The following is a 57671-nucleotide window of genomic DNA, read 5'->3' as shown; positions in this document are numbered from 1 at the left end:
TAGCGAAAGGGCTGAGTAATTTTTTGCTGTTACTGTCCATTGTAGGTATTGTGTTTGCAATGAGTATCGTGCTCTTTTTCTTATATAATGATGGTTCTTCTTTTGAATTGATTCAATTTATAACTCCTTATATATTCATTACCATTCCCGCTATGTTTTTCATAGCGGTGACGGCTGTAGTCTTTGAAGTAATTTTCAAAAAATACATGATCCTACAGCAGTTGGCCTTTTTTGTGCTGTTTTGTGTTTTGATGGCGTTTAGTCCAAAATCTAATCTAGAATTTTCTCTCGATGTTTTTGGTAGTAAAATCGTGATGCATGAGCTGGAACAAACCGTTAGAACTCTAATTCATAGTGACGATAGTGTAGACCTGAATATCGGCTATGTCCTAGGAAATACCAAAAAGGCGTCAACCTTTGAATTTAATGGGTTGGATTTCCCTGCATCCTTTGTGATCAGTAGAGTACTCATCCTATTGATCGGTATTGGTCTAATCGCTGGATTTGGTCCCCTATTCCATCGTTTTAATTTACGGGAAAGGGTGTCTAATAAAAAACCAAAAAATACGAGTGCAATACAAGAGGGAAATGGAAAAGCCATCGTACTTTCAAACATACCCATAGCCACCACCAATTATGGAATCACAAAACTTTTGAAAATAGAGTTTGCAATGCTGCTTAGAAAAGGTAAAAAATGGTTGTGGTTACTGAATATAACAGGAATGGTATTGCTGGCCGTACTTCCTTTGGATTTAGCCCACAAAGTCATATTGCCGATTTTATGGTTTTTACAAGTATATCGCTTATCCGACATTAGTACGAAAGAGTTGACCCATAATGTACATTATTTTGCTTTTGCTTCTTATCAGCCAATGCGTAGAGTATTCTTTTCTCAACTCAGTTCAGCAATTGTATTATTAATATGTCTAGCATCTCCATTAGCGTTTAGACTCATGACTACAGGAAATATGACTGCCACAGGTGTGGTATTATTAGGTGCTGTTGGTATTGTTTTATTAGCTTCCTTATTTGGTATGCTCACCAAAGGAAAAAAGCTATTTGAAGTATTCTTTTTTATACTAACCTATGCCAATATTAATGGAATACCGCAGTTGGATTATTTTGGTGGGTATGAGCATGATTCGCTATATACATATACACTTGTAATTACTATACTGCTTTTAGGAGCAATCGGTTTTTTTAGCAGAAAGCATCAATTGCATGACTGATTTTTAGGCCATTTTCTTAATGCTTATCAGCATCATTGAATTGCCATAGTACATTAACCAGTTGCCATTTTCCATTCAGTTTTACAATATGCATATAATCAATCCAATCATCGGCAATGAGTTTTACGGAAGCAACTTTATCAAAAATGTCAAGAATGATTACCTCCTTTTTAGGGTTTTCAGGAAACTTATCTTTTTCTGTGTTATAGGTTTCGGAAAGTAAAATCATCGCGTCGGTAAACGTTTCTCTCAAATATTCTTTGCCAGTAATTTTATTCGACCAAAAAGTGCGTTTCACCATTCTTGGATGTGCAGCGCGTGCAAACTGTTCAGGCTGAACATTGTGCTGCGATTCAATATAATCTAATGCAACTTGTTTGATAGCTAGCGTATCTTTGGTTGTTTGTGCACAGACAACTGTTGTAAAAAGCAAAAAAGTTACCAAGACTTTTAGTGATATATGTTTCATTTGTAAGCGTGTTTTGTAGTTATTAAAATTAATGACAATTCCTATGTCAAGGGTGCTACTCTATATGTGATAAATCTTCGCCTAATCTTCTATTCCGATTCAGCGCATCGATAGCATCCATGTGCTTTTTGCTAAGCTCAAAATCAAATATCTCGAAGTTTTCAGTAATCCTTCTGGTATTTACTGATTTTGGAATGGCAGATACTCCCCGCTGCATTAACCATCGTAATGCTACCTGCACAGGAGATTTTGAATGCAATTTTCCAATTTCAATTAATTCAGGGATTTTCAGAACTTCCCCCATCATAATCGGACGCCATGCCTCTAACTGAATATGGTGCTTTTTTGAAAATGCTAGTAATTCATTTTGATTTAAATGTGGATGCATTTCTACCTGATTCAGCGACGGTACGGTGTGAAAATTGGCCATTAAATCTTCTAATTGCTGGATACTAAAGTTACAAACCCCAATAGCTTTTACACGTCCCTCGGCATACAGTTTTTCTAAGGCTCTGTAGGTTTCTTTATACTTGCTCCTTACTGGCCAATGAATCAAATAAAGATCAATATAGTCAGTTTGAAGTCGCTGCAGACTTTGTTCAAACGATAGTAATGTCGCATCATAGCCTTGTTCAGTGTTCCATACTTTGGTGGTTAAAAATATTTCATCTCTTGCAATGCCACTGTCTTTTATCCCTTGTCCAACTCCTTCCTCATTGCCATAACCGGAAGCCGTATCTATTTTTCGATATCCATGTCGCAATGCCGTTGCAACAGCATTTTCTACTTCGCCATTGTTTTTGGCAAAAAGAACCCCCAATCCAATTGAAGGCATCTTTACTCCATTATTTAGTTTGAATATTCGATGTTCCATTGGGCTATTTTTTAACTCCTACTGCCTTAAAAAAAGTGTAAGAAAAAGTACCACCACCCTCAGCAGTTTTATATAAATCAGCGATTCCTTTTTCAAAACTCATTTGGTTCATACGTTTTTTAGATACAACTTCTTCAGAAATGCCTTTAATCATAGCGGTAAATGTATTCTTTATGAAGCTTTCTAAAAGTTCTGGTTTCGAATCATCTACATACACTTGTCTCGGAGACACTTTAATAGACCTAAAATCTGATGTTGATAAAAGTGGATATAGTTCTCTACCGATGTTGGCATTCCCTCCTGTTTCGGCTTGTAATATTACTTGTGCGTTAATTGCTTTTCTAGCGTCGTCACTGTCCGGATGAAAAAATGTTGATCCGTGATCTCCTTCAATCACCGTAATGGTCCCGTCTTTTTTTAGTACTCTTTTTAGTTCTTTAAGCGCTGCTAATGGGTTGGAAAGATGCTCCAGAATAAAACAAACAAAAATATGATCGAAGTAATTGTTAGCATAGGGTAGTTCAAAAATATCAGCTAACTGTATTTCTACATTTTTAATATTGTTTTTGTTAATGGTCTCTCGGGCTAGTTTTAAGGAGGACTTTGAAATATCAACGGAGACAAAGTTACAGGTAGGATTCATAGTAGCGATGGTTCTTGTTTGCGCCCCAACACCACAACCAGCTTCTAATATCGTAGAACCTTCGTTCCATTTTGAGTCATAGTGTAATATTTCAGCAATTGAATTCGCTTGATCTTGCAAACGGCTCGCTTCTTCCATTGAATAACCATGTATATACCGTTGGGATCGCTCTAGATTAAGTTCTTGAATTACCGTATCAGCCTTATCAAGACGACTCAAGATGTCCTTACTAGCGTCTCTCAATTCTTTTCCTGATGGTGTAAACAGCAATTTGCCTTTTTCTCTATAAAAAATGCGTGTATTAAGTCTCGACTCCAACTCTTTAAGCTGATGACTTAAGGCAGATGGAGTTAAAAATAGTCTTTTTGCAGCCTCCTTTAGGGTACCAACCTCTTCAATGGCAATAATAAGTTTTAGGTGTCTTATTTCTATTTGGCCCACGTGATGATTTTTAAGCGAAGTTAATTTACAAGGAAATGAATGATGGCTTATCCAGGTGAAAAAAACTAATCGGTGGCATGAAAATAATTCATTTTTTTATTGAATAGTATTCAGGACCGCGAGAGCAACGTTAAATCTATACTAAAAGGTACTAAAAACACTTTTTACAAATCATGATACGATAATCACTCCTGTTAAACGCTACCCCACTTAAGTGCAATTTTGCAATAACAAAAGGGGTTTTAGGATAACACATTACAATTATTCAAATCAACGCTGACTAAGATCATTTTCTAAACCAAAGTACGAGCCTACTTTTAGCATTACCATTGTAAATCTGTTCAATATGAAAAAGGTAAGAAAGAAATTGCTGATCATTACAGTATTATTTTTTACTGCTTCGTACGCGTATGCCCAAGAGAAATGGTCTTTAGCGCTAAGACCAAGTGCTAATTTCTCAACACAGGATTTAGGAGATGCTACCCTCAACAATGGGTTTGGACTTGAATTTACGGTTAGCTACAATTTTATAGAACATTTAGGAGCTTACGTAGGTTGGGGGTATAATGTTTTTAATTCTGACAATAACTCCTTTGCTGGAACAGGAGACACAGATTTTAATGAAACAGGGTATTCGTTTGGCCTGCAGTTTATTCATCCTTTAGGAACTTCTGGAAAGCTATCGTATTTAATAAAAGTAGGAGGTGTATACAATCATATAGAAGTTGAAAATAATATCATTGAAGCTATTATTGCCGATTCGGATCGTGGCTTGGGGTGGGAAGTTTCGACCGGGCTCCAACTAAACTTAAACGATAACTGGAAATTACGCCCACAATTAGGATATCATTCGCTTTTAAGAAATATAACCATCAATAGTATGACAACCGAGGTGGATTTAAACTACGTGACTTTTGGAGTGGGGATTGCCAAAATATTCTGAAAAGAACAGCTAAAGAATGACCTATTAAGTAACGGATTAATAGTGCAATTAAGATTGTCATAACCCTCTTTTCATGGGTGCGACATTACTTCCTTTACTATTCAATACATGAAAACGTTGGTGTTTTAATATGATCATCGCTTGCAATTGCATGTGGTTTAAACAAGTGTGATTATTGTTTAGCCTAGGTAGTGATTTAACCTACCTTTACTACCCGTACACCATTAGTTCCCATCGTTGACTAGTACTATTGGGGTCTTTTGATACTAATTGCAATCCCTTTTGCATATCATGGTAATCCAAATACAATCCAGCCTCTGTTTTAATATATACATGTCGCTCGTCATTTGGTATTTCTTCCAGGATCCAAAAACCATAATTACCCATTAGCATAAAAGTAGGATCATTTACGGGACGTCCCAATCCGACATTGGGTTGAACATTATCAGAATCATAAAGAGCCATTAAATATTGCCCAGATGAGAGGTGCTGAATCCTGATTTTTCCTTGTGAAATGTACTCACTTTTATATAGTACCTTCCATGTTGCAATGTTATTGAGTAGAACGTTTAAACCTATACTATTCGGACCTGTATTTTGTAAGCAACTATTATATGCCACATTTTTAATCGTAACATTTTCATAATCTGGTTTCCTGTCGTTTGGTAAGGCGGCAATCGGTGAATAATTAACTCCAAGTTCAGGCTTAATATCTACGTAATAAAAACCATCATTGGTGCCGGTAATTCCTTTATTGACGCCAGCCGGGATACTTCTTCCTCGATCTGCAAACATCATCGTGAGCGGTAATACAAATTGACCGTTACTAATATAACCTCGAGGCCCATTCAAGTTTAAATAAAATAAGGCTTCATATACTTCAGCTTCTGTAGCGAGTCTCATGTTTCGAGAAGCAGCCATTTTCTTCACGTGCTCAAACGGTTGATCATATACTTTAAAAAATTTGACATCCCAATACTGTTGACCATGAAATCCTTTTTTCTTACCAAATTCTGTAGCCAACTCTGGGTATTCAAATGAAATAATGCCTCGTTCGCCAGGAATTGAAATAGAAAAATGGATAAGTTCATGCAAAACAGCTACCTTTCTCGCATCCATAACTTTGTTAGAAATTACTTTGTCTGGATTTAAGTATTTGGATACATTATCGTTTTTCCATTCTGAAGCTTCACGCAAAGCTTTGCCATATTCTAAGCCACTAATTAAATCACTTAGCTCCTCGCCCAAAACTTGTCCTGCCGTAATTAATATTCCAACTACAGAAATTGCTTCGCTTAACTTTATGAAATCTAGTCCGTATTTTGAAAGTACCTTTAACACATTTAATCTAAATGCATTTGTTCTTGGAAAAGTTTCTGCTAGTGCTTCACCTATCGCTTCTACCAATTTTGCTTTGGCTTGATTATATAGATGATAGGACTCTTCTAAAAACTCGATAGCTCCGTTTCTAGCTGTTTGATTGGTCGCCACCCTGCTCACTGCCTCAGCAGCTTGTCCGTTTATCTCGCCTATAATTTCATTTAACCGATTTGTCGCTTCAACTGTTCTGTCAACGCTGGGAACTACATTCGGAAGTGGTTCAAAGGTCATATCATTCGCTCTGGACACCAAATCTTGAGTGGCTTGCGCAAGTTCTCGTTGTAATCTTGCTATTTCTGCATCTTCTCCAAAGGCTACGGCTTCATTCGCTATTTGCTTATTTCTAGCTATTTCCCTTATTCTAAACTTTATAAAGGGTATTGTTCCTAACATCATTAAACTAAATGCGGATACTCCTAAAGTACCTTTTAGTATTTCTTGAAGATTGCCTCCTGCAGATTTAAGATTAATTTTATCCTCGAACATCGAAAATTCCTTTACATAGGTCGGGGCAAATAGTTTCGCCACAAGCTCGCTTCCTTTTGGTGTAAAATACATATGAGTAATATCCATAGCTACAAACCCTTTCTTACTGGGTCTGTTATGCATGACCTCTTTCCAAACACTTAATGTTGGAGGTTTATAACTACCGTCGGTAAGTTTTGAAATCTTTGCATCCGGAGCATTGGTATGTGTCTTCCAATCTTCTAATAATTTGTTCGCGTATAACCACTTCTTGCTACTCGTAAAATAATTAAACCTTCGTTGGTATGCAGCTTGCGAGGCTGTAGGTTGCGTTGCAGCCAAAGCGGTATATAATTCTTCTAATAAGAAAGGTGCATATTGAAATCTCCTTACCGGATCAACCTTAATTTCCAATGAAAGTAATTTGATGTCCCTTTCCCCATACGGTTTCTCCTCTTTTTTTAATAGGGCCTTAGCAGCTGATTCTAATAACGCACGCTCTTCTGTTTCCCAGCCATCAAAAAACACATTAAATTTATCGTAGTTCCATGTTCGTGCCTGCCCAGGAAAAGGCCCAGCCAAAATATCACGTCGTCTAGATTCTTCTAACCATTCTTCCGGGGTGTATACTTTTTTACCTCCGCCAACATATTCTTCTGTGACATAGTCATCTGGATTGGGTTTATCATTTTCATCCAGTGGTCTTCCTTCAACATAAAAAAAGCCCTCGTTAATACCTTTAGAAGGATAAACTTCCTTATAAGAATTTCGAGCTTCCATCTCCCATTCTATAGCTCCTAGATTAATTCCTTGATCAAGCGTGCTTGATTTTGTCTTCAATGGAACCGCTAGTTTCCCTTCTTTCACCCAGCCGATAACAAAAGGCTCAAAATTTAAGTTATTAAGCGCTTGTTCTAAATCGCTCGATGTTGCTAGCGTCCAGCCACGATAATACGCTTCTTCTCTAGCTCTTTTATGCGTTAAGTTGGGGCTACGGTGAAATTTAACAGTTTCAGACATATCTATAAAGGTTTAGCAGCATCATTTATATCGGATTATTAATAAATAGTAACTAATTTTTAAAGCATGAAATATAACGTCGCCCAGCGGAAAACAAATGGTGTAAAAAAATCAATCCAACTTAAATTTTTGACAATTGTAACCAACATTAATCTTAGTCATTCTACTTTCGTTGCTGGTCAATTTTTGTGGGTGCGATATTACTTCCTTTACTATTCAATACATGAAAACGTTGGTATTTTAATTCAATTACCTCAATCAACACTTTAGGATCCTGAGCATGTAATGCTTCAATACCCCAACCCACCGGAATAGCTTTTTCAACAGCCCAGGCACTGATTAATTCATGCCGGCTATCTAATAACTGTATTGTGATGTCTTTTGCCTGAAATAACTTGTTGTTAATAGCATTCATACACCAAGCAACTAGTTTGGAATTGGGATTATACCCCCGCCTTAAAATCAGGTTTTCGAATACCGTGTCTGGCAGTTTTTTGCCTTCTTCTTTTACAAGTTTTGCTTGCAAACCACTAATCGATTGAAAAGGTTCAACTTCTTCTCTCTTATTAGTATGAAAGGTTGCTGTAAAATGTACGTTTAAGGGCGGGTATGTATTGTTATCTGACATTCTAAACGTGTTCGATGGTAATTCCTTCATGAGCAATTTCTAAGGTCTCAATTGCAACTTCGCAGTTGGTACTGTTGAGCAAGGGTGATTCAAGTCGTACTGGCCAAGCAGACCGTAGTTTCCAAATCACTTTGGGTTCATGTTGCTCGTTTAGCAATGAAATGGTGACATCTCTCCTTTCAACCGTATTTAGTTGAATCGTTCGATACCAATCGAAAAATTCGTTATCACCATTTAAAATCCCTCGTTTAAGGATAATATTTGAGAACTTTTGAAGTCCGGGGATTTTACGAGGATGATAAATCGGGTCACTACCCTCTCTATATTCAATAGGATTCGTCTCAAAATCGAGTCCGGACACTTCAGTAAATCCAATACGGGTACCCCCCCAATCTACTTTGAAATGAAAATTTACACATGGCAACTGATTCATGATTTAACAGATTTATGGTTGTCCATAAAATTATGATGTACTACTGATTATATTATAAGGGTTTTCCCTGATTTTTACTAGATAATAGCCCCATACTTGAATTGTTTATATATACTTTCAAAAGTTCCGGTCAAGGGAAAACTTTCAAATCATGTTATTTTCAATATTCATTCAATTCAACGAAAAAAAACGTAATTCATTGAGAATTAAAAAATTGATCGCACGCATTCTATATCTTATTGTACTTATCTATCCCTGACTGTAGTATATCGGAAAATGCGTGCAAACTATTTTTCAGATGAATAATGCCATCATTTCGATTAGTACAATTCCCCTTATTATCACAACCACAAAATAAACCAACCAAGCATGCAACTAAGTATTCAAAAACTAAAAGAAGTAAGCGAGGCACCTCGTAATTGGGTGTTCGAAAAACGGTTCAAGTTTTTACTAGCATTCACCGTTTTTATTTTATTAGCGGCAAGTTTTTGCCGTATTCCAGGGCTTATTGATCATCCGCAATTTACAAATGAACTTAAGTGTGCTTTTGTCAAAGACCTCCTTAAGGGCAACAATATGATGTGGTCGTATTGGGCCTTTTTTATCATTGACTTTATTTGGGCGTTTATCTTATTATTATCTATCTGGGTCTTTGTACGCAATTTTGTATCGGATCAAGAAGACTACGGGAACTGGATTCAAACACTTTTAAAAGTATTTGGAGTCATCACAATCGCCGCATATGTGTTCGATGTCTGGGAAAATGTGTTATACCTGAGTACCTATGAATATCCTAAACGGATCGCTGATATCAAGACTATTTTATATGGAGTAGTCATACTCGGTTGGTTGTTGGTTGCTATTAAAAAATACTACAAACAATATTATCCCACCATCTTGCGATTCTTTAAATCAGCCATTTATAGTCTGGTGATTATTATGATAATTGGCGTGCTATTACCAAAGGCTAGTCAGGTAAATTCGATTGTCGTCAACCTATATATGGAACCTTATAATTTAGGCATATTATTGTTAGTAGCAGCGCCTATTTATGCAGTAATGCTGGCCCACTACCCTACCTATTTTAATATCGATAAAAGTCGGCGTAAATGGTACCGTGCTAAATGGCATTGGCAATTGATCAGCACTGTTTTTTATAAAAATGATTATGATAAACACGAAAAAAACGCTCACATTGTGGAGGGATCCATCAACTTCATGCTGCGTATATTGGGGATTCTGTTTTATGCGGCCCTATTCTATTTTGTTGCTTTTACATCTGAAACCAACTTTCATTGGCCCTTTGCGACATCGGTGATCTCAGTATCAATGTTGTTGCTAGGCGTTTATTTGTTGTATTATTTACGGGAAGAAAAACAGCAATGGCTAGAAAAAAATGTTCCGCTACTCAAATCTCGTATTCCATTTTATGATGGCGATTTTAATGATGAGCACGAGGATATGGAGGAAGCCGAGGATCACAGTTTTGAGGAAGAAGCTAAAAAACGTTTAGCCGATGATCTTGAAAAACTAGAAATTGCCAAAACATCACTAACAAAAGGAGAAATTAATAACCTAAAGGAAATCATACCCCATATTCGAGTTTATGGCTGGGTTATTACGATAACTGTAGTGTTGACCATCGCATTTATAGCCTATTTGTTATATCAATACATTACGGTAGATGCGACAATTAATGAGTCATTGTATACAGAGTGGACTGCCATTATAAGCCTTGTATGTATTGTACTGCAAACAGTAAGCTATATCTACTACCGCACATTCCGATCGATTTTTAGATTAGTTTTCTTTGATAAGGATAGGAAAACGGTTGTAAATGCCTTTTATGTGATGCGTGTAATTGAGGTCGACCCTGAAAAGGAAGTGCAATTGACTCAAGCCCATTTAGATGCAAAAGAAGATCAATTAAACGCTTTTTACAATCCTAACCCTTTTGGAGCACCAAAGGGGATTTTAAAGTTATTGAACACACTAAATATTGGAATTTTTAGTAATAACATTTTCTTTTTGCAAGCGACAGCAGTATTTGGAATGTTCAATTCTGGTTTTTTCTTGCTTCTCAATCTTGTAGATGAACTGCCATTTTATTTTAATGCAGCACTCATTATACTTTCGGCCCTATTCCTATACTATGGGATGCTGGTCGTTATTACTAAAAACTTTATATTCTATAAATTTTCCAAAGAAAGATATGCGGTACGAAATCGTCAGTTATTTAACTTCTATTTGATTATGGGATTTGTACTGATGTTGGTCCTTAATGTATTGACCGCTAAATTGCCTAATAAGTTATTTGTTTTAGCGCCCATAGATCGAGAAGAAAAAAGAGATGAATTGACCTTGGAAGATTATACAAAAACCCTGAAGCCCACCAAAACAAAATATTATATCGGCGCCTATGGCGGCGGGATGAAATCGAACGCCTGGACCATGACGGTGCTAGATGAATTGTATAAAAAAGATGACTCTTTTCTAGAAAAAGCAGTAGTGATGTCAGGTGCTTCGGGCGGTACAATGGGTATTACCAATTGGTCTGCGATTATGAAAGAAGAGCGAGATCACCCAGCACGCACAAAAATGATTACCGATATTGCTACAGAGCATGTATTATCAATGGATTTAACCCATATACTAGGACGAGATTTAGTGAATTATATGTTTGTTCCGTATTTTGATAAAAGTGGGCAGGATCGCTCATCGAAAGCCATGGAACGCTATGCAAAATTAGCGGATAACGAAGCGGCAATTTGTTCTAGTAAATCGTACCGTGGATTTTGGAAAGAAGTTTATACGGCAAATAAAAACCACTACCCTGTTATTATTTCGAACAGTACCAATGTTAGGGGTAACCAAGGAATGGCTGTTAGTGTCGGAGGCGTTCATTCCACTGAAACCTCCCCTTCTTTATTGTATCAAAATGCTGACAATATTCTGGAACTTGAGTTGTATGATGACGATACGAAAAAAGTAGAGCAAAAGACCATTTCCTATTATAATGCAGCATCTACCTCTAACAGATTTCCTTTAATAAGCCCAGCAGCTAAAATTCCAACTTTAGGACATTTTAATGATGGTGGTATCTATGAGAACTCCGGCTTATTATCAGCGTTTAAACTATTTAGACAGATTAATGATCAGCCCGGCATTGCAGACCTGGACTGCCTACCGGAACGCAATGTATTTATCAGTATTGTAAATGATAAGAATGCCTATATTAAGAAAACAGTTCAAGATTGGATAAAGGAAGGAATCCGTATAAAAAAAATCAATCCAAACACGGAGTTAAATGCTATTTTGAATTCGGTATCCTCGACGGAAATGATGCCGATTTTTATCAAGACGGAGTTAGAACGGCTAGATTATCTTCATCAAACAATTGATTTTAAAACCATCTACCTTCCTCATCAATTCAATATCCAAGACATTAAGGATATTTATGGGTTGGAGTTAATTTCAAAAAAGACGAATAAGCCTATTTATGAGACATTATATAAATGTGTACAGAACAATGACGCCAATATTAGAAAATGGCGATTTCCGGAATCTAAAAAAACGAAAAAGCCGATTATTGAAGCCCCGATGAGTCGCGTAATGGCCCCGCAGGCATATGAGTTTATGCAAAAAATGGCGCTTGACAGTACACCGGCAGGAAAGATGATTAAAGAGATTACTCAAATTAAATAATTATTGGACTAAAGCGATTAATATTTTAAGAGGAAAGTAGCAATAGTAAAAATCGAATACGCTAGAAGCGCTAACTAACTATTTGTTGCAGAAAAATAAGATTGGCTGAATGTGACAAAAATGCCTATATTTAGGCGACCATTCACGCTAATACCCTCTCTCAACCTTTTGTAAACAAAAATCTTAGAATAAGATTTTATGATTCTGTTTTAATAACCAATTGAACAAATTATGGCAGCCCTAAAACGTCATTTGTTATTTTTCTTATCCTTTTTAGTCATTGGTATAACTGGTCTATTTAGTCAACACCAAACTCCATTGGCTAATAAAGAGTTAGACTCAATCCAGACGACAATGATTTCCTATTTCTACAAAGGAGATTATTATAAAATTCTTGAGGATTATGATAAAGCGCTAGCGATTGTGCGAAACTATCAAGAACCAGAGTTGGAACGAAAACTAATTACTTTGGTCGGAGGGTCGTTCTTACACATACAAGATACGTTGGGTGCAGAACGTATATTTAAAAAGGAAATGGATAAGGCTCTAAAAAGTAAAAATGATACGCTTATTAGCTTCGCCCATTTCAATTTAGGGAATGTCTATTACGGTGCCAGCCATAATAAAGCCATTTATCATTATAATGAGGGAAAAAAGATCGTAACACGGCTAAAAGATACCATTCGTCTTTTTGTGGCAAACTATAATATAGCTGAAAGTTATTATTCTATTAAAAAGTACGATAGTGCTCAGATTTTTCTAAGTACAGCAAAGCCTTTTGCACAAAAGATCACAGATAGACCGGGATTTATAGCTTCTACTCATTATTTGCAAGGTGCTATTTATCAGAAAAAAGGAAAGCACAAAAAAGCTTTGGAAGAGTTGAACGTGGTTGTTGCCAAGGGTAAAGGGCAATTGTATCCTGAAATGTTGATTGACACGTATCGTAATCTAATTGAGGCCCATAATGACCTTAAGGAGTATGAACTCGCTAATGAGGCCAGAAAATCATATGATTCCTTAATTGAAATTAAGTATAGAGAAGACAAAATAGCTCTTGAAAAAACAGCAATTTCCAAGTACAAGCTAAAAGAGATAAAAAAAGAACTAAAAGCACAGGAATTAAAAAAAGAGCTAGCAGAACAAAAAGCATATGCTAGCTCTAAGTTTTCTTGGTTAATGGGTTTAATTGCTTTTATCTCATTAGTATCAACCGCCTTAATTTTCCGTTCTAGAATTACAAGAAATAAGGCATTAAAGGAGTTAAAATTAAAAAATCAACAATACCTAGAGGCTAAAGAAAAATCAGAGAAATTAGCTGTCGCTAAAACTCAGTTTTTTTCTACAATAAGTCATGAGTTGCGAACCCCTCTTTATGCAATTACAGGCCTTACCGAAGTACTGCTGAAAAAAGAGAAAAACAGATCGGATGAGCTTCAGTCATTAAAGTTTTCAGCAGATTACCTGCTTTCTTTGGTGAATGATGTTTTACAAATTAACAAACTAGACTCTACTAAAGGCAAGCAACTCATAACAGAACCTTTTTCATTAACTAGTTTAATTAGTGATATAACCGATTCTTTGGAGTTCATGAACTCCAAAAATCAAAATACAATTTCAATCAATATTGAAGAAGGCTTAACCGATAGGTTTGAAGGCGATAAAATGAAACTTTCACAAATATTGATTAATCTCATTGGAAATGCCTGCAAGTTTACAAACGAAGGAATGATTAACGTTAAAATAGATGCTTTATCTGAATCTAATGATACTGCTCATCTCCGATTTATTATCCAGGATACTGGTATAGGTATTTCAAAAGAAGATCAGGCCAAGATATTTGAAGAGTTTACTCAGTTTACCAATAGCAATGATTACCAAGGCACCGGACTGGGGCTTTCTATTGTACAAAAGTTGTTGAAATTATTTGAAAGTAAACTAGTAATTGATAGCACTCCCGGAAAAGGTTCTATTTTCTCATTCGAAATTAAATTAAGGAAGGAGAATAACAATAATACCTCGATTCCGCTGGCTAAAAAACAAGATGTATCGGTTCTAAATGGTCTTAATATTCTAATTGTAGATGATAATAAGATCAATCAAATTGTAACGCAAAAAATAATAGGACAATATGATATGACGTTTCAGAGCGCTTTTGATGGTGAGAAAGCTGTAGAAGCTGTAAAAGTTAATACGTTCGATATTATTTTAATGGATTTAAATATGCCAGTTATGAATGGGTTTGATGCCAGTAAAAAAATTAGAGAACACAAAATACAAACCCCAATTATCGCTTTAACAGCCGTAGAAAAAGGAGACTTAGATGTTGACTTAACAGAATATGGCATTAATGATATCGTCGTAAAACCCTATCAAACAGATGAGTTTTTGCGAAAATTAATGGAATATATATAGCTAACTGCTTTGCACTCGCTAACTTTCAAGATCGGTTTTTCCGTGAGAATCTAAATCGTTTTCAAACGATAATCATTTTGCAATTGTAGTATCAATCTATCCGCAGCTTTTTGAGTATCGTTTAACATAATGTTGTAGTATTCGACAATCTGTTGGTAACTGTACAATCTATTTGCAAACTCGTTTAAAACTAAAGGCGCATCTTGAAGTAATTTGTATTTAATAGCAGCATTCCATATTTGGCCAGTTCTTTTTCTGTAAGAGGCCATTTCTTTAAATGGTTTTTGGGTGAAAAGTCTTAGACCCAAATCCGATGTGCTTTTGTGATATGTTTCGTAATATGCTTGCTGACTAGACAGCTCTTTTTTACGATGTTCGTATTCCAGTATTTTATGAACAACGGCTTTACTTTCTATTAAACGCAATCCACTTGCGTTTTTTAATTGTTGTAGCGTCTGTTCGTTGGGCATAAAAGTATCAGGGCGTACATTAAGAATCTTATAATGTTCATATAATTGTGAATCATTCCTATTTTCTAAATTAAAGTCAAAGCAAAGGCTAGTAAGACTATCCAGTCTCTTGATTCTACTTTCATTTAATTCCACTATAAGTTGAATATTCGTTTTATCTGTTTCTAAATCATTGATCAATGATTTTATATATTCTTTTTCAATTCTTTTTTCAACATAAGCATCTCTCAGGTTATCAGCAAAAAAACCCAAAAATACCGCTAGAAACAGCATCAAAAATTCCAGAAAGTACTTTTTAAACCTTTTAGATCGCTCTTTAAAGAAATAGATTAATTTCATATGATTATTTACCAGTTCTTATTTCGTACAATGATTTTCCTTCGATGTCTATAAAATCAAACTTCTTCATAGTGTATTCCGATTTCAATGTTTTCTTGAATTCGGAAAAAGGTATTTTATCAAAATCTGCGGAGAACAATGTCATAATAGATTCTAACGATTCCGGGTGTTCTTCCCATAAATGTACTCTACCTTGATGTGCAACATTTTTCAGTGTGATGATATGCGAGTTCTTAAAGTAAGGCACTACGTAGGTCGCATTTTTAAGAGGTGTATTGACATCCATGTTAGCCTGTAAGATGACCATAGGAATGGTATTGCTTTTAATTTGTCTCATTTTATCACCAACATCCGGTGTATGAATGACATCTTTTAGTGCATCATAGCTTAAGGTTGTAGGACGCATCCATTTTAACTCTTCTCTACTGCTTATTAGTTTATGTCGCTCTTCAGAAATTCCCAGACTAACGTCAATAAGACTATTTAACATCCCAACAGTTGCATTTCCACCACGACGCTCTTTTGCCCATAAGGCCAACAATCTGTAATCACCATTGTACAGCTCTGTAATATATTTTGGCCATGCCTCAGTAGGTCCATAAGGATATCGTAAATTTCTTTTAAAATCGTCCGCACCAATTAGAATTGAATCTGAATCTATTTTGATGTAAACCGGTTCTTTTTCCAATCGTTCTACAATAACTTTTACAGCATTTAGCAAGCCAATTTTAGGTAGTTTTCCTTTTAGTTTTTCTGACTTTTCAGCTTCCTTTTCGATATTTTTGAACACTTCCCAAACATCTTTGGGGTCGTCATATGAATGACTTAATGGCTCTATATCATACACCAATGCTCTATCAACTTTTTCAGGATACCGGCTGATATAACCCAAGGCCCATTGCGCACCAAAACTGCCAACCATGAATGATACTTTATGATAACCATGATAGGTTCGAATAGCTTCAATATCATCTACTAAATGACTAAAATCATAGCCTCGAAGATCCACCCCAATCTCTTCAAAATACTTGGAATAAGAAAGGAAACCCGTTTTCAGGTTTTTTTTCCATTGCTCCGGATTGGATATTTGTTTGGGGTCTCCTACATTATATGTATAGGTAAAGTCTGGTATAGGCGCCCCCGGTATAGCATGATTCCCTCTTTGATTAATTACTAGTACATCCCGGTCTTTATTTAGAATAGACACTTGTTTTCCAAAGTAAGTTCCATGCTTTCCACCATATTTTCCACTAAACATATCTATAAAAAAGCTGCCAGGAGGGCCACCAGGCAAATACAATACAGGCGGTAATCCTTTATCGGTTTTAGCTTTTAACCTAAAATATTGAACCCCTATTCTTCTGGAATTTTCAGCCAGTCTATTTTCAGGAAGAAAGATTAGGTTATCAGTCCCCTTAAAGTCAACCTCTTCATTTTGATAGCTGAAATTATTGGATACAACCGTTGGTATTGTGTCTTTTTGTTGCTTTCCTGAGCAACTAACACTTAACAAAAAGATGAATGTGGTTAAGGGATATAGTAATGTTTTCATAAGAATAATTTATAAATTAAATATTTATCTTTACATAAAGATACTTTACAAACATAATAAAAATATCTTTATGTCAAGATATATTTGTATTTTTGTTTCAAATTGACGCTACAAATGACAAATGATATTATCGACACCTTAATTTCTGAATGGAAAAACGAACGTCCCGAACTAAATGCTGAACCAATGGCAATTGTAGGTCGTATTCTAAGCTTAGGAAAAACTTTAGAAAAAAGAGCTAGCGCCGTTTTAAAAGACAGCGGTATTTATTACACCGACCTAGATGTGCTTGCTACCTTAAGGCGCTCTGGAAAGCCTTATGCCCTTACCCCTTCACAATTAATGCAATCGGTTCTACTTACCTCAGGCGCCATGACCGCTTTATTAGATAGACTGACTAAGCTGGAGCTTATTTATCGTACAGTCGATGACAAGGATAAGCGTATTAAACGCGCCACCCTTACCAAAAAAGGGATCAAAATAATTGACAGTGCTATTGAAATACGATTTCGGGAGGCGCATGAAGCTGTAGATTCTTTAAATGAAAAAGAACGCGAACAACTTGCTCAATTATTAAAAAAAATGATGTCTACCCTTAACTAATTTTGCCATCTAAATTGAGCAACTTTGCCATAGCCTTAAATTTAAAAGTCTCTTTTCCAATGCTGAATTCATGTACCCCCACACTTTTAAAATCATTTTTTTGATAGAAGTTGATCGCTCTAGTGTTGCTATCCAGAACGGATAACCAAATAGCTGAAGCACCAAATTTAAATGCCTTTGAAATCAAGAGATCTTGCAATCGCTTACCTATTTTCATTGAGAGAAAATCTTGTAGCACGTAAATCTTTTGTAATTGGCTTACATTATCTGATTGAAGGAATTGCGAAGGAGATGTGAGTTTGAGCTTAGCATAACCTACAGGAAGTGCATCTACAAAAGCAATCCAATATATGTTGTTGGCCTTTTTAAGGCTATTTTCAATTTTCCGTACTGAAAATGTTGCATTAAGGTAGTTTTTTAAGTCATTAGGATCCCTAAATAAACTACCAAAGGTTTCCTTAAACGTAATCCTACCTAGCATGGCAATATGAATTGCATCCTTGGGGTTAGCGAGTCGTATTTGTTCCATAAGTAATTGTTTTCATTTTATATAATCGGTATAGATGTAACAAAACAGCAATCGAACAGCCAATTATGACAGGTATAGCGCTGATTATGAATCCGTAAAAAACATACATCAAATTCGCAACAACAGAAATAACACGCAGCCGGTGTTCATCTCTAGAAGACATAGAGTACAGATTAACCCCTAATGCTATGTATCCTATGGTGTCGGCTAAAGTCATCATAATTACGATTTTTACTTCAACTATACTTTTTACAGTATAAAGATATTTTGAATATATTTACCCTGCAATAACTGTCATCGATGACAGTATAAAAAAATAAAGATGATTGTAGATGGGAATCAAAAGGCCTATGAGCTAGAAGGCAAAATATTTCATTGCGGCACGAATGTAACATTACATTTCATCGGCGGAAAATGGAAAAGTGTGATACTTTGGTATTTGAGAAATGGTGAAATGCGATTTTCAGAATTAAAACGTTTAATGCCAGATATTACAGAAAAGATGCTTAGTATTCAACTAAAAGCATTGAATGAAGATGGACTTATCGAACGTCAAGTTTATGGAATTAAGCCACCTAACCGTGTAGAGTATTCCCTGTCAGATTTTGGAACATCTTTCATACCTGTGATCAAAAAAATAACCGAATGGGGAATTCAGTATGCAGAATCTAAAGGGCGGCTTATCGAAATTAGCTAGTTACTCTAATTAACCTTGATCACTAAAATAGCTTAAAAAAGGGATTGAGATTAGGTAACTCTCTACCATGTATACTCAGGGGGCTGTATGTTATTCATTCTAAGATACAAATTAGTCTTGGCTCTGTGATTTGTCATATGATCTTGAACATAAAATAAAGCAAATGCCCGGCTTACCGTATTACCGCTATGATACATGACACAAAGTTGATCTAACTGCTCTTGTTCTATTGTATTCACAACATTTCGGGTATAAGCAAAACCATCTTCTAAGAGCACAATAATCTCTGCCTTAGACATTTTAGAAGCATCCGGGGTATTCGGTTTTACATCCATCCCTTGCACATACCGTTTTGTTAGTAGCTTTACCGTATAACCGATATGAACCATTTGTTCTCCGAACGTTTTACTTACATCCGTTGGTTTGTATGAATATAGATGCTCTGGCATTGCCTTCGCTACTTCCAAGCAATGTTCTGCAGCTTCATTCCATACGTTTAAGTACATTTTTGTAAAAGGAGTTTTAGGAGTGTTTTGAGCCTGGCTAACCGATATGGATACATTAAATATCAAAATGACTATTAGGACTATATTTTTCATGTGGAATTAAATAAGTATACGAGATGAAATGTTCTTATTGGCGTTTTACTCTTTCCACCAATCATTATTTGCGTTCGTTCCTTCTTTTAGGAAGATTGATTCTCCAATTTTGGGTGTAATGACTTCAACGCCTAATTCTTTTGCTTTTTTAGTGACCCGTTCAACCGGGTCTGTCCAAGTGTGCATAGCCAATTTAAAGGCTCCCCAGTGAATTGGCATTATTCTTTTAGCTCTCACATCCAAGCCAGCTTGCGCTGTTTCCTCAGGAAACATATGTATTTCAGGCCATTTTTCATTGTATTGCCCGCATTCCATCATCGCAAAATCAAATGGCCCATATGTGTCACCAATTACTTTAAAATGGTCAGCATATCCACTATCTCCGCTAAAATAAATCTTTTCTTTATCCGATTGTATTACCCATGAGCTCCATAATGTTTTGGCTCTATCACTAAAACCTCTTCCTGAAAAATGTTGCGCAGGTGTGCACACCAATTGCAATTCTTCAAAAGCTATTTCTTGCCACCAATCCAGTTCATTAATAAGGCTTTTTTCAATTCCCCATTCCTGTAAATGTACACCAACACCTAAAGGCATATAAAACGCCTTTACTTTATCTTTCAGTTTTTTTATCGAACCATAATCTAAATGGTCATAATGGTCATGGGAGAGTATTACAGCGTCAATCTGCGGAAGTTTTTCAATTTCAATAGGTAATTGCTTGCTGAACCTTTTACCACCCAACATAGGGTGCGGTGCTGGAACATCACCAAGCATCGGATCTATTAGAATATTTTTATTATGAATCTGTAATAAGAAAGTAGAATGACCGAACCAGATTAACCTTGTTTCTCCAGAATAATCAGCAATACTTATAGAATCTGATTTTTCCACCGGAATATCATTTTTTGGTGTTGTGTTGGGTTGGGATTTAAGATAATCGATAATTGATTTTCCCATATCACGCAAACTCATATCCATCTGCACCCTTTTGGTGTTTACAAATATTCCATCCTGGTAATGTTTTGATTTTCGATAGTTGGCCTTTTGTTCCTCCGTTGCTTTACCGCCAAACTGAGGGCTTATGCTAACAAATAAAATGGTAACTAAGAGAATTACGCCGACAACGACACTCATTGCAATAATCATTTTTCTAAAAAATTTTAAAATTTTGCTTTTCATTTTATCAGTAAGAATCTCTTTTTAGAAATTCAAAATAATGATGATTATGGTTATGAAAAAGTGTCTAATTAATCATCGATCTGGCCAATACTCAGATTTTGTCTTAATACCATGCTTTTTGAAAAAGCGATCAATTTCAACACTTGGATCTTTTGTGTTCGACTTGAAGATAACGGCAAGAAGGTCCACTATTTCTTTTTTAGTATTACTAGTTTGCTTAAATGGGAAAAGGTTACGAAACCAACCATAATGATTCTTACGTAAGGCCTTCAATAGACTTTCTTCTGATTCGATATCGATGTAAGTGCAATGCTCGCCACCGGTACCACCGCTCATGATACAAATTCTTCCTTTGTGTTGTATGGTTATGTCAGTTATATGACTCCCTTTTTGGTATAATACAATCTCTTTCAAACAACTAAGTTTTAAATATTTATTTGCTTTAGAACTATTTCCTTGAAACTGTTCTCGTATTTATTTGCATTATGATCAAGAAATGAATGAAGATAAGGATTAATTATGATGACTATATATTTTAAAATTACAAGCTTGGTTTTTTTTTGATGAACCGATCAATATTTGTTAGTCAAAACTGTAACAATAACATAATTAATCACTCTTTAAAGCATCAAACAATTTAAAAAACGATCAATTATGAAACTATTGTCCAGCCTATTCGCACTAATTATTTGCGTAAATCTAGCAAATGCCCAAAAAAGACTTTCTGCTGAAATTAGTACAAAAACTTTTGATTACACCACATTCGAAGCTCTAAATGTTTCCGATGACTTTAAAGTGAATATTACTTTTGCAGCTACAGCAAAACCGGTAGTGGTCCGCGCCAATAAAAATTTAATGCCTTATGTCCATGTAGAACAAGATGATAATACGCTTATTTTAAATGTAAAGTCAAATAATTTTGGTTCATATTGGACCGGAAAAGAAGTTTTAGAAGCCGAAATTACCATTCCATATATTAAAGCATTTAACATTTCTGGCGACGCTATTGTAAAAACAAATGGTACATTACAAACATCAAAAGTTAGTTTAAACGTAAAAAGCGATGGAGTATTTAGCGCTAACTTGGCAGTTGATAAGCTCATGCTAAACGGTCGATCAGATGCTGATATTCAGTTATCAGGAGAAGTAGGAACGTTTAATGCAACTATCAAATCTGATACAAAGTTAAAAGCGCATAATTTAACGGTAAAAAATCTTACTATTAATCTTTCAGGTGATAGTGATGCTGAAATTAAGGTTACTGATACGTTGTACGCAACGGCAAGCGGCGATAGCTATCTTAAATATTATGGTAATCCAAAAGTGATAAAGGAAAAAGCAACCGGAGATTCTGATATTCGTTCTAGGGGGTAGTCAGTCTTAAAAATCAACTTTTTCATTCAGTTTGTAAGGCAATTTCATCAAGATTAGGAGCGTTATATGGCTACATATACATCATAATCATGAAAGTGTTACCAATACTATTTACTTTTCTGGCACTCCTACTTAGTACAAGTTGTGAGAGTGATGAAAATGATAATAATGAATTAGGATCAGATTATGTAGCGGGATTGCGATTTTTTGAAATGTCTTGGGAAAGTCGTTCGAGAACCTACCAAATTTATTTTCCTTCAGAGGAATTCTCTGATCAGAACATGCCTATATTGTTTGTATTACATGGCGGGGGCGGCAATGCAACCGACATGCAGCGTAGTACGCTCAATCGATTTAATGAATTAGCAGAGATTCATGGTTTTATCGTTGTATATCCTGAGGGATTTGAAAAACAATGGAATGATGGCAGGGATGTTACGGGTATTGTAACTGCTTGGGACGAAAATATTGATGATGTAGGGTATGTAGCCGAAATTGCAAAACAACTTACAGATAATTTTAATATTGACGAGCGACGCATTTTTACATCAGGCATATCTAATGGTGGTTTTATGTCATCGCGGTTATTATGTGATCGGTCGGATCTTTTTTCAGGAGGAGCAATCATAACAGCAACCCTTTCTGAAACATATTCTAATAACTGTAATCCAGATGACCCAAACTCAATAATTGTATTCAATGGTACCGAAGACCCATTAGTTCCTTATGAAGGAGGACAGGTCACCATTCTGGGACAAGAAAGAGGCTTGGTTTTGGGTACCGAGGCTTATATGCAGTTCTTGGCTACCGCAAATGGGTGCGAAACTACTCCACTAATTAGTAGTTTGCCGGATAATGAAGATGACGGTACTACTGTTCAACTATATGAGTACATATCATGTACCAATCAATCGAAAATACAACTCTATCGTATTGAAGGTGGGGGCCATACTTGGCCTGGCGGGCAAGAGCTTTTACCGGAGGTTCTGGTAGGTAAAACAAGCAGAGAAATCATAGCTTGTGATGTAATATGGGAATTTTTTAGCTCGTTATAGTTAGTGGTATCTTATGAATAATATTCCAAGTTTTGTGTTGAAAACGACTTACTAAGCTAATCTCCTTGACCACAAACTGCCTTTTGTATGTCAGCCTATCATAATGTGATTTACAATCATAGAGCATTTCTTTATTTAGCGTTTTAGAGATGGTGATATGAGGTTTATTGGTTATTCTAAAATGCTTTCTTCTATGAAGGTCCCTCATAAAAATTATTTGCAACTGCTTATGCAATGCCGCTAGCTCTTCTGACTTTACCACATCCAGATAAAGTGTTTTAGAGGTTTCAAATGTTTTAAAACCTACTATTTCAATCATACATTGCGGAAAACTTGATAGCTGATTCAAAATTTGAATAAGTTCGTTCTCATACGATTTATCCATTAAAAATTGCGCAAGAGTAATATGTGGCTTTGATCTAGAAAGCGGCTGTTTTCCAAAGTTATTTTCGAATTTCCTTTTAAAACCTTCTATTTCCGAAAAAACGGGTTCATCAGGAACGATTCTTAAATTGTATATTTTGATTTCATCATTCAACTTCCCTAAATTTAGGAAAGTCCTTTTTTATATACTAACTAAAGGAACACCTTGTTTTGCCTGATAAAACGTAAAGCCTATCCATGCCGCAAATAGCAACCCAAAAATAGTGACTCCTATTAATTGATTACTTGTTTTTGTTTTCCATTTTTTGTTGAGAAACAAGGCAAATAATGGAATTATCTGTATCGCATGCAATCCAAAGAAGTGAGCAATTCTCAAATCACCTCCGTTAGTGCTCCAATTTACCAGTGGCAGCCCTTCACCACCATCAGCAATACCTACATTGTGAGCCATCTGACTAATCATCTGCCCTCCTACCCAACTTCCAAATATTACGATAATCCAGCCTAAGAAAATTGCCAATTGAACAGATCTAGTAGTATTAAGTTTTAATCGAATGGTATCGATAGCAAACATCACCATAATCAAAACGTTTATTGCAATTAATATTCCCATTGCGGCAAATAGTAACCCATCAAATAATGAACTTTGATTATAATGCGATTGAACCCCTCTAGCCGCTTGATATGCGATGATTCCAATTTCAACTAATAAAGTCCAAGCGACAATGTTTCTAATGATGTGCTTCTTGAGAGTTGAATATGGGTATAGGGTAATGAGATATCCAAAGGTGAATATGTAAATACCCCCTGAGATGAAAAATTTTAGAGGTTTTATCCAAACGTTTACTCCCATTAATGTTCTATCATCTATAAAAAGAGCTATGAAACAAATTAGTGCCGAAGCAAAATGAAGCTGTACGATACGATACAAAATTGGACTTTCATTTTTAACTGTTCGTAATGATTGATTGATGATGTTCATGATTGCTTAAGTTTAAGTGCTCGCATGATCATGAAAAGTAAAAAACCAAAAGGCCCAAACATAAAGGTGCCTACTAAACATGGTGCGATTAATAATTGATGAATTTTTAATTGTTTATTTTGATTAAGAATCCGCATGCCAACAAGAAGGTCAAATGCTAAGTAATGCACCCATCCCGCTAAAACGGCATTTTCTGCAGTAAACAATTTCATTACTGATGATAGACTGCCAAAGTCCATCATACCTCCTGATTGTAATGATATTGCTATATAAATAACATACACTACTGAAAGTAGTAGTGGTATCACTTTATAATCTATCAAAAATCTAGTTATCTTCCACTTCGGTAAAAAGATCATCAAGATCCACATGGGCAATACAGCAGTATTGACTATAGAAAAAACTTCAGTTGGTGTCATGGTCATTAGTTAAAAGTTAATAAGTAATAATGTAGTACTTATTTCGCTTTCAAAGATGAAAACATTGACCCGTTAAATAAATAAGTATTGACTGAACTGTAGTAAAAGTATGTTGAATTGTTAGATCATTGGTGCTGAAAAATATTATTGCTCAGCTTTAGTAAATATCATACAATGTTGCCAAGGCAAATTATTAATATTCCTTTCCAACTTAAAACCAGCATACACAAGCTCTTTAACAGCTTGTTTTTCAGTCATTTTATGTAGTTTTTTGATAGGGACGTTATCATCTTCGCCACGATACTCGATCAAAAATAATTTTCCGTTTGGCTTCAATGTTTTCTTAATAGATTGGAGCATTTCTAGCGGAAAACTAAACTCATGATATACATCAACCATTAATATTTTATCAACCGAATTTTCAGGAAGATTGATGCTTTTTTCACTGCCTAAAACAGTTTTTACGTTAATGATGTCATTACTTAATCTTTTACGCTGGATTTCCGATAGCATTTCTTTTTGAATATCGACGGCATAAACCATTCCCTCATTGGCGATTGGAGCCATCCTAAAAACGTGATAGCCAGAACCCGCACCAATATCGGCTATGACATCATCTTTTTGAATATTCATATTAGCGATTAGAGTGGACGTATTTTCTTCCTTTTCACGCTCCTTACGTTCTAACCATCTCATACCTTGAAACCCCATGACATATGCAATTTCTCTACCCATAAACCATTTTCCTGTTCCATCATAACTCCCCTTTTTATAGGTATATATGTCTTCTGAATCTGAAGTTTGCCCAAAACTAATTCCTGTAACACTTATGATTAATAAATACAAGGTGCAACGTATCCGGTTTTTGTAAACCAACACTTTTGACAACTTGAGTTTTGTATTGTGCATCTTCATTTTATTAAATATTAATAACCTTCAGCTTGGTAGTTATAAATAAAAAACGGAATAGTTTTTGATCTCAAAAGCCAAACTAATTTAATCAAATTCCTATGAAATATCATTCGTTATTGTTAAGTGGCCTAATTGCTTTCCTTACTACCTCATGTAGTGTCATTTTTAAAATGAAACAAAGTGATAGCATCGTGAAAAAGGTTAAAGTACTCGAAAATGACACCAAACGTGTTGTTTTTCTGCCCGTGAGCCACGTTGGAAAGAAATCCTATTACGAAAGCATTAAAACAATGATCGACTCATTACGGAATGACAATTATACCGTTTATTTTGAAAGCGTATCATATCAAACTGAACTTTCAGAGGCCAAAAAGGACACGATAGCTCGAAAAATGAGAAGAATTTTGGGCTGGTCGTTGACATCAAGTTATAAAGATAGTACCAATAAGTCTATGCCGAAATATATTCGAAATAATGACTATGTAGACCAAACGGCACAAAATACCGGATTAAAAACTGGTGATAAATTGGTTGACATACCTCAAAATCGTTTAATCGAACTATATGAACAAGACTATGGAACCATTCAATTAAACGAATGTGATTTCAATACGCCTTTAAATGAAAAGTTTAAATGTAAAGAGTTGCAAAAACATGCAACTCGCAGTTTTTTAATCACCTATCGTAATAAACATCTTGTACGTACGATTCAAACGGATGAAAACAACAAAATTGTCATTATGTACGGTTCCGGTCATTGGTATGATTTTTCCAGACGTATGTATCAGGAAGGTTATAAGCTCACTCAAGGAACGAAGGCATAGTAAATGTTTAAAAACGTCAATGTTAAAAAACCCAATAAGGTTTAGCTCAAACATGCTATATTTTCATAATTGACTTAGCTAATTTTGAGGTTTTTTACGATCTTCTTTCTTAGGCATAGGCCCCCGTAAATGTATAATGAGGCCATTTAGAAAATTTCGTAGTATCTGGTCACCAACCTCCATGTATTTTGGATGGTTCTCATTTCTGAAAAAGGCATTGATTTCACTTTTACTGATATTAAAATCAACCAGTTTTAAGATAGCAACAATATCATCATCTCGTAATTTATGTGCCACACGTAGCTTTTTAAACACATCGTTGTTCGTGAGTCCTCCCATAACCGGTAAAGATACTTATTAAGAAAAACTAACTGAGAAATCTGACATTAAAAATCGAAGCGATAGTTCATTTTAAATGCAACTCCCCAGTTTGTTCGATTAATTCGCTCATTAAAATTATCAGTAACCACAAGATATACGTAGGATAAAGGTCTGTATTCCCATTGTAAACGACTATTAATATTTAAGTTATCTATTTGTGTATTGTATTGTACATAGGTGGTCCAGTTTAATCGATTACTAAAGAATATCTCTCCAGTAAATCGAGCTAAATGAAAGGTGTCTTTACCAAGTTGATCCAGGTCAATGCGATTCAACTCATAAGCCGCTTGCAAGTTGGCAAATGGTAATAATCTATATTGTAAACTAGCCGATGCGGTAGTGTTGTATCCGCTATAAAATTCTCCGAATTGTACAAAAGTACGATACACTAGTTTGTTATTTGCAGCAGAGTTATAACCAATTCTTCCTCTGAAAAATTTGTATTGATCAGCAACAAGTACATTACCATTGCGTAAAGGATCAAAAGCATACTTCAAGTTAACATAGTCATGATAAAAACTTACATACATTGCGGATAGGTCCTTAAAGAATAAAGCTTGATTAAAGAAAGACGATGTTTGTTGTAGTTTACCCTGCTCGTCCCAGTAGACAAAAGTTCTTGCTAAGAAATAGCGATATGAGTTTATATTTTTAGATTTTTCAAAGAACTTAGTTAAACCTAAACGAGCTTCTGCTTGTGTATACCCTTCTCGAACGACTGTTTCATTGCTAGCATCAAAATTAAAGAGCCTAGGCGTAAAACCTACGTCAGCGATGTAATTTCTACCTATTTTTCTAAGTGAGGTATTCCAAAACACCCCACGTTTGTTGTACCAAATCCCAGCATGATAAAAATCGGAATCACCCCGCTCACCGTCAGTATAACTTTTAGCAAAATTAGCCAGCCCAATCCATTTATTATTTGTCGATTTGTAATTAAGGTTAATACCTGCTACCCTATTGTAATCATCCCGAAAATCGAAATTGTTGGTTTCCTGTCTATTGATTAGAAAAGTGGTAGCCGTAAAGTTCGAAGATAGCTGCTGCTCTCCAACAAACGCAGCATAATTTTGAGAAGGTTCATCTTTATCTTCCTCTGTTTGCACGTTCAAAATTCCAATACGTGTTTTAGGTGAAATATTACCAGAGAGTTTAAGACCAAATTGGATTGCAGAACGACTCCCAATGCGCCGAGAATAAAACGGATTAACCCCATCAACTCCCAAATTAGAAAACAAGTCTGCATTTTCAAGAAAAAAATTACGTCGTTCAGGGAAGAAGATTGAAAATCGTGTAAAGTTGCTTACTTGTTGGTCTACATCTATTTGTGAAAAATCCGGATTGATTGTCGCATCTAGTTTCAAGGACGATGTAAGGTTGTATTGTACATCTAGGCTAGGTACTACCGTTGTTTCATTTGTATTTGCTGAAATTTCTTCTTGGTGATTTATGGTGATTGAGGGGGTTACTGCGAATCTTGAATTCGCATTTTTAGGTAGGTTATCAATATCAAATGCCTGGGTGAAACGAAGATCGAAAAGGCGGTAGTTTCTACTTACATCTTTAAATATAGTCCAGGAATTTTTTTTAATATCCCGCACGTAAAACTGAATACCGAATTGATCGCTATCGCTTTTAAAATTTAAGTTTTTTAAGGGTATAGCAATTTCATAGTACTTGTTAGTACCCTTAGTGGTTGTCTTGGCATTCCATATGGTGTTCCAATTGGTGTTTATAGAAAACCCATCATTCACCCGTTCAATTAATCCATCAACCTGAGCCGCCCCCATATTGACCGCGAAATAGTAAGCATTTTGTCGTTGATTTTGTGTGTCAAGTATAAGAATAAAGGTTTCACTACCCACTACTGTATTGGAAAGATCATCTCTTTTTAAAGAACTTATTTGAGTTCGTGACTCATTATCTTGATAAACGACAGACACATAGAGAAACTCTCCATTATGAAAAATCTTCACTTTTGTTTGTTGTTCGGCTAACCCCTCGTCACTGGGTAGATAATTGTGAAAACTAGTATATGCTGATAGTTCTTCCCAAACTACTTCATCTAATTTTCCATCGAGCGTGATATGTTGTTCGTGATAGGGAATTGATGGTTGTTGTGCATTTGTGGTAGCGAGGAAAACAAAAAACAAGGATGTGATTAAGATGATGTTTTTCAAAATAGAATGATTTAGAATGAGATTGGTTCGTTAGTTTTTCAATGAAAATATCTTACTCACAATCTTCCAACGTCCATCAATCTTTAAGAGGTTCACATAATCTACTACCACTCTATCGGGGTATGTTACAGTCACTTTCACACTTGCAGCTCTACCTGTGACATCAACATAATTTATTTCATTGGCTCTATTCTTTTCAGGTTCTCGACCAATATCTCCTTTAAACACCTCGAGTGCATTGTATTCCTGATACCCTGATTTACTTGAAACGTATTTCATCATTGCATTTTCATGAAATGCCATTTTGAGTGTATCGAATTGTTTTTGTGTATCGCCTACTAAATATTGATTCACCACCTTTTTAATGGCTTTGTGTTCCTGCTCTTTATTTTGTCCACTAACTGTGTTAATGAAACAGAAAAAAACGAATACGGTAATTGATAAAGTGTTGATTGCGCTCATTGTTTTAATTATTTAGATGAGGCAAATCTAAACTGGTAAGTAGCAGCTAAATTATATTTTAGCTCAACCCGTTATTATTGTATATCAATAAGAAATAGCCGTTTTGTTGACGAAATCAATCGATTGGTAGACTTTTAATATGTGATGATCTCTTTTAATCACCTGTTTCAAGAATATTAAACTATTTTTATTGATCGAGTATTATGCAAACATCCGCTAAATTTCCCGGGGCTACTATTTTAAAACACTCACTTTTCTGGGTTGGGGTATTCTTATATTTTGCACTTACTGCAAATCAAGTATTTTATACGGGATATGTACATTTAATAGAGAACTTTGCGCTTTTAGTTGGCTGTCAAATAATCGCTACCTATGTCATTTTGTATGTATTTATCCCTGTTTACTTAGATCAAAAGAAATATCTATTGTTCGCATTCTTTTCTATTTTGCTTTTGGCTCTACTTTTTGCATTTTACTCCAGTGTCCGAATGGGTTATTTTGATGTTAAATACTATCAAAGCTATACTGAGCAAGCAAAAGTGTATGCAGAATGGCCATTTTGGAAACGGATTTCTGATGTTAGAACATTTTTCAGTAAAGCTATCAAATTCATAACTCCTGCGGCGATTCTGTTGATGCTGCAGTTTTATAAGAATCAGCAACAATTTTTAAAGTTAAGTGAGCAGAAAAAAGCTGCAGAATTAAATGCCTTGAAAAATCAACTCAACCCGCATTTTTTATTTAATACACTTAATAATTTGTATGCTTTAGCCTTAGAAAAATCAAATAGTGTTCCTGAAGTAATTGAAAGACTTTCTGATATCTTGGATTATATGTTGTACCGCTGCAATGAGAAGTTCGTTTCTTTGCATAAGGAAGTAGAATTATTACATAATTATATAGCACTAGAAAAAATAAGGTACGGAGATCGGGTCAAGGTTGAATTCGATAATACGATTAAACAGGATATTCAGATTGCTCCATTACTACTGCTTACATTTGTAGAAAATGCTTTTACCCATGGGGTTAGCCAGGCTTTAAAGAACGCAACTATAGATATTTCACTAACGAATAGTGCCAAGACATTTACATGTACTGTGGTAAATAGTAAACCAACAAGTTTATCGTCAAAAGCAGAACAGCGAGGGCGAGATGCTTTAGGTCTTAAAAATGTACAAGAGCAGCTAGCGCTGCTCTATCCTAATAATCATCAACTTGTAATAAGTGATAACGAAACAACCTATTCCGTTTGTCTTACCCTAAAAAATATATGAAATATCGCTGCATCATAGTTGACGATGAAGAACTAGCTAGAAGATTAATCAAAAACCACTTAGATCAATTGGATGATTTTGAAATCGTTGCAAGTTGTACAAGTGCTATTGAGGCCAGCAAAATACTAAAACAAGAATCAGTTGACTTATTGTTTTTAGATATTGAAATGCCTGTTCTGAGAGGCACTGATTTTTTCCAAAATTTAATACAAAAACCCAAAGTCATATTTACTACAGCATATCGAGATTATGCAGTTGATGGTTTTGAACTGAACGCAGTTGATTACTTACTGAAACCTATCACTTTCGGCCGTTTTTTTAAAGCAATAGAGAAGTTTTTGGCTCTTCAACCACAACAGGTAGATTTAAAAGGGGAGAATACTCCTCATACGGTTACTCCTAAGGAATACATTTTTATAAGAAAAGATAGAAAACAGGTAAAATTATTTCTTGATGATGTTTTGTGTGTGCAAAGCATAAAAGACTACATAAAAATCATCACACAAGATGAAAATCATATTGTAAAAAATAGCATGAATACCTTTCTAAACGAATTGGATGCTAGATTTATAAGAGTGCATCGCTCTTACATCATCAATAGAGATAAAGTAACTGCTTACACTAAAAATGATATTGAAATCAATACTATTGAAATCCCTATTGGCGATAGCTATAAAGAATCTCTTAAGGGAAAATTAAAGTAATCATCTATTGATTATATTGCTGTTATGCTTTCATGTTGTATCATCCTAACATCATAATTTATCTCTTTTTATTCCTTCGATTGTAATTTTTATCACCACGGGTTTTTGGTTTTTTATACTTCTGTTTAATCTTACGTCGATATGAACCACCTTGATTTGTTTTTTTATTTTTTTCAGATTTCTCGTGGAAACTAGCACCTCGTTCTTCTTCGGCGGGAACTTTATGAGGATTATTGCGTTCTGCTATTTTAGGTTGCTCCTCTTTTATAAGTTGTGTAGATATTTGGACAGTTTCAGGTATTTCTTTAAAAGGTATCGTATAATTCATTAGCGCTTCTATAGCCTCCTTATACTCTTCTTCTTTTTCAGTATACAGTAATATTGAAGTACCCTCCTGCTCCGCTCGGCCTGTTCTTCCAATACGATGCATATAATTCTCAGGGAAACTCGGGGTATCAAAGTTAATAACGTGAGATATCACACTTAAATCGATACCACGGGCCATCACATCAGTGGTCACCAAAATTCTATGAACGCCTTCATCAAAATTTTCAATAGATCGAAGTCTATAATTTTGAGTTTTGTTAGAGTGAATAACACATACTTCATTCGGAAAAAAATTGTCCAGTTCCTTGAACAACAAATCTGCACTTCGTTTGTTTGATACAAATACGAGTACTTTGTTAAATTGATTCGAATCTTGAAGTAATTCCTTTAACAAATTAACCTTTGTGAAAAAATTGGGTACAGCATAACATGACTGTTTAATGTTGTCTAAGGGGGTACCGCTTACTGCAACCGATATCTTTTTAGTCCCTCGAAAGAAATCTTGAATAAGCTTTTCAATATCATCTGTCATTGTAGCCGAAAACATGATATTCTGCCTCCTGTTAGGAAGTAACTCAAAAATATTAATCAGTTGAAATCGAAACCCAAGATCAAGCATCACATCAACTTCATCAATTACCAATTTCTTAATTGCTTTTAATTGTAATGCTCTTGATAAAACCAGATCATACAGCCTACCAGGAGTGGCAACAACAATATCTGATCCTTGCGCCACGAGCTGTTTATGCTGGTTTATATTAACCCCGCCATAAACACCTACGACCCTTGTGTTCATATATGAGGTAAACTTTTCTATTTCTTCAACTACTTGTACCACCAGCTCTCGAGTAGGGACCATAATTAATACTCTAGGATTGATTTCTTTTGAAAACTTCAAGTTTTGGAGAATGGGTAGCATATATGCTAAAGTTTTCCCGGTTCCTGTTTGCGAAATACCAATTATATCACTCCCTGAAGCAACTGCAGAATAGGCCTGATATTGAATTGGTGTCGGTTTTTTGAAACCAAGATCATCAATAGCATATTGTAACTGTTTGGATAGCGAAAACTCGTGAAAAGACTGCATAGATCTTATTTTGAAGCAAAAATACGGTTTCTTATTGCAGCTAAGCTATCATCTACTAGTAAGCTGCCATTCCTATAAACCGTTCGTAAGATCCCGTTATTTTCCTCTTTTTGTGAAACCTGATCTTTTAAATTAATAACACCGTCTACTTCAAACAGCGTAATTAACCCTTTAGCTGATTTTTTGGTACCGTCATCAGTTATCGGGTCTTTAAATATTTCACGGCCTTTACCATCAACTTCTACATAAGTTGCTTTCATTGCAAAACCAAAAGTATCACGTGTGTTATATTGATAGGTAAAACTGCCTATGCCTAATACTATATTGGTAGAGGCAAATCCCTTTTGTTTTAGCCTTTCACATATTTGTCTGGCTCTTTCTATTGTAATACTATCTCCATAAATAGCGCCGATTTTAGGGTTCAAAACCTTATACCCTTGATCATTTATAGTTCCTCCAAACTCATCCCAAAGCAGTTCAATCACCCCTTTTGCTATTACAGGATTTTTATGATCGCAACCACAAATAATATCAACCGGATTTCCAGAGTCAGGTCTGATAACTAATTTTCCATCCCTAGCTAGAATTTCACTTTTAAGCTTTGGTAAGTACTCTGTGAGTACCTTCCAAAGGTCCCAAGTATCTGACACAACAGATAAAATACCTTTAGGATACGTATCTAGTAATCGTTGAAAAGTGCCTATTTCATCGTCCTTACTACCAGCACACATTACACTATGCTCGGTTGCATTTACACTACCAATAACTAATTCTTTGGTAACGTCAGCATTATAATAGGTTTCCAATGCCTTCACAACCGGTAATGTGTCACTTCCAGTAAACGATAGAGAATGTCCCATACCACTTAAAATCGAAGATTCAGTTCCCGACATACCGCGCATTGAGAAGTCATGCCCCTGCCAGTTAACGAATTCAGCATTTTCCTTATCTGTATCCAAAGCAAAACTATTGAGGATATTTCGGTATTGTTTTGCGATAGTAGCTGATGTACACGGCTGCCATATAATGGTGGATAAAAGTGTTTCAAGATAATTAGTCAACCAGAAAAAATCTGGTAGTGTATTTACTATAGTGAACATCGGAACACGAAGTGGCACTTCTTTTCCTTCCTCAATTGCCTTAATTTCAATTGGCAAATAACCAAGATCATGGAGTGCTTCAATATGCGAAACATTGTAATCTACTCCCAAATAATGATCAACATACCTTTTGTATTCCGCAACTACTTCATCTTTTGGTTTGGCAAAAAACTCGTCGCCGAATTGGTTGATCAAATATTCTTTTATGAAGTATTGAAGCCCAAAAAACACTACCCGGTTGATATCGGCAATTCTACTTTTTCTGGGTGTCCAATTGGAATAAACCATAGTCGTACCTTGAGGGTATTGTTCTTTATGACCTAGTTTATATCCGTCTGTTAATAGTAGTGGATTCATACTGTTTTCTTTTAATTTCATTAATTAAATTTTCAATACTGTTAACCTGAGGTATACCATATCGTTTACAAACGATATCTACGTTACCTTTTCGCCAAAATCCGTTTGGACAACAAACAACTATTTTTTTGCTATTTGCAAACAGGCCTAACTCCAGTAATGATATAGGGGATTTAGTTGAGGGATCGAAATACATAACAATTAAATCGGCTTTGTCTAGTCCGTCCAACTCCCACTCAACTTGATCTTTGAACATGGGATTATCAATAGACTGTTTCCAGGTATCATCCCATTTCCATCTCCTTGGATTTATTAGTGCTATCTGCTCGTTTTTCAATGCACCAATCACTCTATCTTGCCAACGTTCGGCGTTTCCATTCTCAATACTTCCTGCCAAAAAAACACTAAACTTATTTAGAACATAGGGCTGGGGAGCGTTGATTATTGTAACCATTGCAACGGAATTTGAGTTAATATCTTATCATCAAAATCTTTAAATGAATTTGTAGAAAAAATATTCCTGAACCTATTCTCCAAAGGCATTAAACCCTTACTGAAAATACCATGACTAACAATTAGGCTTAAATCACCAGCGTTTTTTCGCTTCAAACTATCTGCTAACCCAACAAAAGTGCCGCCACCATCACAAATATCATCGACAATTACACAATGCTTTCCTCTCAAATCGTCCTGATGAACTTTAAAACCAGTGAGTTCTCCTGTATTGATATCTCGCTTTTTGGAGCATTCAATCACTTCAAGTCCCCCTAAATAGTTAGATAGCTTGTAAATTTTCTTTAATGCCCCGCCATCTGGTGCTATTAAGACCACTTCATCGTTTAATTCACCAAGACAATGTTTTACATATTTATGATTGTTAAGGACCTTCACATTAGTGATCAAGGCAGGCGTTACATCTGAATGAGGATCAAAAATGAGTACGCGCTTATATTGTTGAGCGTTGATAAGATCAGCATATACCTTTACGGTTAATGATTCTCCAGTCACCATTAGACGGTCTTGACGAGAACCGGGGAAATATGGAATGAACAGCTCGATATCTTTTACCCCCATTCTTTTAACAGCATCAGTGGCAACCAAAAGAAGACCTAAGTCATTAAATGATCTAATCCGATGTGTTATGGTAATAGCACCTTCAAGTTGGCTTTCGGATATTTTGATATGAGGTTCTCCCCCATCGAAGATAAACGATTCGAATTTCAATGAATCGCCAAATGGAGTGAACAAATGATCTAGATGTAAATAATTCATTATTGCGTTATTTTTACGCAAATTTAATTTATAAAAAACTAATCCCCAAATAATTTGCGTAAAAAATACATAAATGCTTTATTTGAATAGTGTCTACTTTATATCAAACAGAAAGCCTTCTCTTTTATATTTGAAGTATTGTTTCTTATTAAACTTAAATAATGATGCTGGTCGACCCCTACCCTCTGAAACCCGTTCATTTAATTCTTCAAGGATATTGAAACTTAATATCTTCTTTCTAAAATTACGGCGATCTATCTGCTTTTGTAATATGGTCATATACAACTTTTCCAAATCAGAAAACAGAAACTTATTGTTTAGTAAATCAAAACCTATAGGCTCGTAGGTCAGTTTTCCTTGTAGTCGTTCTTTCGCCTTTTTGATTATCAACTCATGATCAAATGCCAACTCGGGTAGCTTATTAATATCGAACCAAGCAACATCAGTGGCATCTGTATCTGCTTGAATACTATGATGCTCTGGCTTAACCAAAGCGAAGTAAGTGACACTTATCACCCTATTTCGTGGATCTCTATTTGGTTCACCAAACGAATAAAGCTGTTCTAAGTAATCTATTGTAACATTCGTCTCCTCCTTTAGTTCTCTTACTATTGCGTCTTCTAATGATTCGTTCTCTAAAACCAAGCCTCCCGGAAGCGCCCAGTTATTTTTAAACGGGGCTACTTTTCTTTTTATGAGTAAAATATTTAGAGAGCGGTCCTGATAACCGAATACAACCGCATCAACCGCTACTTTAATATTTTGAGTTATCGTCATAAACCAAAATTAACTATTTACGTAGCATTTACGCAAATAATTAGTACTTTCTTGCAATGATTAATGCATTTGTTGGTGGGTATTCCATTTTATTCAACATCATATCGAACAGATCAACTTTTCCTTTAAAACGATTTTCTACAATCCAAGGATTTGAATATGCGCAAGTATCTTTATCTATTTTAAATCCTGTTTGAATCAATACTTCTTTCCAAGTCTCAATACTCCAAAAGCAGAAACGTTCATGCATTTCACTTTTCCAGTTATCTGTATAGTCTTTGGTCAGCATAAAATCAGCAGCATCTTTATACTGCAACCTTATATATTCTTTGCCACTAATTGTTTTAAGTTCATATGTAATTTGGTCGTTTTCTTTCTTCCTAAAGTCATTCGCAAATCGTAAAAACCTGCTAAATGTAGATAGTGAATCTAAATATTCTTTAAGTTCCTGCTGATCACTTATTTCTTTTGACCAATCATCATTCCTGCCATCCTCTTTACTCAAACACATTAATACATTTGACTCCCCGTTTTCAGGACCAATAACATCGCGATTAATCCAAACCCCATTAGGAGCCAACTCATCATATCGATTTTTAATAAACTGCATTAAATCTTGCCGGTTGCCATAAGATTCAATTTCATGAGTTAAAGAAGAAGTATGAATAGTATTCATTGAATTTTTTTCAAAAACCAACGAAGTAACTGCATTCTTTTGAGCAAAAAACACATTTGGATTCATGAACTCACCATTATGTTTTCGTTGTATACATACATCATAAAGTTGACGTGTTACCTCAATACCATAAAAATCCGACTCATAAAAACGATCGTCATCGCTTGCAAGCTTTATCCATGATCCAACGGCACAACCAATATCTCCTATTCTACCAGGTTGTATAAATGGACTTGTTTCTTGATATTTAATATCTGCTATTTCATCCATTTGTCGGACGTAAGAATTGTAGTCTCTAGATGTTGTAATATCTCCATCGTCTCCAATGATAGGATCTGCCAGAATGCTTTTTACTTTGTTTTCCAGATGATAGGTCTTCCATATTTTATGCGTGCTAACATGTATTTTACTTTTTATGGATTCATCGCTTAAACCCTTTGGATACATGAATACCTTTTCAATTAACTGCCAAGGCAATTCGGCTTGAAATGTTTGCTTCTTTAAATTAATTAGTTCTGCAGATAAGATTTTAAAATTGAGTTTTTGATACATTTTCATAACCGGTGTAGAACAAACAACCACCGTATTATTTGGGTTAAGATCAAGTTTACCATCACTTTGATGTTTAATTTGCTTTAAAACATACGAAGCGAAATCTTCCAAAATCCCAACGTCATCTATGCCATAAACGTAAATTGGTACTGAGATTGACCGTGAAAATTCTTGTATCATCATTGCTCGTAAATAAAAAGGAATCGGGTTTCGCTTTGTGCCACTGTGATTCGCCGATGTAACCGCAACTACAATACCTGAGATAGAAGAAAGTTGATTTATGTATTGATCGTTAACGTCTTTGGATCCAGACATTCTTGTTTCTACAAGTTCTTCAAGATATTGATGCTGAAATGATGTAAGAAGATGATGGCGTCCAGGAAATAGCAAAAACATACAGTAATACTGATAAATTCAAAATCATGCTAAGCTAAAAATAAATGGTTGTTGTTCACATTATGGGAGGAAATTTTTGGAAAACACACAATTTCAATGTAAATTTAACGTTAACTAAATGTTGATTAATTGTAAATATGTTGTTAATTAAGCTGAGAGATCACTATCACCAAATTTTGATAAGGCGTTTTGCTGCACTCCGGAAGTTTGCATTAAAATGTCGCTTATGCTATAAGGATATATTAAGTGCTTAATAGTTTGATCTAGCGAAATGCATTCTATTCGGACTTCGCGTAAACAGAAACCACTCCCCGATAATTAATAATTCGTCTGTGACTACTAGCAATGGTAGTGTTTACTGTGTTATTTGGAAAAAGCGTGGTATTTACAATAAAGTTTTCTGATTTATTGTTTATAGTATAGCTCATTTTATAGCTGCCTGTATTTTCATTTTTGACTATAGAGATATCTTCTGGCACACCGTCAAAGTTAATCCCCACCTCATTACTATTGTTATACCCCCCTCCTATCTGTCTTTCTCCGTAATAAGGTAAGCTCGCAGAAAGACTATCACCAATTTTCCTGATGTAATTTGGAGTAGTAAGAAGGTCAATTCTAGCTAAATTACTTCCCGGCGCTAACAAACCGGCGTTGGCAACCGCTTGCATGCCCGTGTTATTCATTGGTTGGGCAGATTTAAAAACAATTTCAAAATTTTCATTTTCAATCATATTATCAAATTGTCGTTGTTGCTCTTCACTTACTTTCGCAACCGAGTTGGAAGCGCACCCCCCAATTAACAAACAAATCACAGCCATCACTAAAAATCCGCTTCTCATATTATAAAGTATTCTTTGTTAAAAGTTACAAAAAAATCAAGCAGCAAAGAGTTCCTTTAACATAGCATTCAGATATTTATCAGAAAAAAGATAGTATTTTACTATTATTGTTTTGAAACTATCCCGATCTTCTTTGAAGAAAAACTCTAAAATGGTAAGTGATAAAATTGGCTTTTTTACTTGACGACAAAGCACAAAAAAGATCTATAATTGAACTTTATATCTTAAATACATTTAGCAAAAAGATAAAAATACACATGCATAAAAGATTATTCTTTATTCTAATACTTTTTGCACCTGGCTTGATTTATGGTCAAGTTGATTCTAAAAAAGAATCGTCTGCTTCACCAGTTAAAGTAATAGCTACATCCTACGCAAAAACTGCTATTGTTGGGGAACAACATGCCAGTTTTTCTGTAAATAAATATTTAGGTAAAGGACTGTATTTTGAGACAAGAGGCCAATATGATACCTACTTAACCTCCAATATTTTTAAAACTAGTTTCACATTCAAAAAGTATTTTGGAGAAAAGATTTATCTATTTTCTGGTTATGAATTGGAAATGGAGCAAATGAAATCAGATCCTGCTATTGGAGCTGATGTGTTCGAATTCACGCAAATATTTAGAGGAAAAATCACTAACGGGATTGGCTACGATAATTTAAATCGCAACATAAACATCGAATTTAAACACGATCTTAACTTTAGCAAAAACAACCTAGGTAGTTTCGGGACACCAAACATGTTGAGCTTAAAGGGTACCTATAAATTTTGAATATGGAAACGGAGTACCTTACTTTACTCCGTTCCAAATATCCAAATACATCTTCCATTCACCTTTTATTTTTTTCCAAACAATTACGTATTTACCTTTCCATGAAGATATGTGTCCATCTTTGTGTTTGGTTTTACCTTCATAATAGCCATAATCATATGCAGTATCTTCGATGACTGTTATTTCCGTTTGATTGATTTTGTGATATGTTGTGCTAATCCCCTCCGGTAAGGTCCAATATTTAATAATATCTTTCCCTTCTAATATTTGTGTGTTATTCGGGAAAATTTTAGCATCTTCAGTATAAGAAGCTGCTATTAACTGATAGTCTGAAGACATTACATGTTTTGAAAAATTTTCAGTATTCTTAAGTATAGCCTGAATATCGTCTTTTTCTCCGTTTAAGGTCTGCGCTTTTGAATAATTGAAGCATAAAAGAGCAATTAAAAGCACTATTGATACTCTCATAGTTTATGTTTTTTTAATTAACGATTTTTCTTATAGTATCTGCCATATCCATCACATTAAAAAACTTTTGGTTTTTTAAAATCACGATGTATAAATCATCTTCTGGATAATATCTAATCACGGCCTCGTAGCTTCCTTGTTCACCGTGATGGTGGTGAAACTCTAATTCATTACCATCCCATCCCAAAACCCCCAAAGGCGACTGTGCGCCTTCTCGTTCTGACAGGAGTTTTATGGATGTTTTTGACAGTAATTGATAACTGTGTAAGTGATAGAGGTATTGGTATATATCCTGTGCTGTAAATAGCATTAAAAACTTAAGGCTATCCATTTTAAAAGCATCAAGATTGCTCTCTTTGTCAAAGGCATAAGCAGGTAATACTTCATTTTCCCAAGGCGTTGCCTTTCCAAAATAACTGCTGGTCATTTTTGCAGCTTTAAATATGTTTTGAGAAACATAATCTTCAAATGATTGACCCGATATTTTTTCTACAATATGTATAAGCAATATTGGATTGTAGTTAGAATACAGATAATCCGAACCTGGTTCAAAAGAAAGGGTTTTTACCTTTTTTAAGTCATTTATCAATAACTCATGAGTTACTGTCATTTGGTTTTCTCCGTAACGCTCCCAGGCTACCCTTGGTAAACCACTAGTGTATTTAAACAATTGCTGAATGTTTATGGTATTGGCCCAAGATGGTAAGTCTTTGAGATACATACTAACCTTGTCTTCAAGCTTCAACTTCCCACGTTCGTAAAGTTGCATGACTGCGACCCCTGGAAATTCCTTAGATATAGAACCAATAGCAAAACGATGCTTTGCAGTTAAAGGCTCTTTAGTCTCAGGATGGGCAATACCAAAAGATTTTTCGTACAAAATTGTGTCCTTTTTGACTACTAATACATTACCATTCAGCTCTCCTTTTTGGTATACTGCATCTGCATAAGCATCAACAGTTTCATAATTTTTACAGCTGAAAAAGGTGCAAATGAAAAGCATCGTGCAAAGCGGCACCATTGTTTTTTTCATTATCATTTATTTTGCCTGTGGAATATTTTGTTAACGATTTTCCAACTGCCGTCTATTTTTAGCAAATTCATGTAATCAATAAAATAGAAATTGGAATAGTCAATACGAAGTCGAGCACTGGCTGCATTACCAGAAACGCTAATATGCTCCACTTTTGTCGCACGGTTCTGTTTTGGACCAGGTTTGATCGCTTTTTTAAAGAACTCTAAAGCATTCACCTCAGTATAATTTCCCCCTCTGATAAATTTCATCGTAGCACTGGGGTGAAATGCTTTTTTTAAGGTTTCAAAGTCGTTATTCGTACCGCCATCAAGGTAATAGGAAACTGTTGTAGTAATCATTTCCTCATCCGATTCCTGTGCACTCATTGAAATAATTAGACCCGTGAGCATTAATAATGTGCAGATTGTTTTTTTCATTTTTGATTGATTTATGATTTATTAATTTGATTTCATTAACTTATCAATAACCGCTTTAGCGACTAAAGTTGTAGCAGTTGGGTCTTGACCGGTTATGAGCCTACCATCTACTACGTAAAATCCGTCCCAACCCTTTTCTGAATATTTAAATTCACCCCCATTTTGGGTAATCCTATGTTGAATTGAAAATGGAAACGTTTTATAATATGGAGCATCCCTGCGTTCAAATTTATCCGGATACCCGTTTATTTTTTTGCCAGTGAACAGAAAGTCTCCTTTTTCATTTTTAATATTTACAATACCAGCTGTTCCGTGGCATACCGCCGAAACAATTCCTTTATTATTATATATATTGAAAGCTAACTGTTGTATTTGAGTATTTTCGGGAACACCAAACATCGCTGCCCCTCCTCCACAATAATAAATAGCGCTATAATTAGAACTTTTAACCTCAGATGGTTTCATCGTGTTTTTCAGCATGCCCATGAAGGTCGCATTATATAAATATTTTTTTTGAATACCATTAGATGTTTCAATATATCCTAAAGGAATTGCACCGCCTTGCGGGCTTATAAAGTCGACTTGATATCCAGCATTAACGAATACATCATACGCCAAAACAATTTCAGCAAAATGATTTGCTGCGTTTTGCTTAGTTGCACCATAAGTATGCTGATTGGAAGTGACAATTAGAATTTTGTCATCGTCTTGAGCAGACAAACTCAAAACCATTGACAGCATAATAAGATTTAAAGAAAATTTAAAGTGATTGATCATATTGATTGATTTACTGGCAATTTGAAGAATTCCCTATCAATTATATTACAATCTTATAAAATAGAAGTACGGATTTATAAAACTGAACTATCCTTTATACTTAGACGGGGTAGACCCAGTAACTTTTTTAAATGTCGAAAAGAAGGTCGACTTCGAATTAAAACCACACTCATAACCAATCGCTTCAGCCGTATAATTTGTGTTTGCTAGTAGCAACTCTTTAGCTGCTTCTATTCGATATTCATTAATAAAAAGAGAAAAACTCTTTCCCAAATTATCATTTAGAAATTGAGATAAATAATGAGGTGCTAGTTGCAATTTGTCTGCAACATCATTAAGCTTAAGGTTCGGATTTTTAAATAGCTGTTCTTTAATGAGTAATTTGTGTAGATTCTGTTTAAGCTCATTTACATCGTCATCAATAATTTTTTTATTAGAATACTTTTCTTTTGGTTCAAAGAACATTGGACTTTTCTTTCTTTTTAAGACCCAGAATAGTATGATCAAATAAAATACCACAGAAAATGATAACGCCCCCACTATATAAGAAGTGAAACTACCGATATTATAACCCAACCAAATAAAAAACACTCCAAAATAGACGCTTAATAACCAAAACTGATGGTCTTGTAGCTTTTGTTTTTTTTCAATTAATTGGGTAGCCAATGGTCTTAGTTTGATACCAGCGGCAATTATGTATAATAACCAAACGAAATAAATAGTCTTTACAAAATAAGGAGACCAAAGTCTCTTAAATTCCCAATAAGGATATATTGCTGAAAAAGTGATTACGGCAGATAAGGGTATCAAAATATGTAATATCCACGCTTTTGGAAGGTGCTTATTTGTCAACGAGCTTACGTATAAAAATAGCATAGGGCCAATGAGGATACACGCGGTAAGTCCTACTTGAATAAACACTTCACTTAAACCAGGTTTAAATTGAAGAAAAACGGATTTAATAATGCGAATACTTATTACAAATAACAATCCGGAAAGAAAGTAATGTGATGCATTTTTCTTTTTGCCAATAAAAGCGAAATAAACACTTAGAAAAAGTCCGTTAAAAGCGCCTAAAGCGCTAAAGAAAAATAAAAGTTGTTTTTCCAATGTAATGATTGATGAGGCATAAAGATATTAGATAATTCACTTTTCTGAAATTAAAATTCAGGATTACTTATGGGACCAATCGTCACTGTCACTACTTTGTGGGGAAAGACCTATATTATCTTTCTCGATTTCAACACCCAACCCAACAACGACACGATTCACATAGTTAAAATAACAGGCAACTTGGTTGATTTCTAGAATTTCGCCATCGCTTAATCCCATTTCTCGTAAAATTTCAATATCGTTTTTAATAATAGTTCGATGCGAATTGGTAAGTTGGACAGCATAGTGCAAACCTGCAATTTCTTTTGGGGTGAGTACTACACTAAAATCTTCGCTAATCATTGCCTTTTTCAATGATTCGTATTTTTCATCATCATTCAGATTATTCCTTAAGCCAACCGAATGATGTTTTTCACAATAATCGCAATTATTTAACCGACTCACATAGGTTCCTAAAAACTCTAAATACCATTTTGGTAGATGGTTGTCGGGATGATGCAATACGTTTTTATATAACATCATATGTCCTTGAAGGCTATGTGGTCGAAGACTATGAATGCTCAAAACATGATCAATACTATTGTTTGGACCTTTAATACGGTCATACAATTTTTTAAGTTTTCCTGTTGCATTATTATAAGCTATAACGTGTATCCAACCCATAGAACTTGTTTTATAAAAATACTACATTATCTAATATGACTTCCTGCATTCATATCGATCGTCGCACCAGTTGCATGGTCCATTTGTCCGCTGCACATTAACCCAACCAAAGGGGCTATGTCTTCTGGCTTGGTTAGTTCATTTAATGCGATTTCGCTTATTACACGGTCTTCACCATACACTTCAATGAAACTTTCGGCCATTTGTGTACGAGTAAATCCTGGCGATACTACAAATGATTTAATGTTATCCTTACCAAATGAGCGCGCAACACTTCGTGCTAGGGATGTCAATCCGCCTTTTGATGCGGCGTACGCTAAATACTCTTCCGTTTCCCCCCTAAATACAGCTCTACTTCCTATATAAATAAATCTACCTTGCTGTTTACCTTTAAAATGGTCGATTCCTTCTTTGGTAAGCAGGCCAACAGCATCTAAATTAATATTTAGGGTCTTCTTCCATGTTTTAAACCATTCATCAGTGGATAGATTTGTTGAATGTGGTAAGAAGACACCAGCGTTTAAAACAATACAATCGATTTTTTCATATTCAGAAATAACCTCATTCATCAAATTAAGTACCGAAGTGGTTAAAGAAAGATCTGCCTGAAAAATTTTAGATCCGTTATTGTGTTTTGCTACCAACGCTTCTGCTGGCTTTTTATTGCTGTTATAATGTACAGCGACCGTAGCACCTTGCTCCATTAAATAATTTGCAATTGCTTTACCTATGCCATCGGATGCACCTGTTACTAAAATATTCTGGCCCTTTAAATCTATACTCGCCATATATTGGTTATGCTTCTTTATCAAATATTATATCAAAAAGGTAAATTTTGAAGATCGACGTTTCCTCCTGATAAAATAACACCCACCTTCTTATTTTTAAACCTGCTCCTTTCTCGAAGGATCGCAGCCAAGGTTACAGCGCTTGAGGGTTCAATGATTACTTTCATATATTGCCAAAAAAGTTTCATCGCTTCAACAATTTCTTCTTCTTCGACTCTAATAATTTCCTTAACGTGCTTTTTAATAATAGGAAAGTTTCGATCCCCTAGTTGCGTTTTCAATCCATCAGCAATGGTATTGGTCGTTTTATTGCCCTCTATTGTTCCTGTAATCAACGATCTATAAGCATCGTCAGCTTCAAAAGGTTCAGCGCCAATGACCTCACAATCTAGTTGCAGGTCCCTTACAGCCAGGCAACTTCCAGCTATCAATCCACCACCACCAACAGGGCAGACTATTATATCGAGATCGGGATATTCTTGCAGTAATTCCAAACCAGCGGTACCTTGTCCATAAATGACCTGTATATCATTTGAAGGGTGAACAAATGTAGCCCCTTTTGATTTGCTTATATCAGCTGCAGTTTTTTCTCGGGCTTCTAAAGTAGGCTCACATTCAATTATGTGGCCTTCGTATTCGACAACGCCAGCTTTCTTAACTGTGGGCGCATTCGTTGGCATCACAATATAGGCCGGGATGTTTTGAAGCAATGCTGCTAAAGAAAGTGCTTGTGCGAAGTTTCCTGAAGAATGAGTTACCACGCCTTTCTCTTTTTCCTCATCAGATAAATTTAAAATTGCGTTAGTCGCACCACGTATTTTGTAGGCCCCAGCTCGTTGAAAACTTTCACATTTAAAAAAAAGCTCTGCTGACACCATTTTATTAAGCAACCGAGAGGTAAGAACAGGAGTATTATAAACATGAGTTCCTATTATTTTCTGGGCAGCAATTACTTTTCCTTCGTCCATGGCAAATTAAGTTCTAGACCATGCTAAAAATAATGCTTAAAAATCAAACAGAAACCTCCAAAATATCAGCTTTGGTATTCGTGCTTAATCTGACTCGATTTATAGCTGCTGGAACCAATATCGTTTCCCCTGTATTTAATTTGAAGACTTCTTCATTATATGTTAGCGTTGCCTTTCCGTCAACACAAATTAATATAACAAAGGAATCAGTGCTACTATAATCTTTTTCTATTGCAGAGCGAAGCGGAATAATACCCGTTTTAAAATATGGAGTTTCGACCATTTTGTTAGTACAATTAACATCGCTGCTGTAGTTCACTTTATAAGCATCATGCAAGGTATAATCTAACACATCTAAAGATTGTTCTAGATGTAGCGTTCTTTTTTCCCCAGTTTTCGCATCAATACGGTCATAATCATAAACTCGGTAAGTCACATCAGATGTTTGCTGAATTTCAGCCAGCAAAATACCTGACCCGATACCGTGAATTCGCCCTGTTGGGATATGAAAGGCATCGCCACTCCTTGTATTTTCAATATTTAAAAAAGCCAAAACGTTAGACTCATCTATTGCATTTTTAAAATCTGCGCGTTCCATTTTTTTATTAAACCCTACGATGATTTCTGCTTCATCCTCCGCTTGTATGATGTACCACATTTCATTCTTACCAAAAGAATTATGGTGCTCTTTTGCATATTCATCATTCGGATGAACCTGTATAGAAAGTGGTTTCGCTGTATCTATAAATTTGATTAACAACGGAAATTCTTTACCAAATTGATCATAGACGGCGTCACCTAATAATTTCTCTTGGTAGCTATCTATTAATTCTGGGAGCGTCTTCCCTTTCAAAAATCCATTTAACACCACAGTCTCATCTCCCTCTATCGCTGAAATTTCCCAAGATTCTCCGATATTCGATTCAGCAACCTTTTTATTTAAAATGGTCTTGAGCTTATTACCACCCCACATGCGGTATTTAAATATTGGATCGAACTTTAAAGGGTATAAATTCATAAATGTCATCTTGACTCTACAAGACTTGCAAAGTTATAACTTGTTTTCACTAAATTATCATAGCTCGATGAAATTGCTTGCTTTAGATCCGATACCTCATTTAAAATTGAGGTAACATAATGCAAACCAAACTCTTTTTGTTCTTGAATTGTTATATTGACTGATCCACAAAAGGCGGCAATTGGGATATTATTTTTTTTAGCAGATGCAATAACTCCGTCAATAGTTTTACCTGAAAATGTTTGATTGTCTAGCATTCCTTCGCCTGTAATGATCCAGTCAGCACCTTCAATTTTACTGTTAAAATCTACTATTTCTTTCACCATTTCAATACCTGAAATAAGTTTTGCTCTTAAAAAAGCAATTGATCCACCACCCATTCCACCTGCTGCTCCCGTTCCTGGTATATTCTGCACATCAATTTTAAACATATTTTTAAATATTGATGCTATGTTTTGTAAGCCAGCATCTAAATGATCTACTGCTTCGTGATTCGCTCCTTTTTGTGGCCCATATACATAAGCTGCTCCTTTTTCACCATAAAAAGTGTTGTGGACGTCACAAGCGACTTTAAAGTCTACGCCTTTTAATAAATGAGTTGCTTTGGAAGTACCAATTTGTGTTATCTGATCAAGATTATTACCTATAGGATGAAGTTCATGTGAATTCCGATCAAAAAACTGGAATCCTAATGCCGTGGCCATTCCAATACCTGCGTCATTTGTAGCGCTACCTCCAATACCTAAACAAATGCTTTTAGCCCCATTATTCAGTGCATGAATAATCAATTCTCCTGTACCATAAGAAGAAGTATACAAGCAATTTCTTTCTTCCTTTTTAAGTAACCTTAAACCCGATGCTTCTGACATTTCAATAAAGGCCGTTTCAGACTGGCTATTAAACAAGTACTTTGCCTCAATTTTTCTAAATAGCGGATCATTAACAATTACATTGATCATATCACCATTCATAGAATGTTTCAAAGCATCTAGGGTACCATCACCGCCATCGCCCAATGGTATTTTAATAACAGTTGCATCTGGAAATACGGTAAGTAGACCTTTTTCAACGGCATTACAAAACTCCATACCCGTCAATGAGTTTTTAAACTTATCTGGAGCGACAACAAATTTCATATATTGATAGCCCTATTTGAAAAAAGCAGGTAACTGTAGGCAAAAAATAACAATTGCAACAAAAAATCCTATAAGGATCAGCACTTCTTTTTTACCAGTGTAAAAGGTTACTTCTACACCTTCAACTGACTTTTTCTTAATTAAATTACTCACTACTGTAGCTGTTACAACAGTTACGAAACAGCCTATTGCATTCCACCAAAACCAAAAGACTTCAGGCACATATAGCCATAAATACATATTAAAAAGAACACCTGCTAGAATGCCAACGTTCGCCCCTATAGCATTCGTTTTCTTCGTTAAAATAGCCAACATAAAAACAGCCAGAATAGGGCCGTAAAAAACGGAGCTGATTTTATTGATAACTTCGATAACGGTTCCTTCAATATTTCCTGCAAAAAATGCAAAAAATAAGCAAACGAGTCCCCAAAAAACAGACAAGAAACGAGAATACGAAACATATGTCTTATTGGACAATTCTGGCTTAAAACGCTTCACAAAATCTTCCATCGTTACAGCTGAAAGTGAATTCACTGTTGAACTTAAGCTCGACATAGCCGCTGACATAATTGCAATGATCAAAAGACCAATTACGCCATTTGGCAAGTATTTCATTATGAAGACGGGCACCATTAAATCGGCTCTTTTTCCTTCTAGAGAGCCAATATTTGCTTGATAAACGGAATCGATCATTTCATTAAAAGAAACATCTTGTAATACTAAAGTGCCAAGCACTAAGCCCATAATACAATAAGTTAATGTCACGGGAAAACGTAGTAAGCCATTTGCAAATAATAGTTTTTTTAGTGAATTCATATTCTTGGAAGAAAGCAGTCGTTGCGATTGTGTCTGATCGGTACCATAATATGATGCGTACAAAAAGACTCCTCCCAAAACCATTGGCCAAAAACCGAATTCATCATTCTTATTAGCATTGTTAAAACCCCATTTACTAAAGTCAATTGCGGTTATTCTATCTTTATCAACATGAGTAAGAAAATTATCAAACCCTCCAAGTTCACTAATTCCATAAATAAGACATATTACGATTCCTAAAAACAAAATTGTCATCTGGATTACATCGCCCCAGATAACAGCTTTCATTCCACCTTGAAAAGAATAAATAAGTGTAATCACTCCAATTACAAGAACTGATATCCAGAACTCTAAGCCAATAGTTGCCTGAAGTATTAGTGCCATAGTATACACCATTACACCGGTTGCAACCGATCTACTTATTTGAAATACCAAGCTGATTAATAGCCTAGAGGAAGCGTCAAAACGTCGTTCTAAATACTCATAAACACTAACAATACCTGATTTATAAAGTGATGGTAAAATAGCAATTAGTAAAAATGCCATCGCTAACGGCACCCCAAATTCATATGTAAGCCATTGCATGCCACCACCTTCTCTCAGTCCTACGAAGGCCGGCGCTGATATAAAACTAATTGCCGATAGCTGTGTTGCCATTGTAGACAAGCTTAAAGGCAACCACGAAGTACTCCTACCACCCAGAAAATAGTCTTTAGAAGTCTTGTTTTCTTTGAACAGAAATCCGATTCCTAAAAACCCAATTAGATAAACTGCAATTAAAATGTAGTCGATGTAATTCATTCTAAATTGATTTTGTATAATTTGATCATTCGTTTAGCATGTCAATCAACAAAGCCGCACTCCATGAAAAGTTGTTGCCGCCATATGCCCCATTTCCAGAATCTAAAACCTCTTTTCTACAATCGAAATACTCATAGTAACCATTTTTACTAACAAGTTGTACCGAATCTTCTTTTACTCGCCTTGCGAGGTCTTTAAATTCATATCGTTTTAAGCCTCTAAATAGAATCCAATTTAAATTTATCCAAACAGGGCCGCGCCAATATTTCTTAGGTCTGAAATGAGTACTTGTAGGGTCAAAAGAAGCACATAAATAACGGTCTTCACCTCCAAATCTAGAAACCAAGGTATTTACCAAGTTCTCAGCATCCTTTTTTGAAGGTATCCCCGCGAATAATGGGGTGAATGAAGAAGAAGATATTAATCTGATGTGTTTTTTATTCCTTAAATCGTAGTAAACGTAGGCATTTAAGTCTTCATCAAATAACTTTTTATTCATTTGAAAAACGGCTTTTTCTTGCCATTTCTCCAATTGTTTAATTTTAATATTATCACCACCCAATAGTCCATACAACATAATTAATGCTTCATTCGATTTGATTAGCATGGCATTAAATAAGGGATCCTGTACTAAAAAAGGTGAATGGGCAGCTATTTTTTGATCATCATACTTATATTTCTTGGCAATATCTATGATATGAAGATAATGGTCATATTCTCGTTTGGTAGGTCGCTGTTCAGGATTTACATGGGAGGTATCTCTGCGCTCGAAATCATACTCAGGAGAATCCAAGTTCTCAAAAATCCCGTCCCAAATAGGCGAATTATCAGTGCCAGATTCCCAATTATGATAAATATAGACCAAGCCCTCATTTAGAGGGTCTCTATTTTGATAAAAATACTGATGGTTATCATAAACCTTATCAATTTGCGATCTTATATATTGGAGTGTCGCTTTTTTGTTTTTAGATATTTCATATAGCTCTTCTAAAACAAAACCTAAAACAGGAGGCTGTACAAGCCCAGTCGATCGATATTTTTTTGAAGACATTGGGTGTAACGCTGATTGATGAAAGTCAGCACCGGGAAAGTACGTGTCTGTATCGGTATGAAAAACAATATGAGGAATAAAACCATTAGCCCATTGTGCATCTAATAATGTAGTAATTTCGCTTTCGGCTTTATCCATATCATAGTGCGCGTAGCCTATTGCTATAAAACCGGAATCCCATTTCCATTGAAATGGGTATAATTTTTTGCTTGGTATGGTGAATCCTTCTTTTTGGAAATTTGCATTTAGCACCTTTTGTGCCTCCGCTAGTAGTTTATCTTTCATTTAGATAATTTCAAACTAAAGTTAAAAGATATTGAAAATATCTAAATGAAGGGTGATCAGTTATTTTAAATGTAAAATTGACTAAAAGGCACAATTATTTGGTAAAGGTTGCTGGTTGGCTAATTCCTTAGCAAAATCTTTATCAATAGTAGTCTTGTCAAAGCCAGCGTTGATAGATCCTTTAAAAACCGCAGTGCCATAACCGGAGTTGTTCATATGGCCACGAATAATTACAGTAAGGCTCTCTTCTAGTGGAAATACACTACCAGATCTGGCAAAAGGTTGTTCGTTAACATGGCTGTGAGCCAATATTCTTCTATTCAATAATTCACCATCTTCGGTAATCACCTCCCACCAGTCAGCATATTGGCCGCAACCTGTATCCGGGCTTCTCAGGGAAACAGTAAAACTTACTCCTGCATCATTTTGTATAGTTGAAACTGCGATTACAGATGCTTCACCTGTTGGACTTTCCAACATTTCGTCTTCACCCATCACAATTGCATCGGTCTTTTCTTTTTCGTTACAGGCAGTAAAAATCAACAAACCCAATACAACCAAAATCATTTTTTTCATAAAAATCAAATATTAAGGTATAACATAAAAACTCATAGCAAAAGCAGATTATTAAACGACTCAGGTTATAAAATTATAACGATTTCAAAATAACTTTATTTGAATTGTCATCTCGAAACCTGCACAACATCATCCTTCGTCGGATTGTTACTAAATGTTTTAAAACCATATATTTGAAACATAACATAACCATATGTATAAAGAAACTTTTGAAAAAAGCCGAATTATTAACTTTAGTGATGCCGTATTTTCAATTGCCATGACGCTACTAGTTTTGGAGATAGCGGTACCGGGATATGAAACTCATAAGCAATTCGGAACATTGAAGACCTTGCAATGGCTAATTCCCAATTTCATAGGTTTCTTTGTTAGTTTTATGGTTATAGCACTATATTGGATTGCTCATTTAAAGACGATGCGCTTTGTTGACAATTTTAGTGAGCGTTTGCTATGGTTGAATATTTATTTAATGTTATTTGTGGTGCTTTTGCCCTTTTCCACCTCATTTTTTGTTGTTTTTGTTCATGAGACAGGTCCATTTGTTTTTTATTGTTTGAACCTTATTGCTATTGGGTTCACTATGTGGCTAATTATTAAATATGTGATACGGAACAACCCAAAAAAAACACAAGAGGATACACTCAAACTTAATTGGCAAAAATGGCGATCGATTAGTGGGCCGATTATTTGGAGTCTTGCTATCGGAGCAGCTTTTATTTCATGGACAGCAGCGATTATCGTTTTTTCAATGATTTTCGTTTCTGGATTTATAATCAACAGAATCTATCGCAAAAAATTAGCAAGGATCAGCTAACAAAATTATCTGTTATTTTATAAGCATTGATAACCGCCTCTTCTCCGTCTTTTCCCTGTTTAGAATTACCGTGTTCCATCCCTAAAACCCCACGAAAACCTTTTGAATGAATAAATTTAAAGACATTTTTGTAGTTGATCTCCCCAGATGTGGGTTCATTTCTACCTGGATTATCTCCTATTTGAAAATAAGCGATCTCATTCCAGCAGGCTTCAATGTTTGGGATTAAATTACCTTCTTGAATTTGTTGATGATAAATATCAAACAGTATCTTACACGAAGGAGAATTAACTGCTTTGCAAATTTCATATGCGTGTGGGCTTTCTGCTAAAAACATTCCCGGATGCCCTCTAAAGTTTAAAGGTTCTAACACCATGACTAAACCATGTGGTTCTAAAATAGCCGAAGCCTGCCTTAAAGTTTCTATTACATGTGCTGTTTGATACGACTTGTTTAAATGAAGATCTACATGTCCAGGTACAACAGTCATCCATTTGGCATTTACTCGTTTTGCAACTTCTACAGATGTTTTTATTTCGCTCAGAAACTCAGCTCGCCATTTTTTATTACCACTTGCCAAATTTGGTTCTTTCCAATATATAGAGTGTGCAACAAAAACCCCCATGGTCATATTATTTTTTTCCATCACTTTTGCCATTTTCTTCTGAAGCTGAATGGGACGATTTCTCATTTCATTATCTTCAAAAGCGGTAAAACCCTGATCTGCCATGAAATTTAGCTGATCTATAGGATCTGCACCTGCCAAATTTTTAAACATACCCAAATGGGGTGCATAGTTTAAATTAAATCGATGTTTCTCCTTTGAGTTAAATGATTTATTACCAAGGGACGTTGCATTCCCTAAGGAAAACCCTGCAATACCTAGACTTGCCGATGTGATAAAATTGCGACGTTTCATTACTGGTGAATTTATGGTCCTAAAATTACATAAATAGAATTTAAAATGTACTATTTACATTTATTAACATCGGCAATAAAAAACCCCGACCGATTCAATCCGTCAGGGTTATCGCTTTTCCCACAAAGGGCTACTTATTTCTTTCGAATGTATAGATCACCATTGAATGATTTCATTAAAATTTCAGGACCGCCACCATTGATTTTCCCGTAGGTCCATTGCTCAATTTTAACTTTGTAGTTACCTCCATTATCCCCTTTTTCCACAATAGGTTTTCTTGAGTCTATTTCCATGTCAAAATCAGTATAGATATCACCTCCATCGGTTTTAGCCTTAATACTAGCTTTAATTGAAGCTGGCAATGTAATATCCACATTTTTATTAAAGCTGCTAAATGCCATATTAGTGTTTGCCGAAACTTTATTAAAAACAACCTTTATATGGCCGTTAGTTGAGTTAGCTACTACGCTTCCACTTACATTAAGCATATCAATACTACCATTAATGTTACTTACTTCCATTTCTCCATTCACATCTTCAACCAACAATCTACCTTTATTAATGCAACTCAATTTTAAGGAAAAGTTTTTAGGTACTTGAATTACCAAGTCAATGGCGTTTTTATAGGAATTTGAATGAATTGAAACCTTATTATTTCGCTCTTCCGCTCTCAAATCCACCGAACCGCCAGAGATCTTGGTCATTCCATTCGCTTTTTTCTTAGAAACTTTCTTCTCTGTTGATTCTGAATTAATAATTACGGTATCGCCATCATACCCTTTAACGGTAATTGATCCTTTAATCAACCCCACTTCTAGCAGGCCAGGTTCGTTAGGGCTGCTTAAGGGAACTACCAATTGTTCATTTAAACTCTGTGAGAAACCCATGTTGGTAGCAAGCAATACCAGGCATGCTAACATATATTTTTTTACATTTTTCATATTCTTCTTTTTAAATTCTTTTAATGTATACATCTCCATTTAGCGTCTTAAAGTCATATACTGTACCGCCATTTCCTATTTTCATAACTGGTTTGGTCTTTATAACGTAGGCGACATTTCTTTTACCGGATTTTGTCGATTTCGTTGTGTTAGAAACTACTTCGGTTACATCAAAATCTGTGTAGAAATCACCATGCATACTTTCAAAACTAACATCAGCCCCAAGGTTGTCTAAACAGTGTAATGTGATCTTACCGTTAATAGTGCTGTAACTTGATTTTTCACCAGGGTTTTTTACATAAACAACATCAATATTTCCGTTAATAGTCCTAATGGTCGATTGACCGGAAACTTTGTTTAAAGTAATGGCGCCATTGATGTTATTTACATCCAATGTAGATGTCTGAATATTGCTTACTTCAATATCTCCTCGATTAATCGTACTGACACTCAACTTCATTTTTCGGGGCATTCTAATCGTGTATTCTGCATAAAAATCATAATCAGGCCCATCATTATTACACCTATTCATTTGCAAGCCCCATTTTTTATCCTCTTTATACTGAATATAAGGTGCATCAGGATATAGTACAATACGGTTGGCTTCTTTCTCCAGTTTATAGGTCAATTCTTCCATACCTTTGTCAACATCTTCTTGATCGTCGGCTTTGATTATCTTTTTAACAGTGACTTGAACCGAGTTGCCTTCATAGCCGATTACCGTAATCGGACCATTAATATTCTTGGCTATCAACTCATATTCACTCGGACTATTATCAATACTAACTTCTTTTTTGAAGGTTTCCTCCTGCTTTTGTGCATTTATCGGTATCAATACTCCTACTGATAAGACAAGCATGATTTTTTTAAAACTGTTCATTTTTTGATTTTTTAATTGATTTTACTTCGATTTTGGATTGATGATCATCTTAATAGTAGCTACCTATTTTTATATAATTTGCTTTATAGACTTTTCTATTCGGTCCTTAACGGCTTCGTTAGTTTCCTCTTTCTCTAATAATTGCTGTAATGGTCCTTTTGCATTTTTTTCCTGCAATAGCACCATAGTGTTTGCAAGTGAGATTTGAACTAGCGGTGATGTTTGGTGAGCAATTGAAGCAATCAGGCCCTCTCTTACTAATGGATTATCGGCAAACTGCACTAAAGATTCTACAGCAGCAATCCTTACATTATCATTCATATCATTATTGAGGGTTTTGAGTAGCGCTTTTGCCAACTTTTCATCTACCTCTTTAAACCTACTAACTTCACTAACTGCCTGTAAACGTTTATTTGCTGCTGGCTGTTCTAACAATGTAAGTACTAAGTCTTGTCTTACTGTTGTAAGCTCAGACGATTGCGATTGAGCATTGTTAGTTGTAAACCAAAACCCAATACCTACACCAACTACCATAAATGCCAGTCGATACATCAATTGTTTGGTAAATAATGTGTTTAAAAAAGATTCTATTTGGTAGATAAAGCTTGTCTTCGGTTTATGCTGTTCGACTGCATTATCTAGCATAGCAAAAAAACGATTATCCATCTCTTCCGACGGAATTTCATCTTTCCAATTATCTGTTGTTTCCCAAATAGATATTAGCGCTTCATATTCATTTGATAACGCATTATTTGATTTAATTTGCTGCGCTATTTCTTCCTGTTGGTTTTTATCCAACTCTCCCATTAAATAGGCCAATAACATCGATTTTTGCTCTTCACTAATCATATCCTATTCGTTTTCTAATTTAAAAAAAGCCGTTTTTAATTCTTTTAAAGCGCGATGAATATTCACCCTCACTGCAACCTCACTCATATTCTTCATCTCACCAATTTGACTGCATTTTAATCCTTGATATTTACTTAACACTAGTAACTCCTTTTTGTCTTTACTAAGCATGTTCATTGCCTTACGTAACTGTCGTTGCTGTTCATTTAAGCCGATCTTGGTATCCACATTTTGATCATTACTTTCTTTATTTGATAATAAGTCGACACCGGAGTCAGTTCTCATTTTTGAGTGTTTTCGGTAAAAATCATTGTTGACATTGATTGCCATTCTATGAATCCATGCTACAAAGTGGGCTTTGTCAGAAAAACTTTCCCGATATTTTAAAATACGCTCAAACACCGTTTGCACCAGATCTTCGCTTAACTGTCTATCGGCATTCATTTTAAAAAAGAAGCCAAATAACTTATGCTTATGTCTTTCGTACAGTAAACCAAGCTTATCTAGTTGCCCTGATTTTACTTGTAGCATAAGACTATTGTCAGTTATATTATTCAAAAATGGATACTTTTTGGTGTTAGTTTCAACAGAAGTACTTTGTTAAAGATAAAACGTTACACCTGCCTCAAACTTTTTTTTAAATTTATTTAAAAATGAAGATACTCCAAGGGCTTCCTTTGAGCTAGTCATTTAATGAAACAATAGATATTATGCAAACTGCAATTGGACCCTGGCAAGTTTTATTAATTATTCTCTTCTTTATAATCGGACCGCTAATCTTCTTCCTTATCGGTTATTTTTTTGGAAAGAAAAAGGGTAAAAAAGATGCCATTAAATCCACAATAGAAGATATAGGGAATTCTTAGATACCTCTCTCCTTGTGTTTTTATATTGTTCTAATTTTATGCAACCAAAAAGTTGCTTATTAAAAATAATGTCCTATATTTGCAACCATATAGTTGCATTTAAAACATTTTTGACATGAAAGATTCTTTAATTAAACAACAGATTATTGACCACCCAATTGACGTTATCTGGTCCGCCATTACCAATGCGGAAGAAATTTCTTCCTGGTTTTTAAAAACCGATTTTAAACCTGATGTAGGTTACAATTACACCTTTAACTCCACCGGAGAAAACTGCTCTCCTATTACAGGAGAAATCAAACAAGCAAGTCCATACACTTTAGTGTATACCTGGATCGTTGTAGAAAACCCGGTTGAAACATTGGTCACTTGGAAATTGGAAGATATAAACGGAAAAACCAAACTCACTCTAGAACATTCAGGTATTTCGTCATATGAATCGGCCACCGCAATAGAAATGTTTAACAGTTTTAACAACGGTTGGGATAACTGCCTTAATGGTCTCACCGAATACTTAAGCACGGCTATCAATGCAAAGTAAAAAGATCACCAAAATATTGAAGGCTATTGCGGACCCTACGCGACGTGAAATATTTCATGCATTAGTGGTAGCCGCTACCGCCTTATCAATAAATGAAGTTTCGGCTCAATTCGAAATAAGTAGACAAGGTGTTACAAAGCATCTAAAGACACTGGAAGAGGCAGGCCTTGTTCAAATATCAACTCAGGGTCGAGAACGCTTTTGTAATGCCAACGCAAAACCG

General features: G+C 35.3%; 60 protein-coding genes (2 of these 60 only partly in view). 15 read left to right on the top strand and 45 right to left on the bottom strand.

Translation table 11 applies throughout. The features are described 5' to 3' along the window. Window positions 1–1229: the 3' portion of a hypothetical protein gene (locus tag ABN763_RS02655; RefSeq protein ID WP_410483863.1), read on the top strand. It extends 322 nt beyond the left edge of the window; the window shows 1229 of its 1551 coding nt (coding positions 323–1551); its start codon lies off the left edge, out of view; the stop codon is at window positions 1227–1229. A gap of 16 nt (window positions 1230–1245) precedes the next feature. Here ABN763_RS02655 and ABN763_RS02650 read toward each other — a convergent pair whose 3' ends face one another. The 3 genes from ABN763_RS02650 to ABN763_RS02640 are packed head-to-tail and all read right to left on the bottom strand — an operon-like array spanning window position 1246 to window position 3656. Continuing rightward, window positions 1246–1698, bottom strand: coding sequence for a nuclear transport factor 2 family protein (locus ABN763_RS02650; RefSeq protein ID WP_410483862.1), 453 nt, complete (start codon window positions 1696–1698; stop codon window positions 1246–1248). Window positions 1699–1753: 55 nt separating this feature from the next. After that, window positions 1754–2572 (bottom strand): aldo/keto reductase, encoded by an 819-nt coding sequence (locus tag ABN763_RS02645; RefSeq protein WP_410483861.1) that lies wholly within the window; start codon window positions 2570–2572, stop codon window positions 1754–1756. 4 nt (window positions 2573–2576) lie between these two features. Continuing rightward, on the bottom strand, window positions 2577–3656 hold the full coding sequence (locus ABN763_RS02640) for a methyltransferase domain-containing protein (RefSeq protein WP_410483860.1): 1080 nt from the start codon (window positions 3654–3656) through the stop codon (window positions 2577–2579). Between the two features lie 346 nt (window positions 3657–4002). On the opposite strand from ABN763_RS02640, the gene ABN763_RS02635 reads away from it, so the two are divergent. Beyond that, window positions 4003–4599, top strand: a complete 597-nt coding sequence (locus ABN763_RS02635) for an outer membrane beta-barrel protein (protein ID WP_410483859.1) — start codon at window positions 4003–4005, stop codon at window positions 4597–4599. Between the two features lie 210 nt (window positions 4600–4809). Here ABN763_RS02635 and ABN763_RS02630 read toward each other — a convergent pair whose 3' ends face one another. The 3 genes from ABN763_RS02630 to ABN763_RS02620 form a co-directional block, all read right to left on the bottom strand. Next, entirely contained in the window at window positions 4810–7464 is a 2655-nt protein-coding gene (locus tag ABN763_RS02630) for a hypothetical protein (protein WP_410483858.1), read from the bottom strand. A 163-nt stretch (window positions 7465–7627) separates the two neighbouring features. Continuing rightward, on the bottom strand, window positions 7628–8122 hold the full coding sequence (locus tag ABN763_RS02625) for a phage tail protein (RefSeq protein WP_410483857.1): 495 nt from the start codon (window positions 8120–8122) through the stop codon (window positions 7628–7630). Next, window positions 8094–8525 carry a phage tail protein gene (locus ABN763_RS02620; protein WP_410483856.1) on the bottom strand — a complete coding sequence of 144 codons (432 nt, stop codon included), beginning with the start codon at window positions 8523–8525 and terminating at the stop codon, window positions 8094–8096. Before ABN763_RS02620 ends, ABN763_RS02625 begins: the two co-directional genes overlap by 29 nt. Window positions 8526–8894: 369 nt before the next feature. On the opposite strand from ABN763_RS02620, the gene ABN763_RS02615 reads away from it, so the two are divergent. Beyond that, a complete protein-coding gene (locus tag ABN763_RS02615; protein ID WP_410483855.1) occupies window positions 8895–12230 on the top strand; it encodes a hypothetical protein in 3336 nt (1111 codons plus the stop codon). A gap of 231 nt (window positions 12231–12461) precedes the next feature. Continuing rightward, complete coding sequence (locus ABN763_RS02610; RefSeq protein ID WP_410483854.1) at window positions 12462–14645, top strand: ATP-binding protein; 2184 nt, start codon at window positions 12462–12464, stop codon at window positions 14643–14645. 50 nt (window positions 14646–14695) lie between these two features. Here ABN763_RS02610 and ABN763_RS02605 read toward each other — a convergent pair whose 3' ends face one another. Together ABN763_RS02605 and ABN763_RS02600 are read right to left on the bottom strand one after the other, a co-directional pair. After that, the gene (locus ABN763_RS02605) at window positions 14696–15454 is read right to left on the bottom strand and encodes a hypothetical protein (RefSeq protein WP_410483853.1); all 759 of its coding nucleotides are present in this window, start codon (window positions 15452–15454) and stop codon (window positions 14696–14698) included. Between the two features lie 4 nt (window positions 15455–15458). Continuing rightward, on the bottom strand, window positions 15459–17006 hold the full coding sequence (locus ABN763_RS02600; protein WP_410483852.1) for an alpha/beta fold hydrolase: 1548 nt from the start codon (window positions 17004–17006) through the stop codon (window positions 15459–15461). A 114-nt stretch (window positions 17007–17120) separates the two neighbouring features. On the opposite strand from ABN763_RS02600, the gene ABN763_RS02595 reads away from it, so the two are divergent. After that, entirely contained in the window at window positions 17121–17609 is a 489-nt protein-coding gene (locus ABN763_RS02595; protein ID WP_410483851.1) for a MarR family winged helix-turn-helix transcriptional regulator, read from the top strand. Here the strand turns inward: ABN763_RS02595 and ABN763_RS02590 are convergent. Both ABN763_RS02590 and ABN763_RS02585 read right to left on the bottom strand, forming a co-directional pair. Beyond that, entirely contained in the window at window positions 17602–18138 is a 537-nt protein-coding gene (locus ABN763_RS02590; protein WP_410483850.1) for a GNAT family N-acetyltransferase, read from the bottom strand. The genes ABN763_RS02595 and ABN763_RS02590 overlap by 8 nt on opposite strands. Beyond that, window positions 18116–18358 carry a YgjV family protein gene (locus ABN763_RS02585; RefSeq protein ID WP_410483849.1) on the bottom strand — a complete coding sequence of 81 codons (243 nt, stop codon included), beginning with the start codon at window positions 18356–18358 and terminating at the stop codon, window positions 18116–18118. Before ABN763_RS02585 ends, ABN763_RS02590 begins: the two co-directional genes overlap by 23 nt. Window positions 18359–18460: 102 nt before the next feature. Here ABN763_RS02585 and ABN763_RS02580 point away from each other — a divergent pair, with 102 nt between their 5' ends. Further along, the gene (locus ABN763_RS02580) at window positions 18461–18835 is read left to right on the top strand and encodes a winged helix-turn-helix transcriptional regulator (RefSeq protein WP_410483848.1); all 375 of its coding nucleotides are present in this window, start codon (window positions 18461–18463) and stop codon (window positions 18833–18835) included. Between the two features lie 62 nt (window positions 18836–18897). Here ABN763_RS02580 and ABN763_RS02575 read toward each other — a convergent pair whose 3' ends face one another. The 3 genes from ABN763_RS02575 to ABN763_RS02565 all read right to left on the bottom strand — a co-directional run bounded on the left by ABN763_RS02575 (window position 18898) and on the right by ABN763_RS02565 (window position 21030). Beyond that, a complete protein-coding gene (locus tag ABN763_RS02575) occupies window positions 18898–19434 on the bottom strand; it encodes a DinB family protein (RefSeq protein ID WP_410483847.1) in 537 nt (178 codons plus the stop codon). Between the two features lie 45 nt (window positions 19435–19479). Next, window positions 19480–20616: an MBL fold metallo-hydrolase gene (locus tag ABN763_RS02570; RefSeq protein WP_410483846.1), complete on the bottom strand. Its 1137-nt coding sequence runs from the start codon at window positions 20614–20616 to the stop codon at window positions 19480–19482. 72 nt (window positions 20617–20688) lie between these two features. After that, entirely contained in the window at window positions 20689–21030 is a 342-nt protein-coding gene (locus ABN763_RS02565; protein WP_410483845.1) for a hypothetical protein, read from the bottom strand. A 240-nt stretch (window positions 21031–21270) separates the two neighbouring features. Between ABN763_RS02565 and ABN763_RS02560 the strand changes: the two genes are divergently transcribed. Both ABN763_RS02560 and ABN763_RS02555 read left to right on the top strand, forming a co-directional pair. Further along, window positions 21271–21990, top strand: coding sequence for a head GIN domain-containing protein (locus ABN763_RS02560; protein ID WP_410483843.1), 720 nt, complete (start codon window positions 21271–21273; stop codon window positions 21988–21990). 89 nt (window positions 21991–22079) lie between these two features. After that, the gene (locus ABN763_RS02555) at window positions 22080–23045 is read left to right on the top strand and encodes an alpha/beta hydrolase family esterase (RefSeq protein ID WP_410483842.1); all 966 of its coding nucleotides are present in this window, start codon (window positions 22080–22082) and stop codon (window positions 23043–23045) included. Here ABN763_RS02555 and ABN763_RS02550 read toward each other — a convergent pair. The 4 genes from ABN763_RS02550 to ABN763_RS02535 form a co-directional block, all read right to left on the bottom strand. Continuing rightward, window positions 23032–23583, bottom strand: a complete 552-nt coding sequence (locus ABN763_RS02550) for a 2'-5' RNA ligase family protein (protein ID WP_410483841.1) — start codon at window positions 23581–23583, stop codon at window positions 23032–23034. The genes ABN763_RS02555 and ABN763_RS02550 overlap by 14 nt on opposite strands. A 27-nt stretch (window positions 23584–23610) precedes the next feature. Next, on the bottom strand, window positions 23611–24411 hold the full coding sequence (locus ABN763_RS02545; protein ID WP_410483840.1) for a hypothetical protein: 801 nt from the start codon (window positions 24409–24411) through the stop codon (window positions 23611–23613). Then, complete coding sequence (locus ABN763_RS02540; RefSeq protein WP_410483839.1) at window positions 24408–24836, bottom strand: ABA4-like family protein; 429 nt, start codon at window positions 24834–24836, stop codon at window positions 24408–24410. The genes ABN763_RS02545 and ABN763_RS02540 overlap by 4 nt, the downstream gene beginning before the upstream one ends. Window positions 24837–24974: 138 nt before the next feature. After that, window positions 24975–25739 carry a class I SAM-dependent methyltransferase gene (locus ABN763_RS02535; RefSeq protein ID WP_410483838.1) on the bottom strand — a complete coding sequence of 255 codons (765 nt, stop codon included), beginning with the start codon at window positions 25737–25739 and terminating at the stop codon, window positions 24975–24977. A gap of 101 nt (window positions 25740–25840) precedes the next feature. Between ABN763_RS02535 and ABN763_RS02530 the strand changes: the two genes are divergently transcribed. Further along, the gene (locus ABN763_RS02530; RefSeq protein ID WP_410483837.1) at window positions 25841–26566 is read left to right on the top strand and encodes a hypothetical protein; all 726 of its coding nucleotides are present in this window, start codon (window positions 25841–25843) and stop codon (window positions 26564–26566) included. 78 nt (window positions 26567–26644) lie between these two features. Here ABN763_RS02530 and ABN763_RS02525 read toward each other — a convergent pair whose 3' ends face one another. Genes ABN763_RS02525 through ABN763_RS02515 form a run of 3 tightly spaced genes read right to left on the bottom strand, consistent with a single transcriptional unit; the run spans window position 26645 to window position 29589 of the window. Beyond that, window positions 26645–26905, bottom strand: a complete 261-nt coding sequence (locus ABN763_RS02525; RefSeq protein WP_410483836.1) for a DUF1456 family protein — start codon at window positions 26903–26905, stop codon at window positions 26645–26647. Window positions 26906–26952: 47 nt separating this feature from the next. Then, window positions 26953–29127, bottom strand: a complete 2175-nt coding sequence (locus tag ABN763_RS02520; protein ID WP_410483835.1) for a DUF5916 domain-containing protein — start codon at window positions 29125–29127, stop codon at window positions 26953–26955. Window positions 29128–29157: 30 nt separating this feature from the next. Next, complete coding sequence (locus ABN763_RS02515) at window positions 29158–29589, bottom strand: nuclear transport factor 2 family protein (protein ID WP_410483834.1); 432 nt, start codon at window positions 29587–29589, stop codon at window positions 29158–29160. Between the two features lie 203 nt (window positions 29590–29792). Here ABN763_RS02515 and ABN763_RS02510 point away from each other — a divergent pair, with 203 nt between their 5' ends. Next, window positions 29793–30863 (top strand): sensor histidine kinase, encoded by a 1071-nt coding sequence (locus ABN763_RS02510; protein ID WP_410483833.1) that lies wholly within the window; start codon window positions 29793–29795, stop codon window positions 30861–30863. Continuing rightward, on the top strand, window positions 30860–31567 hold the full coding sequence (locus ABN763_RS02505; RefSeq protein ID WP_410483832.1) for a LytR/AlgR family response regulator transcription factor: 708 nt from the start codon (window positions 30860–30862) through the stop codon (window positions 31565–31567). The genes ABN763_RS02510 and ABN763_RS02505 overlap by 4 nt, the downstream gene beginning before the upstream one ends. 58 nt (window positions 31568–31625) lie before the next feature. Here ABN763_RS02505 and ABN763_RS02500 read toward each other — a convergent pair whose 3' ends face one another. The 7 genes from ABN763_RS02500 to ABN763_RS02470 all read right to left on the bottom strand — a co-directional run bounded on the left by ABN763_RS02500 (window position 31626) and on the right by ABN763_RS02470 (window position 38950). Next, complete coding sequence (locus ABN763_RS02500) at window positions 31626–32981, bottom strand: DEAD/DEAH box helicase (RefSeq protein WP_410483831.1); 1356 nt, start codon at window positions 32979–32981, stop codon at window positions 31626–31628. Window positions 32982–32986: 5 nt separating this feature from the next. Further along, a complete protein-coding gene (locus tag ABN763_RS02495; RefSeq protein WP_410483830.1) occupies window positions 32987–34438 on the bottom strand; it encodes a nicotinate phosphoribosyltransferase in 1452 nt (483 codons plus the stop codon). Next, complete coding sequence (locus ABN763_RS02490) at window positions 34407–34892, bottom strand: nucleoside 2-deoxyribosyltransferase domain-containing protein (RefSeq protein WP_410483829.1); 486 nt, start codon at window positions 34890–34892, stop codon at window positions 34407–34409. Before ABN763_RS02490 ends, ABN763_RS02495 begins: the two co-directional genes overlap by 32 nt. Then, a complete protein-coding gene (gene prs / locus ABN763_RS02485; protein ID WP_410483828.1) occupies window positions 34880–35710 on the bottom strand; it encodes a ribose-phosphate diphosphokinase in 831 nt (276 codons plus the stop codon). The genes ABN763_RS02490 and prs overlap by 13 nt, the downstream gene beginning before the upstream one ends. A 93-nt stretch (window positions 35711–35803) precedes the next feature. Continuing rightward, entirely contained in the window at window positions 35804–36487 is a 684-nt protein-coding gene (locus ABN763_RS02480) for an NUDIX hydrolase (protein WP_410483827.1), read from the bottom strand. 40 nt (window positions 36488–36527) lie between these two features. Further along, a complete protein-coding gene (locus ABN763_RS02475) occupies window positions 36528–38111 on the bottom strand; it encodes a hypothetical protein (RefSeq protein ID WP_410483826.1) in 1584 nt (527 codons plus the stop codon). Window positions 38112–38389: 278 nt separating this feature from the next. Continuing rightward, complete coding sequence (locus ABN763_RS02470) at window positions 38390–38950, bottom strand: DUF4251 domain-containing protein (protein ID WP_410483825.1); 561 nt, start codon at window positions 38948–38950, stop codon at window positions 38390–38392. Window positions 38951–39207: 257 nt separating this feature from the next. On the opposite strand from ABN763_RS02470, the gene ABN763_RS02465 reads away from it, so the two are divergent. Continuing rightward, complete coding sequence (locus tag ABN763_RS02465) at window positions 39208–39726, top strand: hypothetical protein (RefSeq protein WP_410483824.1); 519 nt, start codon at window positions 39208–39210, stop codon at window positions 39724–39726. A gap of 18 nt (window positions 39727–39744) precedes the next feature. Here the strand turns inward: ABN763_RS02465 and ABN763_RS02460 are convergent, their stop codons facing one another. The 13 genes from ABN763_RS02460 to ABN763_RS02400 all read right to left on the bottom strand — a co-directional run bounded on the left by ABN763_RS02460 (window position 39745) and on the right by ABN763_RS02400 (window position 51638). After that, window positions 39745–40194, bottom strand: coding sequence for a YybH family protein (locus tag ABN763_RS02460; protein WP_410483823.1), 450 nt, complete (start codon window positions 40192–40194; stop codon window positions 39745–39747). Between the two features lie 13 nt (window positions 40195–40207). Then, window positions 40208–41227: a serine hydrolase domain-containing protein gene (locus ABN763_RS02455; RefSeq protein WP_410483822.1), complete on the bottom strand. Its 1020-nt coding sequence runs from the start codon at window positions 41225–41227 to the stop codon at window positions 40208–40210. Window positions 41228–41229: 2 nt separating this feature from the next. Further along, window positions 41230–41646 (bottom strand): nuclear transport factor 2 family protein, encoded by a 417-nt coding sequence (locus ABN763_RS02450; protein ID WP_410483821.1) that lies wholly within the window; start codon window positions 41644–41646, stop codon window positions 41230–41232. A 21-nt stretch (window positions 41647–41667) separates the two neighbouring features. Beyond that, window positions 41668–42423, bottom strand: a complete 756-nt coding sequence (locus tag ABN763_RS02445; protein WP_410483820.1) for a type 1 glutamine amidotransferase domain-containing protein — start codon at window positions 42421–42423, stop codon at window positions 41668–41670. A gap of 87 nt (window positions 42424–42510) precedes the next feature. After that, the gene (locus tag ABN763_RS02440) at window positions 42511–43533 is read right to left on the bottom strand and encodes a helix-turn-helix domain-containing protein (protein ID WP_410483819.1); all 1023 of its coding nucleotides are present in this window, start codon (window positions 43531–43533) and stop codon (window positions 42511–42513) included. 63 nt (window positions 43534–43596) lie between these two features. Then, window positions 43597–44199: a carboxymuconolactone decarboxylase family protein gene (locus ABN763_RS02435; RefSeq protein WP_410483818.1), complete on the bottom strand. Its 603-nt coding sequence runs from the start codon at window positions 44197–44199 to the stop codon at window positions 43597–43599. A 26-nt stretch (window positions 44200–44225) separates the two neighbouring features. Then, window positions 44226–44987, bottom strand: coding sequence for an SDR family oxidoreductase (locus ABN763_RS02430; protein ID WP_410483817.1), 762 nt, complete (start codon window positions 44985–44987; stop codon window positions 44226–44228). A gap of 32 nt (window positions 44988–45019) precedes the next feature. Continuing rightward, window positions 45020–45955 (bottom strand): pyridoxal-phosphate dependent enzyme, encoded by a 936-nt coding sequence (locus ABN763_RS02425; RefSeq protein WP_410483816.1) that lies wholly within the window; start codon window positions 45953–45955, stop codon window positions 45020–45022. A gap of 43 nt (window positions 45956–45998) precedes the next feature. Continuing rightward, window positions 45999–46973: a type I phosphomannose isomerase catalytic subunit gene (locus ABN763_RS02420; RefSeq protein ID WP_410483815.1), complete on the bottom strand. Its 975-nt coding sequence runs from the start codon at window positions 46971–46973 to the stop codon at window positions 45999–46001. A gap of 5 nt (window positions 46974–46978) precedes the next feature. Next, a complete protein-coding gene (locus ABN763_RS02415; RefSeq protein WP_410483814.1) occupies window positions 46979–48109 on the bottom strand; it encodes a glycerate kinase in 1131 nt (376 codons plus the stop codon). A 12-nt stretch (window positions 48110–48121) separates the two neighbouring features. Continuing rightward, window positions 48122–49726: a sodium:solute symporter gene (locus ABN763_RS02410; protein WP_410483813.1), complete on the bottom strand. Its 1605-nt coding sequence runs from the start codon at window positions 49724–49726 to the stop codon at window positions 48122–48124. A gap of 25 nt (window positions 49727–49751) precedes the next feature. After that, a complete protein-coding gene (locus ABN763_RS02405; protein WP_410483812.1) occupies window positions 49752–51062 on the bottom strand; it encodes an MGH1-like glycoside hydrolase domain-containing protein in 1311 nt (436 codons plus the stop codon). Window positions 51063–51143: 81 nt separating this feature from the next. Then, a complete protein-coding gene (locus tag ABN763_RS02400; protein ID WP_410483811.1) occupies window positions 51144–51638 on the bottom strand; it encodes a hypothetical protein in 495 nt (164 codons plus the stop codon). A gap of 193 nt (window positions 51639–51831) precedes the next feature. Between ABN763_RS02400 and ABN763_RS02395 the strand changes: the two genes are divergently transcribed. Beyond that, window positions 51832–52452, top strand: coding sequence for a TMEM175 family protein (locus ABN763_RS02395; RefSeq protein WP_410483810.1), 621 nt, complete (start codon window positions 51832–51834; stop codon window positions 52450–52452). On the opposite strand, the gene ABN763_RS02390 is transcribed toward ABN763_RS02395, so the two are convergent. The 5 genes from ABN763_RS02390 to ABN763_RS02370 all read right to left on the bottom strand — a co-directional run bounded on the left by ABN763_RS02390 (window position 52445) and on the right by ABN763_RS02370 (window position 56572). Continuing rightward, the gene (locus ABN763_RS02390) at window positions 52445–53371 is read right to left on the bottom strand and encodes a hydroxypyruvate isomerase family protein (protein WP_410483809.1); all 927 of its coding nucleotides are present in this window, start codon (window positions 53369–53371) and stop codon (window positions 52445–52447) included. The two genes, ABN763_RS02395 and ABN763_RS02390, sit on opposite strands and share 8 nt — an antisense overlap. A gap of 134 nt (window positions 53372–53505) precedes the next feature. Then, entirely contained in the window at window positions 53506–54312 is an 807-nt protein-coding gene (locus ABN763_RS02385) for a DUF4097 family beta strand repeat-containing protein (protein ID WP_410483808.1), read from the bottom strand. A 10-nt stretch (window positions 54313–54322) separates the two neighbouring features. Then, window positions 54323–55192: a DUF4097 family beta strand repeat-containing protein gene (locus ABN763_RS02380; protein ID WP_410483807.1), complete on the bottom strand. Its 870-nt coding sequence runs from the start codon at window positions 55190–55192 to the stop codon at window positions 54323–54325. Between the two features lie 69 nt (window positions 55193–55261). Then, window positions 55262–56041 carry a HEAT repeat domain-containing protein gene (locus tag ABN763_RS02375; protein ID WP_410483806.1) on the bottom strand — a complete coding sequence of 260 codons (780 nt, stop codon included), beginning with the start codon at window positions 56039–56041 and terminating at the stop codon, window positions 55262–55264. A gap of 3 nt (window positions 56042–56044) precedes the next feature. Next, on the bottom strand, window positions 56045–56572 hold the full coding sequence (locus ABN763_RS02370; protein WP_410483805.1) for an RNA polymerase sigma factor: 528 nt from the start codon (window positions 56570–56572) through the stop codon (window positions 56045–56047). A gap of 450 nt (window positions 56573–57022) precedes the next feature. Here ABN763_RS02370 and ABN763_RS02365 point away from each other — a divergent pair, with 450 nt between their 5' ends. Further along, the gene (locus tag ABN763_RS02365) at window positions 57023–57448 is read left to right on the top strand and encodes an SRPBCC family protein (RefSeq protein ID WP_410483804.1); all 426 of its coding nucleotides are present in this window, start codon (window positions 57023–57025) and stop codon (window positions 57446–57448) included. Next, window positions 57438–57671 carry the 5' portion of an ArsR/SmtB family transcription factor gene (locus ABN763_RS02360; RefSeq protein ID WP_410483803.1) on the top strand. 99 nt of this gene lie beyond the right edge of the window, so only the first 234 of its 333 coding nucleotides appear in the window; the start codon lies at window positions 57438–57440; the stop codon falls past the right edge of the window. The genes ABN763_RS02365 and ABN763_RS02360 overlap by 11 nt, the downstream gene beginning before the upstream one ends.

The organism is Spongiivirga sp. MCCC 1A20706, from assembly GCF_046524175.1.
GTDB lineage: Bacteria > Bacteroidota > Bacteroidia > Flavobacteriales > Flavobacteriaceae > Spongiivirga.
The sequence above is the reverse complement of the archived record's forward strand: the minus strand, read 5'-3'. Positions and strand labels throughout refer to the sequence as shown.

Bases quoted from the DNA above. Each gene is read 5' to 3' on its own strand.
- ABN763_RS02540 (WP_410483839.1), bottom strand. From the start codon at position 24,836: ATGACCATGACACCAACTGAAGTTTTTTCTATAGTCAATACTGCTGTA.
- ABN763_RS02620 (WP_410483856.1), bottom strand. From the start codon at position 8,525: ATGAATCAGTTGCCATGTGTAAATTTTCATTTCAAAGTAGATTGGGGG.
- ABN763_RS02635 (WP_410483859.1), top strand. From the start codon at position 4,003: ATGAAAAAGGTAAGAAAGAAATTGCTGATCATTACAGTATTATTTTTT.
- ABN763_RS02585 (WP_410483849.1), bottom strand. From the start codon at position 18,358: ATGATGACTTTAGCCGACACCATAGGATACATAGCATTAGGGGTTAAT.
- ABN763_RS02425 (WP_410483816.1), bottom strand. From the start codon at position 45,955: ATGGACGAAGGAAAAGTAATTGCTGCCCAGAAAATAATAGGAACTCAT.
- ABN763_RS02580 (WP_410483848.1), top strand. From the start codon at position 18,461: ATGATTGTAGATGGGAATCAAAAGGCCTATGAGCTAGAAGGCAAAATA.
- ABN763_RS02445 (WP_410483820.1), bottom strand. From the start codon at position 42,423: ATGATCAATCACTTTAAATTTTCTTTAAATCTTATTATGCTGTCAATG.
- ABN763_RS02600 (WP_410483852.1), bottom strand. From the start codon at position 17,006: ATGAAAACATTACTATATCCCTTAACCACATTCATCTTTTTGTTAAGT.
- ABN763_RS02555 (WP_410483842.1), top strand. From the start codon at position 22,080: ATGAAAGTGTTACCAATACTATTTACTTTTCTGGCACTCCTACTTAGT.
- ABN763_RS02615 (WP_410483855.1), top strand. From the start codon at position 8,895: ATGCAACTAAGTATTCAAAAACTAAAAGAAGTAAGCGAGGCACCTCGT.
- ABN763_RS02450 (WP_410483821.1), bottom strand. From the start codon at position 41,646: ATGAAAAAAACAATCTGCACATTATTAATGCTCACGGGTCTAATTATT.
- ABN763_RS02645 (WP_410483861.1), bottom strand. From the start codon at position 2,572: ATGGAACATCGAATATTCAAACTAAATAATGGAGTAAAGATGCCTTCA.
- ABN763_RS02405 (WP_410483812.1), bottom strand. From the start codon at position 51,062: ATGAAAGATAAACTACTAGCGGAGGCACAAAAGGTGCTAAATGCAAAT.
- ABN763_RS02385 (WP_410483808.1), bottom strand. From the start codon at position 54,312: ATGAAAAATGTAAAAAAATATATGTTAGCATGCCTGGTATTGCTTGCT.
- ABN763_RS02490 (WP_410483829.1), bottom strand. From the start codon at position 34,892: ATGGTTACAATAATCAACGCTCCCCAGCCCTATGTTCTAAATAAGTTT.
- ABN763_RS02630 (WP_410483858.1), bottom strand. From the start codon at position 7,464: ATGTCTGAAACTGTTAAATTTCACCGTAGCCCCAACTTAACGCATAAA.
- ABN763_RS02410 (WP_410483813.1), bottom strand. From the start codon at position 49,726: ATGAATTACATCGACTACATTTTAATTGCAGTTTATCTAATTGGGTTT.
- ABN763_RS02470 (WP_410483825.1), bottom strand. From the start codon at position 38,950: ATGAGAAGCGGATTTTTAGTGATGGCTGTGATTTGTTTGTTAATTGGG.
- ABN763_RS02460 (WP_410483823.1), bottom strand. From the start codon at position 40,194: ATGAGAGTATCAATAGTGCTTTTAATTGCTCTTTTATGCTTCAATTAT.
- ABN763_RS02420 (WP_410483815.1), bottom strand. From the start codon at position 46,973: ATGAATTTATACCCTTTAAAGTTCGATCCAATATTTAAATACCGCATG.
- ABN763_RS02380 (WP_410483807.1), bottom strand. From the start codon at position 55,192: ATGAACAGTTTTAAAAAAATCATGCTTGTCTTATCAGTAGGAGTATTG.
- ABN763_RS02465 (WP_410483824.1), top strand. From the start codon at position 39,208: ATGCATAAAAGATTATTCTTTATTCTAATACTTTTTGCACCTGGCTTG.
- ABN763_RS02625 (WP_410483857.1), bottom strand. From the start codon at position 8,122: ATGAAGGAATTACCATCGAACACGTTTAGAATGTCAGATAACAATACA.
- ABN763_RS02495 (WP_410483830.1), bottom strand. From the start codon at position 34,438: ATGAATCCACTACTATTAACAGACGGATATAAACTAGGTCATAAAGAA.
- ABN763_RS02430 (WP_410483817.1), bottom strand. From the start codon at position 44,987: ATGGCGAGTATAGATTTAAAGGGCCAGAATATTTTAGTAACAGGTGCA.
- ABN763_RS02535 (WP_410483838.1), bottom strand. From the start codon at position 25,739: ATGCACAATACAAAACTCAAGTTGTCAAAAGTGTTGGTTTACAAAAAC.
- ABN763_RS02505 (WP_410483832.1), top strand. From the start codon at position 30,860: ATGAAATATCGCTGCATCATAGTTGACGATGAAGAACTAGCTAGAAGA.
- ABN763_RS02375 (WP_410483806.1), bottom strand. From the start codon at position 56,041: ATGATTAGTGAAGAGCAAAAATCGATGTTATTGGCCTATTTAATGGGA.
- ABN763_RS02365 (WP_410483804.1), top strand. From the start codon at position 57,023: ATGAAAGATTCTTTAATTAAACAACAGATTATTGACCACCCAATTGAC.
- ABN763_RS02390 (WP_410483809.1), bottom strand. From the start codon at position 53,371: ATGAAACGTCGCAATTTTATCACATCGGCAAGTCTAGGTATTGCAGGG.
- ABN763_RS02395 (WP_410483810.1), top strand. From the start codon at position 51,832: ATGTATAAAGAAACTTTTGAAAAAAGCCGAATTATTAACTTTAGTGAT.
- ABN763_RS02590 (WP_410483850.1), bottom strand. From the start codon at position 18,138: ATGGAACAAATACGACTCGCTAACCCCAAGGATGCAATTCATATTGCC.
- ABN763_RS02415 (WP_410483814.1), bottom strand. From the start codon at position 48,109: ATGAAATTTGTTGTCGCTCCAGATAAGTTTAAAAACTCATTGACGGGT.
- ABN763_RS02475 (WP_410483826.1), bottom strand. From the start codon at position 38,111: ATGTTTTTGCTATTTCCTGGACGCCATCATCTTCTTACATCATTTCAG.
- ABN763_RS02455 (WP_410483822.1), bottom strand. From the start codon at position 41,227: ATGAAAAAAACAATGGTGCCGCTTTGCACGATGCTTTTCATTTGCACC.
- prs (WP_410483828.1), bottom strand. From the start codon at position 35,710: ATGAATTATTTACATCTAGATCATTTGTTCACTCCATTTGGCGATTCA.
- ABN763_RS02575 (WP_410483847.1), bottom strand. From the start codon at position 19,434: ATGAAAAATATAGTCCTAATAGTCATTTTGATATTTAATGTATCCATA.
- ABN763_RS02545 (WP_410483840.1), bottom strand. From the start codon at position 24,411: ATGAACATCATCAATCAATCATTACGAACAGTTAAAAATGAAAGTCCA.
- ABN763_RS02480 (WP_410483827.1), bottom strand. From the start codon at position 36,487: ATGACGATAACTCAAAATATTAAAGTAGCGGTTGATGCGGTTGTATTC.
- ABN763_RS02400 (WP_410483811.1), bottom strand. From the start codon at position 51,638: ATGAAAAAAATGATTTTGGTTGTATTGGGTTTGTTGATTTTTACTGCC.
- ABN763_RS02570 (WP_410483846.1), bottom strand. From the start codon at position 20,616: ATGAAAAGCAAAATTTTAAAATTTTTTAGAAAAATGATTATTGCAATG.
- ABN763_RS02530 (WP_410483837.1), top strand. From the start codon at position 25,841: ATGAAATATCATTCGTTATTGTTAAGTGGCCTAATTGCTTTCCTTACT.
- ABN763_RS02525 (WP_410483836.1), bottom strand. From the start codon at position 26,905: ATGGGAGGACTCACGAACAACGATGTGTTTAAAAAGCTACGTGTGGCA.
- ABN763_RS02560 (WP_410483843.1), top strand. From the start codon at position 21,271: ATGAAACTATTGTCCAGCCTATTCGCACTAATTATTTGCGTAAATCTA.
- ABN763_RS02605 (WP_410483853.1), bottom strand. From the start codon at position 15,454: ATGAAATTAATCTATTTCTTTAAAGAGCGATCTAAAAGGTTTAAAAAG.
- ABN763_RS02435 (WP_410483818.1), bottom strand. From the start codon at position 44,199: ATGGGTTGGATACACGTTATAGCTTATAATAATGCAACAGGAAAACTT.
- ABN763_RS02515 (WP_410483834.1), bottom strand. From the start codon at position 29,589: ATGAGCGCAATCAACACTTTATCAATTACCGTATTCGTTTTTTTCTGT.
- ABN763_RS02370 (WP_410483805.1), bottom strand. From the start codon at position 56,572: ATGCTACAAGTAAAATCAGGGCAACTAGATAAGCTTGGTTTACTGTAC.
- ABN763_RS02500 (WP_410483831.1), bottom strand. From the start codon at position 32,981: ATGCAGTCTTTTCACGAGTTTTCGCTATCCAAACAGTTACAATATGCT.
- ABN763_RS02610 (WP_410483854.1), top strand. From the start codon at position 12,462: ATGGCAGCCCTAAAACGTCATTTGTTATTTTTCTTATCCTTTTTAGTC.
- ABN763_RS02650 (WP_410483862.1), bottom strand. From the start codon at position 1,698: ATGAAACATATATCACTAAAAGTCTTGGTAACTTTTTTGCTTTTTACA.
- ABN763_RS02595 (WP_410483851.1), top strand. From the start codon at position 17,121: ATGACAAATGATATTATCGACACCTTAATTTCTGAATGGAAAAACGAA.
- ABN763_RS02510 (WP_410483833.1), top strand. From the start codon at position 29,793: ATGCAAACATCCGCTAAATTTCCCGGGGCTACTATTTTAAAACACTCA.